The sequence below is a fragment of the Cryobacterium sp. TMT4-31 genome (assembly GCF_004403385.1).
Taxonomy (GTDB): Bacteria; Actinomycetota; Actinomycetes; order Actinomycetales; family Microbacteriaceae; genus Cryobacterium; species Cryobacterium zongtaii.
This window is the reverse complement of the sequence record NZ_SOGI01000035.1, coordinates 1-54,898: the sequence shown is the minus strand read 5'-3', so window position 1 is coordinate 54,898 and position 54,898 is coordinate 1. Positions and strand designations below refer to the sequence as shown.

The 54,898-nt window shown below is 67.3% G+C and carries 59 protein-coding genes (1 of these 59 cut by a window edge); 23 read left to right on the top strand and 36 right to left on the bottom strand.

The genetic code is table 11. The features are described 5' to 3' along the window. Positions 1-46: the start of a long-chain-fatty-acid--CoA ligase gene (locus tag E3T19_RS08490; RefSeq protein ID WP_088455863.1), read on the bottom strand. 1,643 nt of this gene lie to the left of the window's left edge; the window shows 46 of its 1,689 coding nt (coding positions 1-46); its start codon is at positions 44-46; its stop codon lies beyond the left edge, outside the window. A gap of 189 nt (positions 47-235) precedes the next feature. Here E3T19_RS08490 and E3T19_RS08485 point away from each other — a divergent pair, with 189 nt between their 5' ends. The 4 genes from E3T19_RS08485 (at position 236) to E3T19_RS08470 (ending at position 5,166) form a co-directional block, all read left to right on the top strand. Continuing rightward, positions 236-1,060, top strand: a complete 825-nt coding sequence (locus tag E3T19_RS08485; RefSeq protein WP_134408589.1) for an alpha/beta fold hydrolase — start codon at positions 236-238, stop codon at positions 1,058-1,060. A gap of 63 nt (positions 1,061-1,123) precedes the next feature. Then, positions 1,124-2,962 carry a DEAD/DEAH box helicase gene (locus tag E3T19_RS08480; protein WP_088455861.1) on the top strand — a complete coding sequence of 613 codons (1,839 nt, stop codon included), beginning with the start codon at positions 1,124-1,126 and terminating at the stop codon, positions 2,960-2,962. Positions 2,963-3,078: 116 nt separating this feature from the next. Further along, positions 3,079-4,068: a serine hydrolase gene (locus E3T19_RS08475; RefSeq protein ID WP_088455860.1), complete on the top strand. Its 990-nt coding sequence runs from the start codon at positions 3,079-3,081 to the stop codon at positions 4,066-4,068. Between the two features lie 75 nt (positions 4,069-4,143). After that, complete coding sequence (locus tag E3T19_RS08470; protein WP_088455859.1) at positions 4,144-5,166, top strand: TerC family protein; 1,023 nt, start codon at positions 4,144-4,146, stop codon at positions 5,164-5,166. Between the two features lie 311 nt (positions 5,167-5,477). Here the strand turns inward: E3T19_RS08470 and E3T19_RS08465 are convergent, their stop codons facing one another. Together E3T19_RS08465 and E3T19_RS08460 are read right to left on the bottom strand one after the other, a co-directional pair. Beyond that, entirely contained in the window at positions 5,478-6,164 is a 687-nt protein-coding gene (locus E3T19_RS08465; protein ID WP_088455858.1) for a CoA pyrophosphatase, read from the bottom strand. Between the two features lie 42 nt (positions 6,165-6,206). After that, complete coding sequence (locus E3T19_RS08460) at positions 6,207-6,302, bottom strand: response regulator transcription factor (protein ID WP_134408588.1); 96 nt, start codon at positions 6,300-6,302, stop codon at positions 6,207-6,209. 237 nt (positions 6,303-6,539) lie between these two features. On the opposite strand from E3T19_RS08460, the gene E3T19_RS08455 reads away from it, so the two are divergent. The 3 genes from E3T19_RS08455 (at position 6,540) to E3T19_RS18955 (ending at position 9,544) form a co-directional block, all read left to right on the top strand. Beyond that, a complete protein-coding gene (locus tag E3T19_RS08455) occupies positions 6,540-8,879 on the top strand; it encodes an arylsulfatase (protein ID WP_088457945.1) in 2,340 nt (779 codons plus the stop codon). A 165-nt stretch (positions 8,880-9,044) separates the two neighbouring features. Further along, a complete protein-coding gene (locus tag E3T19_RS08450; RefSeq protein ID WP_166788837.1) occupies positions 9,045-9,365 on the top strand; it encodes a histidine phosphatase family protein in 321 nt (106 codons plus the stop codon). A 5-nt stretch (positions 9,366-9,370) separates the two neighbouring features. Further along, entirely contained in the window at positions 9,371-9,544 is a 174-nt protein-coding gene (locus E3T19_RS18955; RefSeq protein WP_166788836.1) for a hypothetical protein, read from the top strand. Positions 9,545-9,562: 18 nt separating this feature from the next. Here the strand turns inward: E3T19_RS18955 and E3T19_RS08445 are convergent, their stop codons facing one another. The 4 genes from E3T19_RS08445 to E3T19_RS08430 form a co-directional block, all read right to left on the bottom strand. After that, positions 9,563-10,504 carry a pseudouridine synthase gene (locus E3T19_RS08445; protein WP_134408586.1) on the bottom strand — a complete coding sequence of 314 codons (942 nt, stop codon included), beginning with the start codon at positions 10,502-10,504 and terminating at the stop codon, positions 9,563-9,565. 57 nt (positions 10,505-10,561) lie between these two features. Next, the gene (locus E3T19_RS08440; RefSeq protein WP_134408585.1) at positions 10,562-11,044 is read right to left on the bottom strand and encodes a heme-degrading domain-containing protein; all 483 of its coding nucleotides are present in this window, start codon (positions 11,042-11,044) and stop codon (positions 10,562-10,564) included. A 68-nt stretch (positions 11,045-11,112) separates the two neighbouring features. Beyond that, positions 11,113-12,312 carry an MFS transporter gene (locus E3T19_RS08435; RefSeq protein ID WP_166788835.1) on the bottom strand — a complete coding sequence of 400 codons (1,200 nt, stop codon included), beginning with the start codon at positions 12,310-12,312 and terminating at the stop codon, positions 11,113-11,115. Beyond that, positions 12,312-13,325, bottom strand: coding sequence for a zinc-dependent alcohol dehydrogenase family protein (locus E3T19_RS08430; protein ID WP_174776255.1), 1,014 nt, complete (start codon positions 13,323-13,325; stop codon positions 12,312-12,314). Before E3T19_RS08430 ends, E3T19_RS08435 begins: the two co-directional genes overlap by 1 nt. A gap of 131 nt (positions 13,326-13,456) precedes the next feature. Here E3T19_RS08430 and E3T19_RS08425 point away from each other — a divergent pair, with 131 nt between their 5' ends. Then, the gene (locus E3T19_RS08425) at positions 13,457-14,323 is read left to right on the top strand and encodes a helix-turn-helix transcriptional regulator (RefSeq protein WP_088455854.1); all 867 of its coding nucleotides are present in this window, start codon (positions 13,457-13,459) and stop codon (positions 14,321-14,323) included. A gap of 12 nt (positions 14,324-14,335) precedes the next feature. On the opposite strand, the gene E3T19_RS08420 is transcribed toward E3T19_RS08425, so the two are convergent. From E3T19_RS08420 to E3T19_RS08410, 3 genes are all read right to left on the bottom strand, one after another. Further along, positions 14,336-15,604, bottom strand: a complete 1,269-nt coding sequence (locus tag E3T19_RS08420; protein ID WP_088455853.1) for an MFS transporter — start codon at positions 15,602-15,604, stop codon at positions 14,336-14,338. Between the two features lie 139 nt (positions 15,605-15,743). Next, positions 15,744-16,205 (bottom strand): hypothetical protein, encoded by a 462-nt coding sequence (locus E3T19_RS08415; RefSeq protein WP_134408584.1) that lies wholly within the window; start codon positions 16,203-16,205, stop codon positions 15,744-15,746. Between the two features lie 22 nt (positions 16,206-16,227). Beyond that, complete coding sequence (locus tag E3T19_RS08410) at positions 16,228-17,337, bottom strand: hypothetical protein (RefSeq protein WP_134408583.1); 1,110 nt, start codon at positions 17,335-17,337, stop codon at positions 16,228-16,230. Positions 17,338-17,575: 238 nt separating this feature from the next. Between E3T19_RS08410 and E3T19_RS08405 the strand changes: the two genes are divergently transcribed. Beyond that, on the top strand, positions 17,576-19,012 hold the full coding sequence (locus tag E3T19_RS08405; protein ID WP_134408582.1) for an ATP-binding protein: 1,437 nt from the start codon (positions 17,576-17,578) through the stop codon (positions 19,010-19,012). A 37-nt stretch (positions 19,013-19,049) separates the two neighbouring features. Here E3T19_RS08405 and E3T19_RS08400 read toward each other — a convergent pair whose 3' ends face one another. Further along, entirely contained in the window at positions 19,050-19,751 is a 702-nt protein-coding gene (locus E3T19_RS08400) for a DNA alkylation repair protein (RefSeq protein ID WP_134408581.1), read from the bottom strand. A gap of 161 nt (positions 19,752-19,912) precedes the next feature. Beyond that, positions 19,913-20,518: a DUF1992 domain-containing protein gene (locus E3T19_RS08395; protein ID WP_134408580.1), complete on the bottom strand. Its 606-nt coding sequence runs from the start codon at positions 20,516-20,518 to the stop codon at positions 19,913-19,915. A 98-nt stretch (positions 20,519-20,616) separates the two neighbouring features. Here E3T19_RS08395 and E3T19_RS08390 point away from each other — a divergent pair, with 98 nt between their 5' ends. Continuing rightward, positions 20,617-21,567, top strand: coding sequence for an NAD(P)-dependent alcohol dehydrogenase (locus E3T19_RS08390; RefSeq protein WP_134408579.1), 951 nt, complete (start codon positions 20,617-20,619; stop codon positions 21,565-21,567). A gap of 7 nt (positions 21,568-21,574) precedes the next feature. Further along, positions 21,575-22,237 (top strand): alpha/beta family hydrolase, encoded by a 663-nt coding sequence (locus tag E3T19_RS08385; RefSeq protein WP_134408578.1) that lies wholly within the window; start codon positions 21,575-21,577, stop codon positions 22,235-22,237. A gap of 6 nt (positions 22,238-22,243) precedes the next feature. Here the strand turns inward: E3T19_RS08385 and arfB are convergent, their stop codons facing one another. The 6 genes from arfB to E3T19_RS08355 all read right to left on the bottom strand — a co-directional run bounded on the left by arfB (position 22,244) and on the right by E3T19_RS08355 (position 27,200). Next, positions 22,244-22,666 (bottom strand): alternative ribosome rescue aminoacyl-tRNA hydrolase ArfB, encoded by a 423-nt coding sequence (gene arfB, locus E3T19_RS08380; RefSeq protein ID WP_088455847.1) that lies wholly within the window; start codon positions 22,664-22,666, stop codon positions 22,244-22,246. Positions 22,667-22,731: 65 nt separating this feature from the next. Continuing rightward, positions 22,732-23,499 carry an SCO1664 family protein gene (locus E3T19_RS08375; RefSeq protein WP_134408596.1) on the bottom strand — a complete coding sequence of 256 codons (768 nt, stop codon included), beginning with the start codon at positions 23,497-23,499 and terminating at the stop codon, positions 22,732-22,734. 2 nt (positions 23,500-23,501) lie between these two features. After that, on the bottom strand, positions 23,502-24,047 hold the full coding sequence (locus tag E3T19_RS08370; RefSeq protein ID WP_088455846.1) for a DUF3090 domain-containing protein: 546 nt from the start codon (positions 24,045-24,047) through the stop codon (positions 23,502-23,504). A 9-nt stretch (positions 24,048-24,056) separates the two neighbouring features. Then, on the bottom strand, positions 24,057-24,764 hold the full coding sequence (locus tag E3T19_RS08365; RefSeq protein WP_103461057.1) for a histidine phosphatase family protein: 708 nt from the start codon (positions 24,762-24,764) through the stop codon (positions 24,057-24,059). Positions 24,765-24,871: 107 nt separating this feature from the next. Then, positions 24,872-25,720, bottom strand: coding sequence for an endonuclease domain-containing protein (locus E3T19_RS08360; protein ID WP_134408577.1), 849 nt, complete (start codon positions 25,718-25,720; stop codon positions 24,872-24,874). A 118-nt stretch (positions 25,721-25,838) separates the two neighbouring features. Beyond that, positions 25,839-27,200 (bottom strand): DUF2254 domain-containing protein, encoded by a 1,362-nt coding sequence (locus tag E3T19_RS08355; protein WP_255453166.1) that lies wholly within the window; start codon positions 27,198-27,200, stop codon positions 25,839-25,841. 206 nt (positions 27,201-27,406) lie between these two features. Between E3T19_RS08355 and E3T19_RS08350 the strand changes: the two genes are divergently transcribed. Continuing rightward, positions 27,407-28,684, top strand: coding sequence for a sodium:proton antiporter (locus E3T19_RS08350; RefSeq protein ID WP_088455842.1), 1,278 nt, complete (start codon positions 27,407-27,409; stop codon positions 28,682-28,684). A gap of 106 nt (positions 28,685-28,790) precedes the next feature. Here E3T19_RS08350 and E3T19_RS08345 read toward each other — a convergent pair whose 3' ends face one another. Then, positions 28,791-29,600, bottom strand: a complete 810-nt coding sequence (locus E3T19_RS08345; RefSeq protein WP_134408575.1) for a hypothetical protein — start codon at positions 29,598-29,600, stop codon at positions 28,791-28,793. A gap of 116 nt (positions 29,601-29,716) precedes the next feature. Between E3T19_RS08345 and E3T19_RS08340 the strand changes: the two genes are divergently transcribed. Continuing rightward, on the top strand, positions 29,717-30,094 hold the full coding sequence (locus E3T19_RS08340) for a hypothetical protein (RefSeq protein ID WP_088455840.1): 378 nt from the start codon (positions 29,717-29,719) through the stop codon (positions 30,092-30,094). 184 nt (positions 30,095-30,278) lie between these two features. Here the strand turns inward: E3T19_RS08340 and E3T19_RS08335 are convergent, their stop codons facing one another. Next, positions 30,279-31,025 carry an SDR family oxidoreductase gene (locus E3T19_RS08335; RefSeq protein WP_134408574.1) on the bottom strand — a complete coding sequence of 249 codons (747 nt, stop codon included), beginning with the start codon at positions 31,023-31,025 and terminating at the stop codon, positions 30,279-30,281. 101 nt (positions 31,026-31,126) lie between these two features. Here E3T19_RS08335 and E3T19_RS08330 point away from each other — a divergent pair, with 101 nt between their 5' ends. Then, positions 31,127-31,996 carry a helix-turn-helix domain-containing protein gene (locus E3T19_RS08330; protein ID WP_134408573.1) on the top strand — a complete coding sequence of 290 codons (870 nt, stop codon included), beginning with the start codon at positions 31,127-31,129 and terminating at the stop codon, positions 31,994-31,996. A 310-nt stretch (positions 31,997-32,306) separates the two neighbouring features. On the opposite strand, the gene E3T19_RS08325 is transcribed toward E3T19_RS08330, so the two are convergent. Further along, positions 32,307-33,512 (bottom strand): NAD(P)/FAD-dependent oxidoreductase, encoded by a 1,206-nt coding sequence (locus E3T19_RS08325; protein WP_166788833.1) that lies wholly within the window; start codon positions 33,510-33,512, stop codon positions 32,307-32,309. A gap of 207 nt (positions 33,513-33,719) precedes the next feature. Here E3T19_RS08325 and E3T19_RS08320 point away from each other — a divergent pair, with 207 nt between their 5' ends. Beyond that, complete coding sequence (locus E3T19_RS08320) at positions 33,720-34,601, top strand: RNA polymerase sigma-70 factor (RefSeq protein WP_241980090.1); 882 nt, start codon at positions 33,720-33,722, stop codon at positions 34,599-34,601. Between the two features lie 31 nt (positions 34,602-34,632). Further along, positions 34,633-35,319, top strand: a complete 687-nt coding sequence (locus tag E3T19_RS08315; protein WP_134408570.1) for a DNA alkylation repair protein — start codon at positions 34,633-34,635, stop codon at positions 35,317-35,319. A 215-nt stretch (positions 35,320-35,534) separates the two neighbouring features. Here E3T19_RS08315 and E3T19_RS08310 read toward each other — a convergent pair whose 3' ends face one another. The 3 genes from E3T19_RS08310 to E3T19_RS08300 are packed head-to-tail and all read right to left on the bottom strand — an operon-like array spanning position 35,535 to position 38,195. Further along, positions 35,535-35,930, bottom strand: coding sequence for a VOC family protein (locus tag E3T19_RS08310; RefSeq protein WP_134408569.1), 396 nt, complete (start codon positions 35,928-35,930; stop codon positions 35,535-35,537). A 9-nt stretch (positions 35,931-35,939) separates the two neighbouring features. Beyond that, positions 35,940-37,622, bottom strand: coding sequence for an AarF/ABC1/UbiB kinase family protein (locus tag E3T19_RS08305; RefSeq protein ID WP_134408568.1), 1,683 nt, complete (start codon positions 37,620-37,622; stop codon positions 35,940-35,942). 27 nt (positions 37,623-37,649) lie between these two features. After that, entirely contained in the window at positions 37,650-38,195 is a 546-nt protein-coding gene (locus tag E3T19_RS08300) for a PadR family transcriptional regulator (protein ID WP_088455833.1), read from the bottom strand. A 131-nt stretch (positions 38,196-38,326) separates the two neighbouring features. Here E3T19_RS08300 and E3T19_RS08295 point away from each other — a divergent pair, with 131 nt between their 5' ends. Further along, the gene (locus E3T19_RS08295; RefSeq protein WP_088455832.1) at positions 38,327-38,950 is read left to right on the top strand and encodes a LysE family transporter; all 624 of its coding nucleotides are present in this window, start codon (positions 38,327-38,329) and stop codon (positions 38,948-38,950) included. A 49-nt stretch (positions 38,951-38,999) separates the two neighbouring features. Next, positions 39,000-39,908, top strand: coding sequence for an isoprenylcysteine carboxylmethyltransferase family protein (locus E3T19_RS08290; RefSeq protein ID WP_134408567.1), 909 nt, complete (start codon positions 39,000-39,002; stop codon positions 39,906-39,908). Position 39,909: 1 nt separating this feature from the next. On the opposite strand, the gene E3T19_RS08285 is transcribed toward E3T19_RS08290, so the two are convergent. After that, on the bottom strand, positions 39,910-40,263 hold the full coding sequence (locus E3T19_RS08285) for a VOC family protein (RefSeq protein WP_134408566.1): 354 nt from the start codon (positions 40,261-40,263) through the stop codon (positions 39,910-39,912). Between the two features lie 114 nt (positions 40,264-40,377). Between E3T19_RS08285 and E3T19_RS08280 the strand changes: the two genes are divergently transcribed. Then, positions 40,378-41,271, top strand: a complete 894-nt coding sequence (locus E3T19_RS08280) for a DUF808 domain-containing protein (RefSeq protein ID WP_088455829.1) — start codon at positions 40,378-40,380, stop codon at positions 41,269-41,271. A gap of 97 nt (positions 41,272-41,368) precedes the next feature. On the opposite strand, the gene E3T19_RS08275 is transcribed toward E3T19_RS08280, so the two are convergent. The 5 genes from E3T19_RS08275 to E3T19_RS08255 form a co-directional block, all read right to left on the bottom strand. Beyond that, the gene (locus E3T19_RS08275; RefSeq protein WP_134408565.1) at positions 41,369-42,349 is read right to left on the bottom strand and encodes an SRPBCC family protein; all 981 of its coding nucleotides are present in this window, start codon (positions 42,347-42,349) and stop codon (positions 41,369-41,371) included. A gap of 14 nt (positions 42,350-42,363) precedes the next feature. Continuing rightward, complete coding sequence (locus E3T19_RS08270) at positions 42,364-42,717, bottom strand: helix-turn-helix transcriptional regulator (RefSeq protein ID WP_088455827.1); 354 nt, start codon at positions 42,715-42,717, stop codon at positions 42,364-42,366. A gap of 154 nt (positions 42,718-42,871) precedes the next feature. Continuing rightward, complete coding sequence (locus tag E3T19_RS08265; protein ID WP_134408564.1) at positions 42,872-43,321, bottom strand: hypothetical protein; 450 nt, start codon at positions 43,319-43,321, stop codon at positions 42,872-42,874. 57 nt (positions 43,322-43,378) lie between these two features. After that, the gene (locus E3T19_RS08260; RefSeq protein WP_088455825.1) at positions 43,379-44,035 is read right to left on the bottom strand and encodes a response regulator; all 657 of its coding nucleotides are present in this window, start codon (positions 44,033-44,035) and stop codon (positions 43,379-43,381) included. Then, complete coding sequence (locus E3T19_RS08255; RefSeq protein ID WP_370294264.1) at positions 44,035-45,705, bottom strand: ATP-binding protein; 1,671 nt, start codon at positions 45,703-45,705, stop codon at positions 44,035-44,037. Before E3T19_RS08255 ends, E3T19_RS08260 begins: the two co-directional genes overlap by 1 nt. Before the next feature lie 216 nt (positions 45,706-45,921). Here E3T19_RS08255 and E3T19_RS08250 point away from each other — a divergent pair, with 216 nt between their 5' ends. After that, a complete protein-coding gene (locus E3T19_RS08250; RefSeq protein ID WP_240632485.1) occupies positions 45,922-47,400 on the top strand; it encodes an SLC13 family permease in 1,479 nt (492 codons plus the stop codon). A gap of 43 nt (positions 47,401-47,443) precedes the next feature. On the opposite strand, the gene E3T19_RS08245 is transcribed toward E3T19_RS08250, so the two are convergent. After that, on the bottom strand, positions 47,444-48,106 hold the full coding sequence (locus E3T19_RS08245; RefSeq protein WP_241980088.1) for a DUF1801 domain-containing protein: 663 nt from the start codon (positions 48,104-48,106) through the stop codon (positions 47,444-47,446). Between the two features lie 85 nt (positions 48,107-48,191). Here E3T19_RS08245 and pdxY point away from each other — a divergent pair, with 85 nt between their 5' ends. Beyond that, the gene (gene pdxY, locus E3T19_RS08240; RefSeq protein WP_134408563.1) at positions 48,192-49,043 is read left to right on the top strand and encodes a pyridoxal kinase PdxY; all 852 of its coding nucleotides are present in this window, start codon (positions 48,192-48,194) and stop codon (positions 49,041-49,043) included. A gap of 15 nt (positions 49,044-49,058) precedes the next feature. On the opposite strand, the gene E3T19_RS08235 is transcribed toward pdxY, so the two are convergent. The 5 genes from E3T19_RS08235 to E3T19_RS08215 form a co-directional block, all read right to left on the bottom strand. Further along, the gene (locus E3T19_RS08235; protein ID WP_103432370.1) at positions 49,059-50,558 is read right to left on the bottom strand and encodes a sodium:alanine symporter family protein; all 1,500 of its coding nucleotides are present in this window, start codon (positions 50,556-50,558) and stop codon (positions 49,059-49,061) included. 70 nt (positions 50,559-50,628) lie between these two features. Further along, entirely contained in the window at positions 50,629-51,285 is a 657-nt protein-coding gene (locus E3T19_RS08230) for a histidine phosphatase family protein (RefSeq protein ID WP_103479024.1), read from the bottom strand. Between the two features lie 95 nt (positions 51,286-51,380). After that, on the bottom strand, positions 51,381-51,902 hold the full coding sequence (locus E3T19_RS08225; RefSeq protein ID WP_088455820.1) for a ClbS/DfsB family four-helix bundle protein: 522 nt from the start codon (positions 51,900-51,902) through the stop codon (positions 51,381-51,383). A gap of 129 nt (positions 51,903-52,031) precedes the next feature. Next, positions 52,032-52,412, bottom strand: coding sequence for a hypothetical protein (locus tag E3T19_RS08220; protein WP_134408562.1), 381 nt, complete (start codon positions 52,410-52,412; stop codon positions 52,032-52,034). A 4-nt stretch (positions 52,413-52,416) separates the two neighbouring features. Next, complete coding sequence (locus E3T19_RS08215) at positions 52,417-52,614, bottom strand: helix-turn-helix transcriptional regulator (protein WP_088457937.1); 198 nt, start codon at positions 52,612-52,614, stop codon at positions 52,417-52,419. A gap of 302 nt (positions 52,615-52,916) precedes the next feature. Here E3T19_RS08215 and E3T19_RS08210 point away from each other — a divergent pair, with 302 nt between their 5' ends. Both E3T19_RS08210 and E3T19_RS08205 read left to right on the top strand, forming a co-directional pair. After that, positions 52,917-53,774, top strand: coding sequence for a pentapeptide repeat-containing protein (locus E3T19_RS08210; RefSeq protein WP_134408561.1), 858 nt, complete (start codon positions 52,917-52,919; stop codon positions 53,772-53,774). A gap of 56 nt (positions 53,775-53,830) precedes the next feature. After that, positions 53,831-54,292 (top strand): ATP-binding protein, encoded by a 462-nt coding sequence (locus E3T19_RS08205; RefSeq protein ID WP_198415674.1) that lies wholly within the window; start codon positions 53,831-53,833, stop codon positions 54,290-54,292. Positions 54,293-54,898 lie beyond the last annotated feature (606 nt).

The following is a 54,898-nucleotide window of genomic DNA, read 5'->3' as shown; positions in this document are numbered from 1 at the left end:
CCGGCTGATAGTGCTTAACCCAGGGCTGTTGCTCAGTAGTGGCCATGCAGACATCCTCCCGCGATCCGCTCCAGAGGCGTGGGCACAACACGGCCCAAGGCTGAGCACGTCCGTGCAGACCCGACAGATATTCCGGCGCCAGCGGTTGACCGCCGCCCTCACCCGGTGGCACGGTGTGAGCGAGCAGCGGCGCGGTCAGTGACAGCGGACCCGTCGAGACATCGAAGGAGACACCATGCCCACAGTCAGGTCGCGCGATGGCACCACGATCGCCTTCGACAGTCTCGGTACCGGGCCCGCCCTCATCCTGGTGGACGGCGCCACCTGCTACCGCGACGCCGGGCCGATGCGCCCTCTGGCCGCCCTGATGGCCGACAGCTTCACCGTGTACGTCTACGACCGACGCGGCCGCGGCGCCAGCGGCGACACCTTGCCGTTCTCGGTCGACCGGGAGATCGATGACATCGCCGCATTGATCCGGTCGGCCGGCGGTCACGCGGCCCTCTTCGGCATGTCCAGTGGCGGCGCCCTGGCCCTCGCGGCCGCCGCCCAGCTCGGTGCGGCGGTCAGCGAGCTGGCCGTCTACGAGGTGCCGGTGAGCATCGACCTGGACCCCGTCGTCACCACCTACTCCCGGAAGCTCGCCGCCGCGCTGGCCGCCGGGCGCCGCGGCGACGCCATGGCCCTCTTCCTGGCCCGGGTGGGCATGCCCGCCGAGCAGATCGAGGGGATGCGGCAGACGCCGATGTGGGCCGGGTTCGAGGCGATCGCCCCGACGCTCGCCTACGACGATGCTGTTCTCGGCGACGGCCTACTCCCCTACGACCGGATCGAAGCCGTCCAGGTCCCCGCGGTGGTGCTCAGCGGCGAATTCGCACCGGAGTTCATCCGCGAATCGGCCAGGGCCCTGGCCACCGCCCTGCCGAACGGCAGGCACGTGGAACTCCCCGGCCAATCCCACGACGTGGACATCGCCGTTCTCGCCGCCGCACTGCACGAGAGCCTGGACTCTCAAGCCAGGCGGACCGTCAATGAGCCCGAAATGCCGTCGACGACATGATCACACGGCACGGATTTCTCGCTCCCGAACGGGGTGAGCACTTCGACCGGCTACCGTAGTACTATGACGCCTCCTGATTCAACTGCACCGACCGAGGCAGCCACTGCCCGCCCGACCATCACGTTCTCCGAGCTTGGGCTCAGTGACTCCGTACTCAAAGCCCTCAAAGACGTAGGCTACGAGACTCCGTCGGCCATCCAGGCTGCCACCATTCCGCCGCTCCTCGACGGCCGCGACGTCGTCGGACTCGCCCAGACCGGCACCGGCAAGACGGCCGCCTTCGCGTTGCCGATCCTCTCCCGCCTCGACATGTCCCAGAAGAGCCCGCAGGCCCTGGTGCTCGCCCCCACCCGCGAACTCGCCCTGCAGGTCTGTGAGGCCTTCGAGAAGTACGCCGCCCACATGAAGGGCGTGCACGTGCTGCCCGTCTACGGCGGACAGGGTTACGGCATCCAGCTGTCGGCGCTGCGCCGGGGCGTTCATGTTGTCGTCGGTACTCCCGGCCGCATCATGGACCACCTCGAAAAGGGCACCCTCGACCTCACCCAGCTCAAGTACCTGGTGCTCGACGAGGCCGACGAGATGCTCAAGATGGGCTTCGCCGAAGACGTCGAGACGATCCTCGCCGACACCCCGGACGACAAACAGGTGGCCCTGTTCTCCGCCACCATGCCCGCGCAGATCCGTCGCATCTCCAAGCAGTACCTCAATGACCCCGAAGAGATCACGGTCAAGAACAAGACCACGACCTCGGTCAACACCACCCAGCGTTACCTGCTGGTCTCCTACCCGCAGAAGGTGGACGCGCTCACCCGCATCCTCGAGGTGGAGAACTTCGAGGGCATGATCGTCTTCACCCGCACCAAGAACGAGACCGAGACGCTCGCCGAGAAGCTGCGTGCACGTGGCTACTCCGCCACCGCCATCAACGGCGACGTGCCCCAGGTGCAGCGTGAGCGCACCGTGGAGCAGCTCAAGAGCGGCAAGCTGGACATCCTCGTCGCCACGGATGTCGCCGCCCGCGGCCTCGACGTGGAGCGCATCAGCCACGTCATCAACTACGACATCCCGATTGACACCGAGTCGTACGTGCACCGCATCGGCCGCACCGGCCGCGCCGGCCGCAGCGGCGCCGCGATCAGCTTCGTCACCCCTCGTGAGCGTCACCTGCTCAACGCCATCGAGCGGGCCACCCGCCAGCCGCTCACCCAGATGCAGCTGCCCAGCGTCGAAGACGTCAACGTCACCCGGCTCGCCCGGTTCGACGACGCGATCACCGCTGCGCTGGAGGAGACCGCTCGCATCGCCGCGTTCCGCGACATCGTGGGCCACTACGTGGAGCACCACGACGTGCCCGAGGCCGACGTCGCCGCCGCACTCGCCGTGGTCGCCCAAGGAGAGACCCCGCTGCTGCTCAACGCCGACGACGTGCGTGCTGCGGCGCGTTTCGACCGGGAGCGCACCGAGCACCGCGACCGCGACCGGCCCGCACGCAACGACCGTCGGGACGACCGGGGCAGCCGCGATGACCGCGGCAGCCGGGATGACCGCCCGCTGCGCAGCGAACGCCCCGAACGCCGCTCACGCGACAGCAGCCGCGCCATGGCCTCGTACCGCATCGAGGTCGGCAAGCGTCACAAGGTGGAACCACGCCAGATCGTCGGCGCTCTCGCCAACGAGGGTGGCCTGAGCCGGGAAGACTTCGGCGCGATCCAGATCCTGCCCGAGTACTCCCTGGTGGACCTGCCCGCCGACCTGACCAGCGATGTGCTGGGCCGCCTCTCGGCGACCCGCATCAGCGGCAAGCTGATCGAGATCCACGCCGACAACGGCGCCTCGGCCGGCCGCAACGACCGGCCTCAACAGGGCGACCGCTCCGAGCGCCCGCCGCGCCGCTACTAGGTCACACCAGCTCACCCACGGGCGGGGATTCTCCCGACACCCCTCATCCGCTCGCCGGATTGACGGTGTGTCGCGAGAATCCCCGCCTTTCGCCGTAGCCGCCCTATCATCAACCCATGACGAGGGCTGCGACGGATGGTGACGCCGGGCTGGCCGCACGGCTGCGGCAACATTTGGGCCCCAGGCATCCGGTGGCCGCCGTCGCCCAGGTCTCCCCCGGCGGAGTGGTGCTGGCGAGCGTGGGCGCGGGGCTCGACGCCGACTTCGAAATCGGCTCCATCTCGAAGGGCCTCACCGGTCTGCTCTACCGTCAGGCCTGTGAGCTCGGCGAGATCGGCGCAGAGACCACTCTGGGTGATCTGCTCCCCCTGCCGCAGGGCCCGGCCGGGCCTCTCCGGCTCGCGGCCGTGAGCAAGCACGAGTCTGGACTACCCCGCCTTCCGCGCTCGGCGCAGCCGCTACGTCGCGCCCTGCGGTTCCTGCGCACCGGGGAGAACCCCTACGGCGAAGATCTCACCGAACTGCTGACACAGGCGCGCACCGTGCGACTCTCCTCCACGCGCCGGCGCTACTCCAATTTCGGCTTCGAACTGCTTGGCCATGCCGTCGCCCGCAGCGCGGGCCTCGACTACGCAACCCTGCTGCGGGAGCGACTGACCGAGCCGCTGGGTCTCACGTCGATGTACGCACCCGCGACACCGGCCGAGCTGCGACCCAGCGCGCTGCAGGGCACAAGCCGGTCGGGCCGCCCGCGGCCGGCCTGGACTGGAGAGGCGGTGGCACCGGCCGGCGGCATCCGTTCGTCGATCACCGATCTCGCCCGGCTCACCCAGGCGTTGCTGGAGGGATCCGCGCCCGGGATCTCGGCTCTCGATCCGGTGGCGCCGATCGCCCGCCGTGGGGTGAACATCGGGGCGGCCTGGATCACCCTGTCGGTCAGGGGCCGATCGATCACCTGGCACGACGGCGCCACCGGCGGCTTCCGTTCCTGGCTCGGCCTGGACCGGGCCGCCGGCACGGGGGTGGTTGTGCTCACCGCCACCTCACGCTCGGTCGACCGCCACGGCTTCGCGCTGCTGACGGAGCTCACCGACGCGCACTCTTAGCGGGTTAGTGAGCAATGCTTTAGTCTGGAAGGTGCACGGGGAGCACCAAGCGAACCCCCTGTCATGGAGCCTTCCTTGAATATCACTCCCCTGACCTGGATCATCACCATCGGCGTGACGATCGCGTTCTTCGCCTACGAGTTCTTCGCGCACGTGCGGAAGCCGCACGAGCCCACGGTGGGCGAGTCCGCCCGCTGGTCGGCCTTCTACATCGGCCTTGCCCTGCTGTTCGGGGTCGGCATCGGCGTGGTGTCCGGATGGCGGTACGGCGGCGAGTACTTCGCGGGCTACCTCACCGAGAAGGCGCTGTCGATCGACAACCTCTTCGTGTTCCTCATCGTGATGGCCGCGTTCTCGGTGCCCAAGGCGTACCAGCAGAAGGTGCTGATGTTCGGCATCATCATCGCCCTGATCATGCGTGGCGGGTTCATCGCCGTGGGCGCGGCCCTGATCGAGAACTTCTCCTGGGTGTTCTATCTCTTCGGTGCGCTGCTGTTCGTGCTGGCATACATGCAGGTGCGGGGCCACGACAGCAATCCGGCCGACAACCTCTTTGTGCGGCTGGCCCGCCGGGTTCTGCCGGTCACCGAGGAGTACGACCGCGACAAGCTCACCACCAAGATCAACGGCAAACGCTATGTCACCCCGATGCTGCTCACCATCATCGCGATCGGCTTCATCGACCTGGTCTTCGCGATCGACTCGATCCCCGCGATCTACGGGCTCACCTCGGAGGCCTACATCGTCTTCACCGCCAACGCCTTCGCGCTGATGGGCCTGCGCCAACTGTTCTTCCTCATCGGCGGACTGCTCGAGCGCCTGGTCTACCTGTCCCAGGGCCTGGCCGTGATCCTCGCCTTCATCGGCCTCAAGCTCGTCTTCCACGCCCTGCACGTCAACGAGGTGCCGTTCATCAACGGCGGCGAGCCGGTGCTGTGGGTGCCCGAGATCCCGATCTGGTTCTCGCTGGTCTTCATCGCCGCCACGGTCACCGTCGCGACCGTCGCGAGCCTGGCCAAGACCCGAGGGGACGCCGCCAAGGCCGATCGTGGCCGGGTCGACGGCGAGCCGATCACCAAGGCCGAGGACTCGCACTAGCCGAGCATGATCGCGTCGAGGTTGTCCACGCTCTCGCCGGTACTGCGTCGGCCTCGACGCACAGCCAGACCCGAAGATCACCAGCGTGAACTCGTTCGGGCCCGGCCCGGACAGGGCGTAGAAAGCAAGCCCCGTCGTCCGCCGGCAGTGGCGGCATGGCAACGTCCGTGCTGACCATCCGTACGGGTGAGAGCTCGTCCGCGGCGAACGCCACGGTGCTTCGCCGCGCGAAGATCGCTGCGGAAGGCGTACCCGGTCTCGCCGTTTCTGCACCCCTTGTGGCACCGCGCGCCCGGACACAAGCGCACCGGTTACCGGCCGGGAAGTACGATCCGATCGTGATCCCACGGGTCGGCCCAGCCGAGCTCGTCGAACATGCGCGAGAGCACGATCGCAGTGAAACCCCAGACGAGCCGGTCACCCACGGTGAACGCCGGCGCCCGGTAGACGGCGTCGCCCACGGTGTGCTCGGTGTTCGCCCGGTTGGCCGGGTCGAGCAGATCCGCCACGGGCACCCTGAAGACATCCACGGTTTCGGCATGGTCCATCGCGGCCACCTGGGAGGGTCGGGTCCACCAGGCCGGCACCGGGGTGACGAGATGGTTGCTCACCGGCACCGGCATTGCGGGCAGCGTGCCGAGGGGTTCGAGGCCGGCTGCGTCCAACCCGGTCTCCTCGACGGCTTCCCGCAGCGCCGCCGCGATCGGGCCCGCATCGGACGCTTCGAGCCGGCCGCCCGGGAAGGCGATCTGACCCGGGTGACTGCCCAGGGTGGAGGCACGGCGCAGCAACAGCACGTCGAGATCCCTCGGAACCCGGTCTGTGCCGGCGGGCGCCTGCGCCGGCACCGCATCCAGCACACCGAACAGCACGAGAACCGCGGCCCGGCGAGCGCTGCCCAGATCGGGGAGGTCGCGGCTTCGGCCGGTCCCCCAGTCCAGCCCACGCTCGCACAGCGCCGCGAGTTCGGCGCGCGGGTCGTTCGAGATGACGAGCATGCTTCCACCATACGCAGCCCGGTCGGCACCGGGGCTTCGGCACTAACCCACCAGGCCGAGGGTGACCGCGCGGCGCACGACACCCATACGGGAGGTCGCATCGAGCTTCGTGAAGATGTTGGACACATGCCGTTTCACGGTCCCCTCGGCAGCGAGAGCTGCAACCCGACCTCCCGGTTCGAATAGGCCAGGGCCACCATGCGCCGGGACGGCCGCTGGCGATGCGCGGTCAGCCACTACAGCAGCGCCGGATGACCGGGCGCTCGGCCCGACCTCATCACTAAAGGGTGATGTCGCCGCCACCTCCGCCGGGCTACTTTCACCCGAGAGACCCAGGAGGCCCCCGTGACGAATCCCGACCGCCATGCCCGCTCGATGCTGCCAATTCCCGACCGCCCTGCACCCGGACTCACCACCTACGACGCGAAGGACCCCGACACGCAATACCCGCCGATCGAGCCGTTGCGGCCACCGGCGGGCGCACCGAACGTGCTCGTCATCCTGATCGACGATGCCGGTTATGGTGCGTCGAGCGTCTTCGGCGGCCCCTGCGCCACGCCCAACGCCGAGAAACTCGCCGCGAACGGGCTCATATACAACCGCTTCCACACCACGGCGCTGTGCGCACCCACCCGGCAGGCGCTGCTGACCGGACGCAACCACCACTCGGTGGGGATGGGCAGCATCACCGAGACGGCAACCTCGGCGCCGGGCAACAGCTCGTTGCGGCCGAACACCAAGGCGCCGCTGGCAATGACCCTCAAATTGAACGGTTACTCCACCGCCCAGTTCGGCAAGTGCCACGAGGTGCCCGTGTGGCAGTCCTCACCGATGGGCCCGTTCGATGCCTGGCCGTCGGCCGGGGGCGGATTCGAGACCTTCTACGGCTTCATCGGCGGTGAGAACAATCAGTGGGATCCCGCGCTCTACAACGGCACGACCCCGGTGGAACCTCCGGCGACCCCTGAGGAGGGTTACCACCTCACCGAAGACCTGGCCGATCACGCCAGCAACTGGATCCGTTCGCAGAAGGCCCTGATGCCCGACAAACCGTTCTTCGTGTACTTCGCGCCCGGCGCCACGCACGCGCCCCACCACGTGCCCAAGGAGTGGGCGGACAAGTACGCCGGGAAATTCGCCGACGGCTGGGATGTGCAGCGCGAACGCACCTTCGCCAAGCAGAAGGAACTCGGAGTGATCCCCGCCGACGCGCTTCTCACCCCACGGCACGCTGAGATTCCCGCCTGGGACGACATGCCCGCCGAGCTCAAGCCCGCGCTTGAGCGGGAAATGGAGGTCTACGCCGGGTTCATGGAACACACCGATCACCACGTCGGCCGGGTGATCGACACCGTCGCCGAGCTCGGCATCCTCGACGACACCATCATCTACTACATCATCGGTGACAACGGAGCATCCGCGGAGGGCACGGTCAACGGGGCCTTCAACGAGATGGCGAACTTCAACGGGATGGCGGCGCTCGAGACGCCGGAATTCATGGCCGCCAAAATCGACGAGTTCGGCAGCCCCAGCTCCTACAACCACTATGCGGTGGGATGGGCGTGGGCGATGGACACCCCCTTCCAGTGGACCAAGCAGGTTGCCTCGCACTGGGGCGGCACCCGCAACGGCACGATCGTGCACTGGCCCACCGGGATCGCCGAGAAGGGCGGGCTGCGCGAGCAGTTCACCCACTGCATCGACATCGCCCCGACAATTCTCGAGGCCGCCGGCCTGCCCGAGCCGACGATGGTCAACGGCGTGCAGCAGTCACCCATGGAAGGTGTCAGCATGCTGTACACCTTCGACGAGCCGGCCGCCGCGGAACGTCACGACCTGCAGTACTTCGAGATGTTCGGCAACCGTGGCCTGTACTACAAGGGCTGGAGCGCGGTCACCAAGCACCGCACCCCCTGGATCATGATCGGCGGCGAGATTCCCGCCTTCGACGACGATGTCTGGGAGCTCTACGACGGCCACACCGATTACAGCCAGGCCCGGAACCTGGCCGCCGAGAATCCGGAGCTACTCGCCAAACTGCAGAGGCTGTGGCTGATCGAGGCCACCAAGTACAACGTGCTGCCGATCGACGACCGCGGCGTTGAACGGGCCACCCCGGAGGTGGCCGGCCGGCCGACCCTGATCAGGGGGAACAGCCAACTCCTGTTCGCCGGCATGGGCCGGTTGTCGGAGAACAGCGTGGTCAGCATCAAGAACAAGTCGTTCTCGGTGACGGCTGAACTGGTCATAGCCGAGGGCGGGGCGGATGGCGTGATCATCGCCCAGGGCGGCAGGTTCGGGGGTTGGAGCCTCTATGCCCAGGCCGGCCGGGCCACGTTCGTGTACAACGTCCTCGGCATCCAGGAGTTCAGGACCGAGGCCGAGCTGCCGATCCCCGCGGGACAGTGCCAGGTGCGGATGGAGTTCGCCTACGACGGCGGTGGGCTCGGCAAGGGCGGCGACGTGACGCTCTACTACGACGGCAAGCCCGTGGGCACCGGCCGGGTGGGCGCCACCCAGGCGATGATCTTCTCGGCCGACGAGACCACCGATGTGGGCTACCAATCCGGCACCCCCGTCACGGCCGACTACACCACAGCGAGCAGCCGGTTCAGCGGTCGGATCAACTGGGTGCAGATCGACCTGGGCGACGACAACAACGACCACTTCATCGACCCGGAGGAGCGGTTCCGTATCATCATGGCCCGGCAGTGAGCGGGCCGCTGCGCCGGGGAACGCCGCCTCGACCTTCCAGCAGGTCGTCACCGCACCTGCTGTGGTCTACCGCGCCCGCTATAGCGGGCGCGGCGCGCCGTGAGGGGTGCAGCGAGCGCCATCCGGGAGCTCACTGATCTGACCTCTGCGGTGCAGACTATGGGAATGACCCCACGCAGTGAGCGAACCCTCATCGTGCTCCGGCACGCCAAGTCCGACTGGTCGGGCGGCGAGGCCGACATCGACCGCACCCTCAACCCCCGCGGGCAGAGCCAGGCGCCGGATGCCGGCAGCTGGCTGGCCGAGAATGTTCCAGCCATCGACCTGGCCATCGTCTCCCCCGCGACCCGGGCTCGCGCCACCTGGGCGCTGGCCTCGGCAGAACTCAACGACAGGAGGCGCGCATCGATGACCGTGCGTATGCCGCATCCGTCAACGATCTGCTTCAGATTGTGCGGGAACTGCCCGACGAGCTTCAGAACGTGATTCTGGTGGCTCACAATCCCGGACTCGAAGACCTCGTCTACGTGCTCACCGGCGAGAGCGTCACGCTGTCGACGTCGGCCTTGGCCGTGCTGGGTGTGCCGGGTCCCTGGTCGGATCTTGTTGCCTCGACGGCCGTTCTCGTGACCAGCGGCCGTGCCAGCCGGGCGGGACTGGCCTAGGCACACGCCCAACCAGAGTCAGTCCGTTCCGGCATCCTCCGCCGTCAGCGGGAGACGGCGCTCACTCTCGAACCGATGCGTCCCGCCGTCGATCGGATCGGTGAACGCCAGCTCGCTGGCCAGGAGCTGGAGCGGCCGCCTGAAATCGAACACCTCGACACCCTGCACAACGGGGTAGAGCGGGTCGTCGATGATCGGGATGCCCAGGCCCAGCATGTGCAGACGCAGCTGGTGGGTGCGCCCGGTGCGGGGTGTCAGCCGGTACCGTCCCGCAGGCCCGTGGGCGCCCTCCAGTTCGATCAGTGACTCGGCGTTGACCGGGGCGCCGGGCACCACTTCGCCCTGCCAGTGGCCCGGCCTGGTACGGAGGTGGTTCCGCACGATGACGGGTAGCTCGAGGTCCTGCCGCATCGGAGCCAACGCCCGGTACACCTTCTTCACCTCGCCGCGCTGAAAGAGAGTCTGGTAGGCCCCTCGCCAGCGGCGTTCGGTGGCCAGGACCAGCAGGCCGCTGGTCACCCGGTCCAAGCGGTGCAACGGGGAGAGTTCGGGCAACTCCAATTGGGCGCGCAGGCGAACCACGACGCTCTGAACCACGTGCCGTCCCCGCGGGATGCTGGAAAGGAAGGGCGGCTTGTCGATCACCACGATCCGCTCATCCCGATAGACCAGGTGCAGAGGGCCAGGAACCACCGGTTCGTCGGCCAGATCGCGGTGAAACCAGACGAAGGTGGTGGGCCGGTAGCGGTCCGCGCCGGCAACGGGCGTGCCGTCTCCATAGACGAACCGGCCGTCGGCGAGGAACTCGGCCACGTTCACGGACTCGGCCAGCCGGTCCTCGAGCCAGGCGCTCATGTTCGGCCAGGTCGGCTTCGGAAAACCGGGCCGGTCGCGCTCCGGGGTGCACAGCCACGCCGCAGCGAGCCCGTGTCGTTCGGGAAGGGGCGAGCGCGGGGGCATCCCCCGATCGTACGTGCTGACCGGCTCCGCCGCCGGGCGGATGGCGGATGGCGCCCGTCAGAGCGCCCTGGCGGCCTCGAGCGCCCAGACGACCAGGTCGTGGTCGAGGTTTTCGGCCAGGCCGGACACCCCGACTGCGCCGATGAGGGAACCGTTCACCCGCAGCGGGAAGGCACCTCCGGCGGCCACGTATTCGGCAACGGGCAGACCGGTGACCTCGTTGAAGTCCTGGCCCCTGGCGCGGTATTTGGTGCTGATCAGGAAGGACGGCGCGTTATACAGGGCCACCACGCGGAACTTCCTGTCGAGCCAGTAGTCGTTGTCTGCTGTCGTGCCCGGCCGTGCCGCGTGGAAGACGCGCTGCTGGCCGAAGGACATCGCCACCGTGATACTCAGGTCATCGGCGACCGCCCGGGCCATGATCGCGCTGCCGAGCCTGAAGGCATCGTCATGATCGAAGGAGGTGAACCCGATGCTGGCGTTCTGTGCCTCCAGCAGGGGCAGGAGACCCTGGGCGGCGGGATCAGGAGTGAGCGACATGGCAGAGTCCGGTTTCGTTGGGGTGTCGACAGCGGCGCCGCACTACCGAGCACGATACCGGTTAGCGATCACAGACGCGCGGGAAACGCGGACCGGCGCCCGTACACCGTCAGCAGCAGTGCGGCCAGGCCGAAGACGACCATGACGACGGGCAGCGCGAGGCCGTCGAAAGGGGTCAGCAGCGCGGCACCGACGATCCCGGCGGCGAAAATCGCGAGGTTGAACGCCACGGGCAGGAACGCGTTCGCGACATCCGAGTCGGCTCCGCCCGTGCTGGTCAAAGCGGCCTGGAGCTGAGCGGATGCTCCGCCGAAGGAGAGCCCCCAGAGCACGGTGGCGGCGATGATCGCGGGCACCGACGCGTGGCCGGCCCAGAGGATCACGGCGGCCACGATGAACAGCAGGACACTGCCGTGCAGCAGCGGGCGCGGATGCCGGTCGAGGAGCGCGCCGGTGAGAACGATGCCGACGATCGAGGCGACACCGAAGAGGAACAGCTGCACGTCCACCGCGAGGTCGCTGCCAGTGGCCCGCAGGTAGGGGGCGATGTAGGTGTAGATGGTGTTGTGGGCGATCATCCAGGTGAAGATCACCGCCAGGATCACGGTGATTCCGGGGATCCGGAGCACCCGCACCAGGGGCAGTCTGGCGGTTCCCGGCTGGCCGTCGGCATCCGGGGCGCACAGCGCGATCAGGAGGCCGGCGATGACCGCCACCACGCTCAGACCGACGAAGGCCCAGCGCCAGTCGAACGCGGACCCCAGCCACGATCCCAGCGGGGTGCCGAGCGCGAACCCTACGGGCGCCCCGGCGGACACTATCGCCAAGGATAGACCGGACTGACGGGGCGGGCTGATCTTCCGCCCGTAGGCGGCGAGCATCCCCCAGACGATCCCCGAGAACGCCCCGGCGACGAATCGCGACCCGAGCGACAGGATGACGTCGCTGGAGACCGCCGTGACGGTGTTGGCCACGATGAGCCCGAGGATAGCACCGAGCAGCAGCCGCTTCCGGCGCATCCTCCTGGTCAGCGTGATCGCGGGAATCGTCACAATGACCGTGCCCAGCGCATACGCGCTGACGAACAGGCCGACAGCGCCCTCACTGGTGCCCAGTCCGCCGGCGATCACCGGCAACAGGCCGGCCGGCATGGTCTCCATCGCCACGAGGACGAAGCCGATGGCGGCCAGCATCAGCAGGGTGAAGATCGGCAGGCGCTGCGTTTTCTCGGCAGCCGCCGGGGCCGGCACTGTTGTCACGCTCTCCATCAGAAGGTGAGCAGGACCTTGGTGGCGCGGCGCTCGTCCATGGCCCGGTAGCCTTCGGCGGCTTCCTCGATGGGGAGGGTGAGGTCGAAAACCTTGCCCGGGTCGATGGTGCGGTCCCAGATCAACTGGATCAGGTTGGGCAGGAACCGGCGCACCGGGGCAGGTCCGCCGAGGGTGTGGATGCCGGCGAAGAACAGCTGGATGCCGGGGATCTGCACGTCGTAGTTGACCCCGACGTAGCCCAGGTGTCCGCCGCCGCGGGTCGCGCCGACGGCCTGCATGAACGATTCCTGCGTGCCGACGGCTTCGACCACGGAGTGCGCACCGAGCCCACCGGTGAGTTCCTTGATCCTGGCCACACCTTCGTCGCCGCGTTCCTCGACGATGTCGGTCGCCCCGTAGAACCTGGCGAGCTTCTGCCGTTCGGGGTGGCGCGACATGGCGATGATGCGTTCGGCGCCAAGCTGTTTGGCGGCGAGGATCGCCATCAGGCCCACGGCGCCGTCTCCGACGACGGCGACGGTCTTGCCCGGCCCGGCCTCGGCGGCCACTGCCGCGAACCAGCCGGTGCCGAGCACATCGGAGGCGGCCAGCAGCGACGGGATCAGGTCGGCGTCGGGCTGGCCGGGGGTCGCGACGAGGGTGCCGTCCGCGAGCGGGATCCGCGCCTTCTCGGCCTGCATTCCGGAGGCGAATTCGGCGTGCTCGCACCGGGACTGGAAGCCGGCCCGGCAGATTTCGCAGGTGTTGTCGGAGAGCACGAAGGATCCAACGACGAAGTCACCCACCTTGACGGTCTGCACGGCGTCACCGATCTCTTCGACGATGCCGACGTACTCGTGGCCCATCGCGGTGTGGTCGACGGGCTCGACACCCCGGTACGGCCACAGGTCCGACCCGCAGATGCAGGTGGCCGTGAGACGGATGATCGCATCGGTCGGTTCAACAATGGTCGGGTCCTGGCGGTCTTCGACCCGGACGTCGCCGGGCGCGTACATGATGACTCCACGCATGTGGATGCTCCTTTGGTCGCTGTTGGTACGTCCTCAAGCGAACCGTCGACGGTCTGTGGGCGGGAGTCCCTGCGCAGGGGTGTACCAGCAGAGCACCCCACGCCGCGACAGGGGGACGTACTGTCGTGGCTATGGACAATCAAGCCGAGGTGCGCGAATTCCTCATGTCGCGGCGCGCGAAGATCACCCCCGAACTGGCCGGCCTGCCCGCCGGCACCAATCGGCGGGTGTCCGGGCTGCGTCGCACCGAGGTTGCCACCCTGGCCGGCGTCAGCGTGGAGTACTACGCCAAGCTCGAACGCGGTGCGATCGCGGGAGCGTCCTCGTCGGTGCTCGACGCCATCGCCCGGGCGCTGCAGCTCGATGACACCGAACGCAGCCACCTGTTCAATCTGGCGCGGGCCGCCGACGGCATCCCACTGTCCGGACGCATCCGCCGGCGCGCGACGCGGAACCCGGTGAGTCGGCCGAGCCTGCAGTGGGCGCTCGGCACGATCACCGAAGGCATCGCGTTTGTGCGCGACCAGCATCAGGACCTCCTGGCGACCAACGATCTGGGCCGGGCCTTCTACTCCCCCGTCATCGGCGACGCCGGGCGCACCCCCAACCTGGCCCGGTTCCAGTTCCTCGACCCCGCCTCGCGCGATTTCTACCCGGACTGGCAGGTGTTCGCGGAGATGTGCGTGTCGATCATGCGCGCGGAGGCCGGCCGGGACCCGAACGACAAGGGGTTGCAGGACCTCGTCGGCGAGCTGTCCACCAAGAGCGACACGTTCCGCACGCTCTGGGGCGCCCACGACGTGCGCACGCACGGTGCCGGCACGAAGCGGTTCAACCATCCGGTGGTCGGCGAGCTCACCCTGGCCTATGAGGAACTCGCCATCACCGCCGATCCCGGCTCGGTGCTGATGATCTACACCGCCGAGCCCGGCTCGTCCAGCGCCGAGCGCCTGCGTCTGCTGGCCAGTTGGGCGGCCACCAGCGTCGCCGCCGACTGACCAAGCTCGGGGTCACGGCGCCTCGGGCGCCGGGGCATCCGTTTGCACCGTTCTGGTGTCGGCGAGATCGTTCTGGCGCCGGCTGGCGAGCATGATCGGAACGCCGATGAGTTCCACCAGGCCGCCGATCATCAGGGAAGCGCCGTAACCCCAGAGGTCGGCGGAGCGGCCCAGCGCCGGCTGGATGAACACGCCGCCGAGGCTGCCGAACAGCGAGTCAAACGAGAGCACGGTGGCGCGCTGCTTCGACGGGATCATGTCGTTGAGGTAGGCCTGCCGCACCGGTTCGGCGACCGCGAACACGAACCCCCAGACCATCAGGAACACCACCGCCAGCCAGAACAGGCTGTTCAGGCCGAGCACCACGAGTGAGACCACGCTGAGCAGGGACGCCGCGATCACGGTGCTGGTGCGTTTGGCGAAGAGGGTGCGGATCCGGGGAGCGAGCACGCCGCCGGCTACCTGTGCCAGCGAGAGGATCGCGGCGGCCAGGCCCGCGATGGAGTACGCCGACGGGTCGCCGTACAGCTCGAGCAGGTAGGGCTGCAGCGCGTAGAAGGCGTAGAAGCCGACGCCGGAGGCGAACGGGGCGGAGAGGATCATGTAGCGCACCGACCGCCGTTTCAGCCCGTGCTCGACCGACTCCGTGAGCACCAACCGGGTCGCCTTCAGCGGGCCCCGCGAGCGGTCCGGGGTGAAGCCGAGGTCTCTCATCACGATGAACGCGTAGATGAACATAATCACGAGCACCCCGGCGCGCACGAGGAACGGCACACCGAGGTTGGTGGCCTGGGCGATCACTCCGCCGAGCACCGAGCCGGTGAACATCGCGATACCGGTCACCACGAGCCCGCGGCCGAATACCGCCTCCAGGCTGCCGGTGTACCCGGTCGACGTGAGCGCGTCGACCAGCCAGGCTTCCACCGCACCGGAGAAGAAGGTGAAGCCGAGGCCGAGCAGCACCGACACGATGGCCCACCAGACGAACGGCGACTGCCAGACCCAGAGCATCCAGTACAGCGCGGTGGTGACCGACAGGGTGATGGTGCCCAGCAGGTAGGAGGCTTTGCGTCCCACGGTGTCGGCGACCACGCCGGTCGGGATCTCGAAAATCACCATGCCGGCTGTGAAGAACGCGTTCGCAGCGAACGCCTCGAAGTTACTCAGCCCGGCGTCGAGCAGGAACAGCGTGTTGATGCCCCAGATGAACGAGGCCGCGAGGGTGTTGCCGAGCAGCAGGATCAGGTAGATGCGCTGGACGCGCGCAGACGCCGGGTTCACGACCAGGGTCCGATCGGCGCATCGCGTTCCGTCACGAAGCAATCATCGACCCGACTGGTGCGGATGGCTAGGTCGGGACCCATCGACCGAACCGGCAGACACTCGGTCGACGGGCCTCACGTGCTGGTTGCCCGTATCGCTAGTGCACGAGCACCTTCAGCAGGATCATGGCGATGCCCAGCGTCGAAGTCCCCAGACAGCCCAGGATGCGAATCACCCACGGGCTTCCTCGAAATGCGAACGCGCTGTAGCCGATGGCTCCGAGTATGGCTACGCCGAGCCACAGGGCGGTCCACACCGCAACGTCGTCGGGCACAGCCCGCAACGCGCCGAGCAGCAGCACGATGGACGGTGGGATCGCGGACGTGAGGAAGCCCAGCGAGTGCCGCAGCGAGAGGCGCACGGCGGTGGCCATCGTCGAATCCTGAGCCTGGTTCAGACCGTATTCGACCACCGCACCGGCGTACACGTGCGCGGCCCAGAACACGAAAACCGTGCCGATCACGCCTAGAAAGGTCTGCCAGGAGGTTGCCCCATAGCCGCCGGCGACCACGATCATGCCGCTGACCAGGATGGTGCCATAGACCGAAGCCTCGGTCACGAAGCCGCCCGGAAACCGCCGGTTAGCCGTGGAGGATTGCACTTTCGCCTCGATTTCTGTTCTCGGCGAGCAGCATCGCTCCGGTTTGACGAAGGAACACGATCAGCCAGCTGAAGATCATCACGAATGCCACCAGTTCGACGGCGGTGAGTGTGTAGTACCCGGTCAGGAACCACACTGCCAGCACGACAAGAACTCCCACGTAGAGATACCCGAGAAGAAGGAACACCCGTGACATGGTGGGGATCCACGATCGGAGGCGGACGACGACAGTGATGAAAACCACGATCATTCCGGTCGCGGATACATTATGCGCTGCCATGTTTTGATCGAGCGGGAAGATTCCCACACCAGCCAAAAGCACGCCGATGAGAACCAGCGCCCCCCGCACGAGCGCGCGTCCTCGCACTTCTTCTGGCGTGGCAGCCGGGATGGCCGCGGTCGCGTAATGAGCCAGGGTGGTGACGATGATCCCCGCGATCAGGACCGTGAGGTTGAAGGCCAGCGCCGAGATGTCGTCGGAAATGCCCAGGGTGCTGAGGTTCTCCTGCCACCACAATGGGTCGCTGGCGCTCAACATGCTCGCAAAAGTGCCCACCACCACGAACACGGCGAGGATGACCGACATCAGAATCGGGGTCAGGCCAACGGCGGAGAGGAAAACACTGTAGGCCGTGACTGCGATGGCGACCGCGGCCAGCAGCGTCGCGGAGGCGGGGAAGACGACGGCACCGATGAAGCTGCGGCTCAGCAGGCCCGCAACCGCGAGCCACGCCAACAGCGAGATCACTGCGTGCGCCAGCGCAAGCGCACCGATGTCGTACCACCGGAGCTGCCCGCCGTGGCCGGGTGGCCCGGGGTCCAGCAGGGTGCCTGCCGCCCGACTGGCGTGCATCACGGCACGCGTGGTGACGAAGATCACCGCCGCCGCCGCCGCGCTCGCCAAAGCGACGAACTGCCCGACCGAGCCGGGACCCGCGATAGGAACGTCGTCACCCCAAAAGGTGATCGCCGACGCCAGCGCGCCGACCAGGAAGACGGCCGCGCCCACCAGCAGCGCGGCCGATTCCCGCGACTGGGCGTTGGCGACCGGGTGCCGAAGCAACCAACTGATGGGTGCGGGCCGGCTCATCCGAGACCTCCTGTCGCTGCGTCACCGGACCGGTGGTCGAGGCGGTGGCAGCGACAATATCTCGTCTGCACCGATCCCGAAACGTCCACAGGGCCGAACCCTGGCCAGCGCACCGGTTGTTCCATCGACAATTGCCAGGACGATGCACCGGCAATCGCCCACAGATTCAAAACGGCACTACGCTGCCGCTGAACGCCGCGAGATTCTCCGGCCGGAATCCCCGATGAAAGGTCACACCATGAGTGAAGTTGAGAGCGCAACACTCGAAAAGGCCGCCGCGGTGTCGATCGACGGCCGGCATTTCCAGTTCGTCGGCGCCACCGGCTCCCGATTCGAGCCGGGCGGTCTGGTGATCCTCCGGTCCACTGATGAGGGCGAGGAGGAGACGGACCAGCTGGGCCAGGTTGAGGAGGTCACCGTCACGATCGGCGGCGCCCCGCACGGCTCCGGGCGCATCCTGGGTCTGCTCAATGGAGATGGCCGGCACCTCGATGTTCGGCGCTCCGTCGCGTTCGGATCGGCCACGCTCCGACCCGCGGATGCCCGCACGACCGAACTGCTCTACGGCGATGCCACGGCGTCCCTGCCCATCGGCTCCTTCCTGGCCTCCCAGCACATCCCGGCCCGGCTCCTTGCCCAACGCTTCAACCGGCACACCTTCTGGTGCGGGCAGAGCGGATCGGGCAAGACTTACGCCCTGGGCGTGGTGCTGGAACAGCTGCTGATCCACACGGCGCTGCCCATGGTGATCTTCGATCCGAACGCGGACTTCGTGCACATACGGCAGGCCCATCCCGCGGGTGAATCGACGGATGCGCAACGGGCGCTGGCCGAGCGGGACATCCGGGTGCTGCGCCCATCGGCTGCCTCCCCCGATGCTCTCCGGGTGCGGTTCCTGGACCTGTCGTTGCGGGCGAAGGCGGCCGTCTTTCGGCTCGACCCGCTCGATGATCGTGCCGAACACAACGAGCTGATGCACATCGAGGACACCGTGGGTCTGATCGAGCCGACGAGGGTCGTCCCCGGCCTGCTGGACCGGGGCACCCCGGCGGCGCGCGAACTGGCGGCACGCACCGAGAATCTCCGGGTGACCGACTGGAGCATCTGGGCGCAGGGCCTGGCGGCCGTGACCGACATCCTGGAGACCCGCCCCGACGCCACGGTGCTCGACCTCGGCGGCTTCGCCTACCCGGAGGAGTCGCTGGTGGTGGCGTTGGCAGTGCTCGACGACCTGTGGGACAAACGGGAGCAACGCCGTCCGCTCCTGATCGTGATCGACGAGGCGCACAACTTCTGCTCGCCCGACCAGACCAGCCCGTTACACGTGGCGGTGCGGGAGAGAATCGTGCAGATCGCGGCGGAAGGACGCAAATTCGGCCTTTGGCTGCTGCTGTCGACCCAGCGACCGTCTCGGGTGCACCCCAGCATCATCTCGCAGTGCGACAACTTGGCGCTGATGAAGATGACGTCTCCGGTGGACCTCGACGAGCTCGCCACCATCTTCGGTTTCGTGCCGCCGGCCATGCTCGCCCGGGCTTCACGGTTCCGACAGGGCGAGGCCCTCTTCGCCGGCGGTTTTGTGCCCGCTCCCACCATGGTCACCATGGGACCGCGTCTCACCCGGGAGGGCGGCGCCGACGTAGCCGTGCCCCTGCGCCAAGCCCGCGAACTGTGAGAAAAGCCCCGAAAAACCGAAAACTCTGAGGCTCTTCTCACAGTTTGCGGGCCAGATAGCCGGCTCGCACCGGCTTGTCGAGCTTCTCGGTGGCGGCGCGCAGGGTCAGCCTCGGCAAGCCGGCCGCGTTGTCGTCGAGGAAGCCGAGGAGCGCGTCCCGGTCGACGTCGCCGAGGTAGCGCAGCATCCAGCCGGTGGCCTTCTGCACGTAGTCGTTCCCGTCGCTGCCGAGCATCCGCGCCAGCTGCAGGGTGTCGGTGATGTCGCCCCGGCGCAGGAATGCGGCTGTCGCGACCAAGGCGGTGCGGCGCTCCGGCCAGAACGACGACGCCGCGAGGGAGTAGAGCGGGTCACGTGGCTTGTCGACGAGCCAGCCGCCAACCACCTGATACGCGACCAGGTCCACAAGATCCCAGGTGTCGATCCGGTCGTGGCGGCGCAGGTACAGCTCGTAGAGCTCCTCACGCCGTTCGACGCCGGTCTTACGGTCCGTCGCCGCCTTGCCCATAATCGAGCACGCGCCGACCCGCACCTCGTGGGTCGGGCTCTCCAGCAGCGTCTCGATGTCCGGCAGCGGCATAGCGAGCGCCCGGCCGGCCAGGGCGAACACGTCGCCCATCCGCACGCCGATGAACGAGTCGTCGCCCGGGAAGTACCGGGTGTACTTCTGCCGCTGCTCCGGGGTGGCCAGGGCCACCAGGCTCTTCTGAAAGTCGGCAGCGGTGGTCTCATCCGTCATGCAGTCAGGATGCCACCGGTCTTGGCAGATTGGAGGGTCGCGGTGCCTATTGACAGACCCGGCCCTGTGTGTCGCGTTCGGCAGCCCAGTGTCTGTGTGGGCTCGGCCCGGTCTGCTGTGTCATTCCGTGGCGTCGGCCAGCGGGCAGACGTCGGCCGGCCTCAACGCTCGCGTTTGGCCCGGCGGCGTTCCCGCCAGGTCATCGCGGCCAGCGCCGCCTCCTGGCGTTCCCGCGCCGCGTCCCGCTCGATGCGTGCGGCGTTGCGGCGTTCCTGCCAGCGGGCAACCTCCGCATCGACATCGCGAAGCGCCGTGACGACGGGCGGGCCCCCGCGCAGCTGCCGGCGGGCCTCGATCACGCGGCGGTTGAAGTCGTCGAGGATCTCCCGCACCGCTCGCTCGGCGACCACGGCGTCGAGGCTGGCGTCGAGTCCGGCGTCTTCGGAACGCAGGGTGAGGGCAGCCGGGCCCAGTCCGGTGATCTGCTCACGCTCGATCTTCTGGCGGATCCACCAGTCCGGGTCGTACGGGGCGGTGAGGCCCGGGATCGGCTTGCCCGTGCCGGGCAGGTTGTCGAAGTCGCCGCGACGCATCGCCTGCTGGATCGCGATCTCCACGTACTGGGCGCGGGCATCCATCATGGCCTGGCCGGCCTCGTTGGTGTCCGGCTCGGCGACCTCGGGTCGTTCGGGTGCAGGAATCTCGCGGTTGATCTTGTACCGCGCCACATTGAGCGGCGTATCGCTGGGTTCGCGTGGACCAGTCATGCCACCAGCCTAGGTTCACCCACACGCTGACGGGCCGCTCCGCGTACACTGACCGGCATGTTCCGACACCCGCGCCGCGCGCTCGAAGGCGGACCCCTGTGAAGGCCGTTGTCCACGACCGGTACGGGCAGCCCGACCTGCTGAGGGTCGAGGAGATCCCGAAGCCCTCGCCGGGCCCGAACCAGGTACTCATCGAGGTCGCCGCGACGTCCCTCAATCTGTCCGACTGGGAGGGCCTGACCGGATCCCCGGGGTACGCCCGGATCGGCGGGTTGCGCGCCCCCAGGCGCCGGGTGTTGGGCTCCGACATCGCCGGTCGGGTCGCCGCGGTCGGCTCCGGCGTGACCCGGTTCCGCGTGAATGATGACGTGTACGGCGACAACATGGGCCTGTTGGGCGGTTTCGCCGAGTTCGCTGTGGCGCCGGTCGCGGCCCTCGCCCACAAACCTGCGGAGTTGACCTTCGCCGAGGCGTCGGCCCTGCCCCAGGCCGGAGCGATCGCGCTGCAGGGAACCGCCCGTGTTCGCCGCGGGCAGCGTGTGCTGATCAACGGGGCGGGCGGCGGGTCGGGGTCGTTCGCGATTCAGCTGGCCAAACACTCCGGAGCGCACGTGACCGGCGTCGACAACGCGCGAAAGCTCGACTTCATGCGCGGGCTCGGCGCCGACGAGGTCGTCGATTACACCACCTCGGACTTCACCCGGCTGGAACCGTTCGACCTGATCCTCGACCTCGTGGCGCACCGGTCAGTGTTCGCCTACCAGCGGGCATTGGCCCGCGGCGGTCGTTACCTCTGCGTCGGCGGCACCGTACGCAGCGTGCTGCGTGTCGTGACAGTCGGCGCGGCGCTCGGCGTGGTAACCGGGCGCCGGCTGGGGCTACTCATCGCCAGGGAGGGCCCGGCCTACTTCGAGCCCGTCGCCGAGCGGTGCGTCGCGGGCGAGCTGAGCATCAACATCGACCGCACCTATCCGCTCGACGAGGCGGCGCGGGCGCTCGCCTACCTCGGCGAGGGACGTGCTCTCGGCAAGATCGTCGTCACGGGCTAGGGGACGAATGCAATCGACGGAGAATATGCGCATCGTGGTGGAGGACGGGATGGTGTCGGCCGCCTTCGCCCGACCGGCGGACGCGTTCGCCACGCTCGTCATGGCACCGGGAGCGGGGTCCAGCTTCGACCATCCGTTCCTCGTCGGGTTCAGCGAGGCGCTGAACGCCGCCGGGTTGGCGACCCTGCGGTTCAATTTCCCGTACCGGGAGGCCGGCCGCCGGCTCCCCGACCGGGCGCCCCGGGCGATCGCCGCCTGGCGGGCGGCGATGGACGCTGCGGCTGCCCGGTCGGCGGGTCAGCCCGTTTGGGCGGCCGGTAAGTCCTTCGGCGGGCGGATGGCCTCCATGGCGGTGGCCGCCGGCATGCCGGCAGCGGGCCTGGTCTTTCTCGGCTACCCGCTGCATCCGCCGGGCAAGCCGGAGAAGCTGCGCGATGAGCACCTGTACGGGATCGACCGGCCGATGCTGTTCGTGCAGGGCACGCGTGACCCGTTCGCCGCCCCGGACGAACTCACCCCGGTGGTCGGGCGAATCGGCACGGCGACACTCGAGTTGATCGACGCGGCGAACCACTCTTTCGAGGTTCGGGGAGCCAAGCGCCCGGCCGTTGATGTGGGTGCAGGGCTTGCTCCTATGGTCGCCGAGTTCGTGCGCGCCAGCGTGGCCTAGGCTGCGTTACTCAGCGGACGGCCGCTGCCGTTGCGCTTTCGTCGCCGAGCGCTGCTGCTTGGCGGCGAGGTGCCGGCGGCCGGAACCCCGGGTGGGTTTGGTCGCCCGGCGGCTGGGCCCGTCGGGGGCCAGGCCCGCGGCCACGAGCTCCGCGAGCTTCGTCAGCGCGATCTCACGATTGCGCAGTTGGGAACGCTGTTCGGAGGCGGCCATGGTGACCACCCCGTTGATCAGGCGCCGGTCGAGTCGGGTGAGAAGCAGCATCCGCTGCTCGTCGGTGAGAACCGCAGACTCGACGACATTCCAGGACACCTGCACGCGGCTGTCCGAGGTGTTCACGTGTTGCCCGCCGGGGCCGGACGACCGGGAGAACCGCCACCCGAGTTCCGTCGCCGGAATCGTGAGCGTGGGCGATACCTCGAGATCCATGCTTCAAGGGTCCCACGATGTGGGCGCGGTCGGCGCCGTTCTGCGGGAATCGGTGGCCGGGACCGTCAGAACAGCGGCCAGGGCACCGCGGGCATCCGGCCCTCAGGGGCCGGGAAGCGGGCTTCGGTGCGCAGCCGGTCGCAGCGGGCGGCGAGGGCGACGATCTCGGCGGGAGTGAGCAGGCCGGCGAGTTCGCGCCCGAGCCCGACGGTGAGATCGGCGCTGACCCTGTCGATCCCGGCCAGCTCGTCGATGCTGAGCTCCTCGCCCAGCCAGCCCCAGAGCACGGTGCGCAGCTTGTGGTCGGCGTGGAAGGTGAGCCCGTGGTCGACGCCGTGTCGGTGCCCGTCGGGCATGGCCAGGATGTGGTCTCCCTTGCGGTCGGCATTGTTCACGATGATGTCGAACACGGCCATCCGGCGCAGTGCCACGGAGTCCTCGTGGATGAGTGACACCAGCCGGTCCTGCTCGTCCTGGCCGTCGAGCACGTGCCGCCAGCCCTGCTCAGGCATGGCCTCGGCCGGGATCAGGTCCACGGCATCCTGGCCGGGGTCCCGCTCCTGCCAGAGCTGCGCCATGCCGGGGCCCATCGGGCCGTCGCGCAGCCAGGTGCGGGGCACGACGTTCCAACCGAACGCCTCCGAGACCAGGTACGCCGCCGCCTCCCGGCTGGCCAGGTTGCCGTCGGGGAAGTCCCACAGCGGGTTCTCCCCCGCGATCGGCTTGTACACCACCGTGACGCCGTCGATGCTGCCTAGGAACGTCGCGTTGGACGCCGTCGTGATCCGCCCGGTGAGTTCGAGGTCACCGTCGACGAGGTCGGCGTCCGGCATGTTCACGCGCCGGGGAGGGTGCAGGTGTGCCCGTCTGCGTCGATGGGATAGCCGCAGAGCGGGCAGATGGGCCGGCCGGCGCCCACCACCTCGCGGGTACGTGTGGCGAACGCCCGTGCGGTGCCGACGGGCATCCGCACCAGCAGCATTTCGGCCGGTTCGACGGCTGCGAGGTCGAGCAGCTCGTCGTCGTCTTCGTCCACGATCGGGAAGGCCTCGAGCACGATCTGCACCGTCGTCGGGTCCCAGCCCAGGCTCATCGAGCCGGTGCGGAATTCCTCGTCGACGGGCTCCAACGGGTCGTTGTCGACCAGTTCGATGGGGGTGCCGGTGGGGATGCTGAACGGGTTGCCCTCGTAGGCGATCAGCTGGTCGAGGATCTCGTCGATCTTCTCGGCGAGCAGCGCGGATTGTTGTTTCTCCAGGGCGATGCTGACGATCTGGGCGCCGGTGCGCACCTGCAGGTAGAAGGTGCGGGAGCCGGGCAGACCGACGGTGCCGACGACGACCCGATCCGGCCAGGCGAACTCATGGACGATTGTAGGCATGCGAGTATTTTAGGCGCGCGACGCGTGCGGAGCCTGATGACCCGCCCCACCGCCGACCGGGGCGTCCGCCGTGGGGGCGCTCGCCGCGAGCCAGGACAGGTCCCCGGCGTCGGTATTGGTGGCGTGCACGGTCGGCCGGCTACTGCCGTACCGCACGATCGAGACGGATGCCGGACCCACGTTGATCCGCTGGAACAGGTCCAGGTGCATGCCGAAGGCGTCGGCCAGGATCGACTTGATGATGTCGCCGTGGCTCACCGCCACCCAGACCGCGCCGGGTCCGTGTTCCGCCTCGAAGGCGGCGTCCAGGCGGCGGATCGCGGCGACCGACCTGGCCTGCATCGCTGCCATCGCTTCCCCGTTCGGGAAGGTCACGGCGGACGGCTGGGTCTGCACCACCGACCACAGCTTCTCCGCCGACAGGTCCTGGAGGGTGCGGCCCTGCCAGTCGCCGTAGTCGCACTCGGAGAGTTCGTCTTCGATCGGCGTCAGCAGCGTGCCACTCTGGCGGTCGATGATGTGCTGCGCGGTTTCGCGGCAGCGTTCCAGGGGGCTGGAGACCACCCCGACCAGCGGTACCGCGGCGAGCCGCTCCCCCGTGACGACGGCTTGGTCTCGGCCGATCTGGTCGAGCAGAACGCCGGCGGTGCGTCCGGCCAGCAGCCCGGTGGCGTTTGCGGTGGTGCGGCCGTGCCGCACGAGGATGACTGTGGCCATGGCTACAGCCTAGACAGCCAGCCGGGCCCCGAGTGGTCGCACGCTTATTAGGACTTCGTCAGATTTATAGGACGCAATAGCCGGCCCAATGCATCCTATTAATCTCACTATCTCCTAACTTGCGTCGGGGCGAGGTGAAGACCCCGGGCCATGGCGTGGAGGATCTCCGCCTCGACCCGTGGCCAGTCGAAGAGGATCTGCCGGTAGTCGTAGCGCAGAACCGTGAAACCGAGGAGGACGAGCCTCCGATCGTGCGCGATGTCTGCCCGCCGCTGCTCGGCCGTGGAGTGGGAGCTGAAGCCATCGCTCTGCAGTACGAGCCGCTGCCCGATCAGACCATCGAGGCGGTGCCCCGCGAGCATGACCTGCTGGCTGACCCGGATGCCGATGGCCGCGAGCCGGGAAACGGGCAGCGTCTCCAGGCCCGAATCGGCCAGCCCCGACGCGACCTCTCGCACGGCACGGGCCGCGGCACTGCGCAGGTGCAGCCTCGCGAGCGAGGCCTGGGTCACGAGCTTCTTGTTCAAAGCGGAGTCCCAGACGACGAGAGCGTTCTCGAACGGTTGGCACTCGGCGATGTGCACGAGGGCGTTCTCGATAGGTTCCGCAAGTGCGAACCGGGCAACCGGTACCGGTCCGATACTCCAGTGCACCCGCAGGGTTTCGGATGCCGGCACCGCCGTGTTTCTCGGCATGCTGACGTGGTTCATCCCGTCAGAGAGGTGCCACAGCTCAAGCTGCCGGGCAACGCTGAGGCACGCCACCCGCCCGCCGAGCGCAGCCGCGGCGCGCAGATCGGCTGGAGCCGTCGGCAGAGCGAGCCAATCACGGCGGATGCGTTCGCACTCGCCGCCGGCGATGCTCTGCCTGATCGAGTATCGAGTGAACCCCGCACGCAGCGCCTGAGCTGAGTGCGCAACGCCGTGGTGCCGGGCGAGCCAGATGCCGAGGTCCATCCGTCTAGTGTCGTGGCGGCATCAGCTCCCGCGCAGAAACGATCTCGGCTGTCGAGAACTCGCCCCGTCGCGCCCCTGTGCACAACACGGCATGGCGCCGAAGGATGCGGTGTTCCGTCTAGGTCGCACGGACGGGCGAGTCGGCGATGCGCGCCGTGACCTCGGCGACAGCGGCGCGCATCTCTCTGACCGAGGCGGGATCGTCGCCCTGTGCCTGCAGTTGCAGGTCCAGTGCGGCCAGCTGCTGCTGAAGGGCCGTCTGCACCTCCCCGGCCGAGCAGGTGTAAGCCAGATCGCTGACCAGTTGCAGAAACCTTCTCACCACCGAGGGGTCGTTGGCGCCGTAATGCCGCATCGGGGACAGCGCATCATGGATAGTGTCTGCCGCTGTGCGGGTAGCCGTCACCACCCGCAGGTTCCCGTCCGCATCGGCGAGGGCGCTGGGAAGCGCCGGCATCTGGAGCGTGCTGGCCACGATCGCGCTGAGGTGCCCGAGGGCATTCACGGCGGTGGTCGGGTCGTTGATGCCCGGCGACAGCGCGCGCACGCCGATGTCCACGATCTGCTGCACCCCGTAGTCGATGTCCTGCGCCGCGGTGCGTTCGTAGGCAATTGAGTACGCGCCGCGCACCGCATCCGCCACGTCGTCCGCGTCCGCCGGGTCCGTACCGTCCCCGGCCGGCCACCACACCATCAGTGGCGTGCCGGCGACGACGTTTTCCCCGACCCGCCTGACCTCCTGGAAGACAAGCGAGTGCGGGGCGGCGTAGGCCACCAGTGCCGCGTGGTCGCGGCCGGTGATGAAACCGCTCACCGCCGCCGTGACGGTGTGCGTCCCGACCGGGATCTGCATCGGCGAGGTATACGCCTGAGCGGCCTCATTGCCGGCACCGACGAGGTCGATGGTGCGGTTCGTTTCGGCGTGGATGTCCTTCAGCATCGTCTCCACCCGCAGCTGGGCGGCTAGGTGGGCGAGGAAGAAGACCAGCATGATGACGCTCACCAGGGTGAGAACGAACGCCGTCGTCACGGCGACCCGGGGTACGAACTCGGCGGCGTCATCCGTCGTCGCTCGCACCGACCGCAGCACCGTGATCGAGTATGCGAAGGTGCCGAGGAAAACAGCCAGGGTCGCGTGCACCTGCCGGTCCCTGGCGAACAACCGCAACACGCGGGGCGACGCCTGGCTGCTGGCCAGCTGCAACGCCACCACCGTGAGAGAGAAAGTCAGCGACGTCGCCGTGATCAACGAGCCGGCAATCGACGACAGCACCGACCGGGCCGTCTCTGCTCCCCCGTTGAATATCACCGAGTCCACGGCGGTGGGCAGTTCCGCGTCGATGAGCAGGTCAATGCGCGGAAGCACGAGCCCCAGCACGACAGCCAGTAGAATCGCCGCCACCGGAAGCGGCCACAACCGTGATTCCACCGACTCGGTCAGGCGCGCCCACCGGGCTCGACCACCGCCTGAACCCCGCATCTCAGCCACAAATCACTCCCGCCGGGTCGGTTCTTCGGTGCACGTCCGGTCAGCATAGCAACCAGGTCTGATCGGGATTCCGGCCGTCGTAAGCCCGAAACGGGCGGTCTCGGCGCCCGCCTAACATCTAGGAACCAGGCGCATTCGGGTGTAGACGTGGTGCAGGGCAGCCAGATGCAGGCGCCACGATCGAGAGCAGGGTTCGGATGGTTGCGGCCACAACGGTGCTGGCGATCATCGTCATCTGGAGTGTGTTCTCGAGGCCGTTGGATCGACGGGGCATTACGTCGGCCCTCTTCTTCACCGTCGTGGGTTTCCTCGTCGGCACGTCGGCGCTCGGCTGGCTCGACATTGCCGTGGAATCCGAGGTCGCCGAGCTTGTGGCCGAGATCGCATTGGTGCTGCTCCTCTTCAGCGACGCCTCCCGCATCGACCTGCGGGCGCTCCGGCGAGAGCTCTCCTTGCCGACCCGCCTGCTGCTGATCGGGCTGCCGCTCACCATGATCGCCGGATCTGTGGTCGGTGCGCTCGTCTTCCCCGACATGGCGCTGGCCTCCGTGGTGCTGCTGGCCACGATGCTGGCCTCCACGGATGCGGCGTTGGGCCAGAAGGTCGTGTCCGACCCGGCCGTCCCCGGGCGGGTGCGGCAGTCCCTCGACGTGGAGAGCGGACTCAACGACGGCCTCGCCGTGCCGTTCTTCCTGGTCACACTCGCGATCGCCAACGCTGAGCTGGAGACCGACGTGCCCTCGGCGGTGATCAGCAGCATGGCCGCCCAGATCGGTTGGGGGCTCATCGGGGGCTTGGTCGCCGGCGCGCTGGGCGGGCTGCTGTTCCGCGCCGCCGACCACCGGGACTGGATCGGCCGGGAGTGGCGCCAGATCGTTCCCCTGGCGGCGGCGCTGCTGGCGTTCACCATCGCCGTGACACTCGGTGGCAGCGGATTCATCGCCGCCTTCGTGGGCGGCCTCGTGTTCGGCAGGTTCTCCGGCACGCGCGGGTCGGCCGTCACCTTGCTGGCCGAGGACTCTGGCGGCTTCCTCGCCGCCGTCACCTGGATCGGGTTCGGCGCGCTGGCCCTCACCCTGGCCTTCCCGTACATCACCTGGCAGGTCGTCCTCTACGCCGCGCTCAGCCTGACGCTGGTACGGATGATTCCGGTCACGATCGCCCTCGCCGGTCAGGGGCTGAAACGGCCCACGGTGGCGTTCATCGGCTGGTTCGGTCCGCGCGGGCTGGCTTCGCTGGTGTTCGCGCTTCTCGCCTTCGAGCGTGGTGTGCCCGAGGGGGACGTCGTGCTCACGACGGTTTTCGTCACCGTTGCGCTGAGCGTGATCCTGCACGGCCTCACGTCGGTTCCGCTGGTCGCCGCCTACCACCGCTGGTACACGGCGCACAGTGCGCAACATCCAGGCGCAGCAGAGGCGGTGCAGGCGACGATGTCCCGCCGCCGACGCCACCTCCCCGGTGCCCACGACGCCTAGCAGGGCCCCCCTCTTCCTCCACCGTCATGCGGCCGAGGAGGTCGGCGATGCGGTCGCCGATGAAACGTTACCGGCGTGTCAACGAGTATCGGCGCGCGGTGGGCCGTCAGCGAGCGGGCAGGCCGGCCAACGGAATCAGCTCCTGAATCCAGGCTTGGTACTGGCGAATCGTCTCGGCGTAGTCCTCTGCCACCCGGTCCAGGTCACTCTGGGAGGCGGCACCCGACGCGTCCGCGGTCATCAAATGCCGCCAGGACTCGAGCAACAGAACGATCTGGTCCGCCAGCGGCCAGCCACGGGCCAGGTGTTCGTTCGCTCCCGGCACGGCCACCATCACGGGCGCCCAATCAGCCATGGCCGTTTGCAGGCGCCGCCGGGCAGCCGATGTGGTGCGAAACATGTGTTGCGGGAACCCATGTTGCGCACAGAGCGCCATCAGGTTCGCCGTCACCTTGTCACGACTCACGGCGTCGTCCCAGACGCCGCTTTTCGGCGCGAAGTCGGGCTGTATCGACAGGGCGCGGAGATTCGCCAGATTTTCCTCATGATGCTCCGGGGTGAACCCGGGAATTCCAGCGGCATAGAGATCGGCTCCGACTACAGGGGCGAGGAGCATCCGTCCCACATCGTTCACGGTCTGGGCGAGACTGCGAAACGCCACCTTCGACATCCCGTCGTAGCGCAGCCTGTCCCGCGTCTCGGCACGTCTCTTGCTCCACGAATTGACGAGGCCGGCCGTCACGAACGCACCGACAACGCCGTACAGCGCGTCCCGGGAATTGCCGAAGTCCGCGGTGGCGTCTCGCAGCCAGCGCAGGTCGAAGAGGGCCGGGCTCAGCAGCAACCCGATTGCCGCGATGAGAAACCAGGTCTCGCGCCGGAATGCCCCACTCTTCACTGCCGTTTTCTCCCCCACGGTCGGCTCTTTTCTCATCTGTGCTCGTCACGGCCCGCTCCGCCCTGCCTGGGCACTCGCAGCCTACCGGCAGGTGGCAGCTATCCGATCGGCGCAAACCCGCGTACGGTCGCTCCATGGCGAACCTCATCGAGAAACTAGCGGAATCGGTGCCCTCCTGGGGTGCGAAACTGGCGTACGGCGAGAAGACCACGCTGGGCGGGCACGACCTGATCCCCGTCGCGCTCGTCGGCTTCGGCTTCGGCGGCGGCGAGGGCTCCAGCGAGATGCCCGACGGCGGCTTCGGCCCAGCCGGCATGGGCGTCGGGGAAGGCAGCGGCGGTGGTGGCGGCGGCTACGCGGTGCCGATCGGCGCCTATGTCGGCGGACCCGACGGGCTGGAATTCCGGCCCAACCGAATCGCCCTGATGGTGGTAACCGTGCCCGTGGTGGCGGCCGCCGGGTTGGCGCTCGCGCAGATCATCCGCGCGCTCAGAGGTGCCGCCCCGAGTTGAGCCGGTCTACGCCGGCGATTCGCCGAGCATCACTCAAGACCTCGCGATCTCCGCCTGACCCGGCGCATCCATCGCTGGGCCTTGTCCGGGGCGTGCGCGGCGCTCACTGCGCCCCCTGTCGGCGACCGCTACCGCTATAGCGGGCGCGGCCGCCCGTAGGAGGTGCAGTGAGCCGCCTGCCCTGTCACGCGGCGGGGTTCAGCGCCGCAATGGTGGCGGCGTAGCGCCCCTCGACCTCCGCGAACCGCAGGAACTTCACGGTATCAACGAGAATCTCCTGCGCGTCGGGCTGCGCTTCCAGAAGAGCCATAACCTCGTCGGCGAAGGCGTCCAGAGCCATGAAGTGCTCGTTCACCGAGTTGCCGGCCATCAGTTCGGTCTGCACGGCCGGCGGAACGAGCTCAATGACCTGCACGGATGTTCCGGCCAGCTGCATCCGAATGGTCTCGCTGTACTGGTGGATGAAGGCCTTGGTGCCGTTGTAGGTGGGGGTAAAGGCCAGCGGGGTGAAGGCGAGCCCTGACGAGACCGTCATCAGGGTGGCGTCTGGGCGGGTCTGCAGGTGCTCGATGAATGCGGCGACCAGCCGCAGCGGCCCGTTGATGTTGGTCTCGACGATGCGTTCAGCTACGGCCAGGAAACCAGCACCGCGCACATCCTCGGCGTTCATCACCCCGGCCATGGCGATGAGTACGTTCAGGTCGCTGTGCTCGGCCAGAATCTGGTCGCGGGCGGCCAGCACGGAGGCGGGGTCGGTGGTGTCGATGGTGACGCCCGACAGCCCGTGCTCGGCGGCGAGGCGCTGCAACACGTCGGCGCGGCGCCCGCCGATCACGACGGTATTGCCGGCGGCCCGCAATCGCAGGGCCAGGGCGAGTCCGATGCCCGAGGTGGCGCCGGGGATGAAGATGGTGTTTCCGGTGATGTTCATGACTCGAGTGTGTGCGGCGGCGACCGGATGCGGGAGAGGAGCCGTTGTCGTAGGACTGCCGGTCCCTGGAGAGCGGCGCGTCGGTGGCGGATGATGGACGCATGGACCAACCTGCTCTCGCCGATTTTCTCCGCTCCCGCCGGAGCGGGGTCCGCCCTGAGGACGTCGGCCTCCCCGCTGGGCCGCGTCGATTGGTCCCCGGGTTACGCCGCGAGGAGGTCGCCGCGTTGGCCGGGATGTCCGCGGACTACTACGTGCGGATGGAGCAGGCCCGCAGCCCGCAACCATCCGAACAGATGTTGGCGGCCCTGGCCCGGGCGCTGCGCCTGAGCAACGACGAGCGGGATTACCTGTACCGCCTCGCCGACCACAACGTGCCGGCGCGCACGCCACTGGACACGCACGTTGCCCCCTCCCTGATGCGGGTCTTCGACCGGCTCGAGGAGACCCCGGCGTTGATCCTTTCCAGCCTCGGTGAGACTCTGGCGCAGAACTGGCTGGGCGCGGCGCTTCTCGGCGACCACTCCCGGCACACCGGGCTGGCTCGCAGCAGCGTCTACCGGTGGTTCACCGACCCCACCGATCGGGAGATCTACCCGTTTGCCGACCGGCAGCGGCAGAGCCGGGCCCAGGTGGCCGGCCTCCGTGCGGCCTTCGGAGCGGCGGGCCAGCGCTCACGAGCGGGTGCGTTGGTGCGAGAGCTGAGCCGGGTGAGCGCAGAATTCACCGAAATCTGGGAACTGCAGGATGTGGCCACCCGCTTCCAGGACCACAAGACGCTGATCCACCCGGAACTGGGTCCGATTGAACTCGACTGCCAGACGCTCCTCACCGAGGACCGTGGTCAGGCGTTGCTCATCCTCACCGCGGCGCCGCGGAGCGAGGCCGCCGAGAAGCTGGCGCTCCTGGCCGTGCTCGGCCATCAGCGCTTCGCGCCGGCTCCCCCGACCGGCGGGCCAGCCCCCGAGTAGTGGTTTCGTGAGCTCGTTGGCGCTCACTGCGCCCTGTATGGCCGGGTGCACCCGCTGTAGAGGGCGCAACGGGCCATACGAGGTGCAGTGGTGCTCTCCGCCGACGCCGACATGGACCGGCCGGTGTCAAAACCCCACCACCGCGTGTACCGTCATCGCCAACAGGAGGCTCGGTCGAGTCGTGAGGTAAGAGCGGAAGCACAGGGTTTCAGGCGGCTTTGTCCGAGGTTGCGCCAAGCAGACCGCGACTGGTCCCGACCGCCGCCGAGTCCCCGGTTGGCCCGACGGCGCACCAACCTTGCGCACGGGACTAGTTCCTGAGGTCGACGGGCATCCTCTTCGGGCCAGAGGCCAGCATCAACGATCCGGGTCGGGTCCGCTCTCGTCGGGGCGAACCGGTCGCGAGGTATGCGCAGACGAATTCCTTCACCAACGCCCCGGCCCGGCCGGTGATGCGAATCGCCCGAGGCCGGTCCGCCTTAGTGAGGAGCTGGATGATCGCCCTCTTCCGGCCGATGCTGATGCACTGAGCGCTGAAACCGACATCGAGCTTCGTCAGGCTCCCACCGCGCAGAACTGCCAGAACGTTGTCCGCCGCGTGGCCGCCAAGGGGCATGGCGATGGCGCAGCCCATCCGCAGGTGAGAACCCACGGACGACGGCGGGTGCACGGCGTCGCCGGCTCCGAAGACTTCAGGGTACGCAAGCGCACGGAGTTCCTCGTCGACCAGCAACCGGCCGATCGGGTCGACGTCGAGCCCGCTGCGTCGGGCTAGGTCGGGGACGGCGAAAGAGGCGGTCCAGACGGTGACGTCGCTGGGAAGAAGCGTGCCGTCAAGGAGTTCAACGGCATCGGCCTGGACCCGGCTGGCGCCGCTCCCCTCCATCACGTTGACTCCGAGCCTATTCAGCGAACGGAGGACGGACTTGCGGGAGGCCGCGGGGAGATGCGCGAGCACGGCGCCTCTCGACACCAGGGTGACCGACGCTGTCGGGTGCTGTTCCGCGAACTCAGCGGCGGCCTCCACACCCGTCGCCCCGCCCCCGACCACGACGATGCGCTGGCCGTCCGGGCCGGTGGCAAGCGCAAGGCGCGCGGTCTCCGCCCCGTCAGCGTTGCTCAGCAGGTGCGCGAACTCGTCCGCACCGGGTACTCCGAGCGCGGCCGTGCTCCCCACGGCGTAGACCAGGGTGTCATAGGGTTCGCTCGTGATCCCACCGCTGGTCGCGACGGAGAGCACCCGGGCAGGAGCGTCGATCCGCAGCACCGTGCCCAGGACGATCTCGATGCGGTCGTGCAGCATGTCGTCCAGTGGAATCGCGGCGCTCGTGCGCACCCCTGCGGCCACTTCGTGCAGGCGCACGCGTTCGATGAAGTCGGTGCGGGGATTCACCATTGCGACGCGCACCCGGCGGCCCTCGGCAGCCGTCAAGGACGCTTGCACCCGGTTTGCCGCGAGGATTCCGGCATAGCCGGCCCCGATGACGACAACCCTGTGCTCGGAACGTGTGCTCATGCGGTCTCTTTCTCGAAAACGGGCGGGGTCACAAGTAATGACCGCCGCCTCCGCCGAAACGTGACACCTGGCGGCACTCGCGCGGGGCCCGTCACGAATCACCATTGGAAAGGGCGTAGCGGTAAGTTGATGCCGGATTGCACACCGAGCAGCACCGAACAGAGGATGCCGATGGGAGTTCCCAGTCGCGACGTTACCGCAGCAGAAATGGATGAGCTGGCGGCCGGGTTTGAGTCGATGCGCCCCCGGCTTTTCGGTATCGCCTACCGCATGCTCGGCAGCGCAGTGGAAGCAGAGGATGTCGTGCAGGACGCCTGGGTCAAGTGGCAGACGACCGACCGCTCGGGCATCCGCAGCCATCCTGCATTTTTGACGACGATGACGACCCGCCTCACGATCAACGTGGCGACGTCGTCGCGCATGCGTCGGGAGACCTACATCGGCCCGTGGCTGCCGGAACCGGTGTTTACCGGCGCCGATCCCGAACTGGGAGCGGAAAACGCGGAGGCCCTCGAAGTCGGGCTCCTGTTACTGATGGAACGACTGACCCCACAGGAGCGCGCCGTCTATCTGCTCCACGAGGCCTTCGGTTACACCTTCGGTGATATCGCCGCGGTAGTTGAGACCACGGAGGCCAACGCCCGCCAGCTCGCCCGGCGTGCCCGCCTGCACCTCAAGGAGCACAGCGATAACCGCGTAACCGTCGCGCAGAAGAACCGTCTGCTTCGCTCCTTCCTCGCCGCCGCTCAAGCCGGCGACCTGGAGGGCCTGCAGAGTCTGCTCGCCGACGACATCGTCCTGTACTCGGACGGTGGTGGGAACGTCACCGCCGCGCGCCGGCCGGTCGAAGGTCCCGACCACGTGGCACGGTTCCTTCTCGGTACGGTTCAGAAACTACAGATGCATGTCGAGCTCCATGTCGCCGCAGTCAACGGCTCCGACGCCTTCGTGCTTCGAATGGATGGCGAGCCGTTCCTCGTCGGGGCCATTGGGGTCAGCACCCGCGGCATCGACCGGATCTTCTTCATCATGAACCCGGTGAAACTCGGCGCCGTGCGCAACGTCCCGCTCGAGAGGCACCGGTCGTAGGCTGACAGCACGCGATGAAAAGGAGACCGCCATGGTCCAGACGACATCGGCAGTGACCCCGGCAGTGGCCGAGGTGATGGCCGAGCTGGCCGCGCTCGAGGACCCGCAGATCCGCGCGGTGAACCTCAACCACGGTGACGACCACGGGGTGAACCTCACCAAGCTGCGCGCGGTCGCCAAACGGATCAAGACCCAGCCGGAGTTTTCACGGGACCTGTGGGCGACCGGGGACACCGCGGCGCGGCTGCTCGCCCTGCTGATCTGCCGGCCGAAGGCGTTCGAGCGGGATGAATTGGATGCCATGCTGCGCGAAGCCGGCACACCCAAGGTGCAGGACTGGCTCGTGAACTATGTGGTGAAGAAGAACTCGCACGTCGAGGAGCTGCGCGTGCTCTGGTTCGCCGACGCCGACCCCGTGGTCGCCAGCGCCGGTTGGGCGCTGACCACCGAGCGGGTGGCCAAGTCCCCCGAGGGCCTCGACCTGGATGGGCTGCTCGAGCTCATCGAGGCCGAGATGAAGGATGCGCCGGAGCGCCTGCAGTGGGCGATGAACCACTGCCTGGCGCAGATCGGGATCGAGCATCCCGATCACCGCGCTCGCGCCCTGGCCATCGGCGAGCGCCTGGAGGTACTCAAGGACTACCCGACTCCCCCTGGCTGCACCTCACCGTTCGCACCCATCTGGATCACCGAGATGGTCAGCCGCCAGAAGGCCTGACGACAGCCGGCTTCGAGTTGCGAGTCGAGCCCGCGGCAGCCCGGTTAGCGCCGCTCGACACCGATCGATCAGCCGCAGCGGTCCTGGGCTTGGGCGGTCTTCTTCCGGACTCGATTCCACGCGCTGCCGGCCTGGTGCGAGTGCAGCCGCACTGCACGTGTGGCACCTGCCGTCACCTGGAAGCTACCACCGCAGCTGAGCCGTGGGGATCGGGTTCAGAGTTCGTACCCGATGAGCCAGTGCAGTCCGTACCGGTCGATGACCTGGCCGTCGGACGCGCCCCACGGCTTGGGGGCGAGGGGATCAACTATCCTGCCGCCGACCGACAGTTTGTCGAACCAGTCGTGGAGAACCGCTGGTTCGGCAGTGCCCAGAAGGGCGAGGCTGGCGCCCTCGATCCGAAAGCTCTTCTCGCTCTCGGCCGCGTCGGAGCCGGCGAGAGCGACCCTGCCGCTGAGAACTCCGTGGGCTATGGCGTCCTCGGGGCCGTCACTCCGCCCAAAGTCCTGGTAGGTGTGCAGAGTGAGCTCGCCACCGAACACATCCGCGTAGAAGCCGAGAGCTTCACGCGCCGTACCGGGAAAACTCAGATAGAGCAGTGGCCCTGACATGCGCAGATCCTATCTACGCCCCGCGAACAGGGCGTGCAGCAGCGGAATGACCGACCCGATCATCAGGACTGCGCCGAGAACCGCATCGTCACCGCGGAGCACCGCGCCGGCGATGAGCAGGGCTCCGAACAGCACCGCCGACACCACTCGGCCGGCGGTGCGCTCCAGGCGCGCGACCCGCCGCTCGAGGCCCGGGCTCGTCACCGCCACAGTGCCGTCCCCGAGGCGGGTGACGATCGCGTCCAACCGCTTCGGCAGTGCCCAGGCGATACCGGCGTTCTCCAGCGCCTGTTTGCCGAAGTCCTGCACCACGTTGCCGCCCTCGTCGCGGATCAACTGCGACGCGTAGGGCTCCACCGAATCCCAGAGGTTGAACGCGGGGTTCAGCGAACTGCAGACCCCGGAAGTGAGCGACATCGCCCGGATGATCAGCAGAAAGTTCTCCGGCAGCTGGAACGGCAGCGCCCGCACGACATCCCCGAACTGGATGGCGAAGTCGCGGAACTCCCGCGGGTCCACCTCGCGCAGCTCAGCGAAGCCCATGCCGCCGAAGCGGGCGAAGAGCTGCTTCATCGCCTTCTCCAGCTCGGAGGTTTCGGCCGAGGGCAGCAGCACGCCCAGGTCGCGGGCCGCATTGACCATGCCCGTGCCGTCGCGCGAGGCGGCCGCGATGAGCATCTTCCGCAGTCCGCGGCGGGTGCTCGTGGGGACCTCACCCATCATGCCGAAGTCGATGAACGTCAGTCTCCAGCCGCGGCCGCTCGGATCGTCCGGCATCGGGGTGACGAAGATGTTGCCCGGGTGCGGGTCGGCGTGGAAGAACCCGTTGGTGAACAGCTGGTCGAACATCACGGCGGCGAAGACCGGAGCCACCTGCGCCGGGTCGATGCCCGCCGCGTCCAGCGCATCCGTGTCAGTGATCTTGATCGCCGTCACGTCCTCGAGAGTGAGCACGCGTCGGGTGGTGCGCTCCCAGACGATCTCAGGCACACTCACCCGCTCGTCGTCGGCGAAGTCCTCCGCGAACCGCACGGCGCTGGTGGCCTCGTGCAGGTAGTCGATCTCCTCGAGGCAGGTCAGCGCGAATTCCTCGATCAGCGCCGGCGCATCCACCCGGTCGGAGACGAGGCGCACGTGGCTGAGCCAGCCGCTCACTCTGCGTAACGCCGCCAGGTCGACGTCGACAATGGCGTCGATGCCGGGCCGTTGAACCTTGATCACCACACCGTGCAGGCCGGTGTCGGCGGCATCGAGCGGGGCGAGCCGCGCACGATGAGCCTGACCGAGCGATGCCGCCGCCACCGGCGTCTCGTCGACCCACGCGAACGCCCGTTCCAACGGCATGCCCAGCTCAGCCTCGGCGAGCGCCCGGATCGCCGGGAAGGCAACCGGCGGCACCTCGTCCTGCAGTCCCTCGAGTTCGGTCGTGATCTCAGGCGGCAACACGTCCAGCCGGGACGACAGGAACTGGCCGACCTTGATCATCAGCCCGCCCAGGTCCACGGCGAGCACGTGGAAGCGTTGCGCGAAGCGGCGCATCCGCTTGGCGCGGGTGCGCTCGGCGACCCGCGCGAGCCCGATGCGCGGCAGCAGCAGCTCGTAGAACCACGTGACGGCGAGGTTCCAGCCGGCGAATCGAAGGATGCGGCGGTACCGCGCACGGGTGTCCCCCGCGCCGGGGTTCACGCGCATTCGGACCCGGCGACCCGGCGTCACCCGCTAGTCCTGGGCGAGGATTGAGTAAATCCGGCGACGTGCCTCGTCGATGGCCGCAACAGCCTGCTGGATCTGCTCCGGGGTGCCGGTGCGACCGACCTGGGCGGCGGCCTGCGCGAGCTCGAATCCGGCCTTGGGCAGAGCGGTGAACTTGGCGTCCTCCGCCTCGGTCTCCGGCGCCCACGGCGCCTGGCCGGCAGAGGTGGTGGCCTCGGCGCGGCCCGCGTCGGTGAGCGAGTAGGTCTTGCGACCGTTGGACTCCTCCGCGCTGATCAGCCCCTCGTCGGCCAACAGCTGCAGCGTCGGGTACACCGAGCCGGCGCTGGGCTTCCAGGAGCCGCCGCTGCGTTCCTCGATTTCGTGGATGATCTGGTAGCCGTGCATCGGCTGTTCGACGAGCAGAGCGAGAACCGCAGCACGCACGTCACCGCGGCCCATGCGGGTGCCCGCGCGCTTCTCGAACTTGGAGCGCAGCTGCTCCATCGCTTGCCACATGCCGTCGACGGGATTGCCGCCGCCGAACCCGCCAGTGGGGAATGAATTGCCCATGATGACCTCCTCAGTGAAACGCTAACGATACTCAACGATATAGTCAGGCGCGGGCAACCGATAGGGATCGGAGGGTGTCAGACTCGACTCTCAGCGAACTCTCGCATAAGCGCAGAATCTAGGATGGTCGGATGCAGTTCTCCCTGTGGGTGGCCCTTGTCGGCGCGGGCGCCTTGATCAGCTTCACGCCTGGCGCGGGGGCCATCAACACCATGAGCAACGCCCTGAATGCGGGCTTTCGCCGTTCGATCTGGGGCATCCTCGGCCAGCAGGCCGCGTTGCTCATCCACATCGTGATCGTGGCACTCGGTGTGGGTCTGCTCGTGGCCAGTTCGCCGCTCGCGTTCAACGTCATTCGTTACGCCGGTGCCGCCTACCTGGTTTACCTGGGCGTCCGGCAGTTTCTGGCGAAGCCGGAGCTCGATTCCGAACAGACCAGAGCTTTGAGCGATGAGCCGCGTTCGTCGATGTTCCGACGCGGGCTGTGGGTGAACATGCTCAACCCCAAGGCGATCGTGTTCTTCTTGGCGTTCCTGCCCCAGTTCATCCGGGTCGATCGGCCGTTGCCGGCCCAGTACCTGATCGTGGCCGCCACCGTCGTTGTGATCGACATTCTGGTGATGTGGTTCTTCTTCGCCGTTGCGGCGCGCTCATTCCAGCGATTCACCCGCGACGCTCGGGGTCAGCTGGTGGTGAACCGGGTCTTCGGCGTGCTCTTCGTGGCCGTCGGCGTGCTGCTCGCGGTCATCCACTGAGGTCTCTGGCCGTCGGCGGTTGATGCCGGCCCGCCGTTAGGGTGAGCACATGCGATGGGGTCGAACATATTTCGCCGTGCAGGCGATTGCCGGTGCCGCGTGGTGGTTCGCCGTGTTCGCGTCTCCCCCGGTGCGCGACGTGACCCTCGGCGGCCTCAACCCGATCCTTGTCGCCGCCGTCGACATCCCTCTCTTCGTCGGAGCCTCGGCGCTGGCGGCGCTGGGCGTGCGGGGCGCCGCGGTGGTGAGCACTGCGTGGACCGGCATCGTCGCCATCGCGCTCGCGGGGTATGCCACGGTCACCACCGAAGCCGGCTGGGGCGTGGCCATCATGGCGGCGGCCACCGCCGGGTCCGCGTTCGCGCTGTGCCTCGTAGCACTCGGGCGCATCCCCACCGAGTGGATGATTCGGGGCCCGTTCGCCTTCCGGCCCGCCGCCGTGCGCTCTGCCGCGGCGTCCCACGTGGTCTCGACCTTCTCGCAGATAGCGGTCTTCTGGGGCCTGTTCCTCGTGGTGATCCCGCTCATCGCCGCGGTCCTCGAGCGCCGCTGGGCAATCGCCCTGCAGTTCCCGGCGTTCACCGTCCCCCTCGGCGTAGCCGTGTTGATGGCCGCCAGTGCTCTGGGCATCTGGTCGGCCATCGTGATGTCGACGCTGGGAGACGGCACACCGTTGCCCTCGGCGATGCCGAACAGCCTGGTCATCGCCGGACCGTACCGCTGGGTGCGCAACCCGATGGCGGTCTCCGGCATCGTGCAGGGTGTTGCGGTCGGCCTCATCCTCTCGTCGTGGCTGGTCCTTGTCTATGCGGTCGCCGGCTCGCTGCTCTGGAACTACGCCATCAGGCCGCACGAAGAGGCCGACCTCGAACAGCGCTTCGGCGCCGAATTCCGCCGGTATCGTGATGCGGTGCGGTGCTGGCTTCCCGGAGCGCCGGTGTCGCCGTCCCGCCCGTGAGTTAGGAAGGACGGGCGGCGAGTACGCAGAATTCGTTGCCCTCGGGGTCGGCGAGGACTACCCAGGAAGCACCATCCTGGCCGACGTCAGCACGGCTCGCACCTAGCGCGATCAGCCGCTCGACCTCAGTCGTCTGGTGGTCGGGGACGAAGTCCAGGTGCAGGCGGTTCTTCACGTTCTTCTCTTCGGGAACGGCGGCGAACAGCAGCGTGGGATGGGCTCCCTCCGCGGGTGCGATCTCCAACTCATCGTCGTTCTCGCCCACCACAACCCAGCCCAAAGCGTCTCGCCACCACAGCCCAAGCGCCTTCGGGTCGCGGCTGTCGATGACGACTTCTTCCCACATCAATGACATGCCCACAGAGTACCCGGGCGATTACTCGACGCACCGGCGCCCCGCTGCGCAGTAATGTGGACTCCATTGCCGTCGCCCTGCACCAGGACGACACCCCGATCCAAGGAGAACCAGATGTCGGTCGGCTTGCTCGCCGTAGTCGATGACATTCTTACCGCCGCCCTCAAGGCGAGCGCTAAGACCGCCGGCGTCGTCATCGACGACGCGGCCGTCACCCCGCAGTACGTTCAAGGGCTGACGCCGGCGCGGGAGCTGCACGTTGTCTGGCGGATCGCCCTGGGCAGCCTGTTCAACAAGTTCGTCATCATCATCCCCCTCGCGCTTCTGCTCTCCGCATTCGCGCCCTGGGTGTTGCCGTTCCTGTTGATCCTCGGCGGCACCTACCTGTGCTTCGAGGGTGCGGAGAAGGTCACCGAGTGGTTCGGCGTGCATCACGCCGTCGCCGAGACTGAATCGCGGGACGAGAAGAAGCTGGTCTTCGGCGCCATCCGCACCGACCTCATCCTCAGCACCGAGATCATGCTCATCGCCCTGGCCAGTCTCGACCCCGACTTCGGCATCTGGATGACGCTCGGCGCTCTGGTGGTCATCGGCCTTGGCATGACACTGCTCGTCTACGGTGCTGTCGCGCTGTTGGTGAAGATCGACGACATCGGGCTGTCCATGATGAAGAACTCCGCACGCCAGGTGCGCCGCACCGGCGCCCGCATCGTGGCAGCGATGCCCGCCGTGTTCAAGGTGATCAGCATCATCGGAACCGTCGCCATGCTGTGGGTGGGTGGTCACCTGGTGATCACCAACCTGGCCGAAACCTTCTGGCACGGCCCCTACGACGTGCTGCACGCCGTGACGCACGCTGTCGAAGCCGCTGGACCCGTCATCGTCTGGGTCACCGACACGGCGATGTCGGCCGTGTTCGGGGTCATTCTGGGCATGATCGTTGTCGGAATCGTTCTCGGCGTGTCGCGCCTGCTCAAGCGAAACCAGCCGGAGAGCGCCGCGCACTGAGGCGAGGCCACAACCTCAAGGTCGGCCTGTTCGTCCTTGCCCCTTATCACGCGGGTCTCACGCAGGAGCGTCGAAGCCGGCCGGGCACGCTAGCCGGCTAGGCCAGCGTCGGCTGCAACAGCCCCTCGAGGCGCCGGTAGCTGGTCTCCATGCCGTCGGTCATGCCGGTCGCCAGAACCGCGTCACGCTGCTCAGCGTTGGCGTAGGTGATGACGAGTGCGAGCAGGGTTCCGCCCTCCACTTCCGTGAGGGTCAGCTCGTTGAGCGTTGCCGGGAAGTCCATCCCGATCATCGCTTCGGTCGTGACCGCGCGGTGCGGCGCCTCCGACTCGAGCAGCTCGCCGGTGAAGCCGAATCGGTCGTCGCCACCATCCCGCTGCCACTCGTAGCGGTAGCTGTCGCCGACGGTGGTCGCGATCTCGCACACGGGCATCGACCAACCGTCCGGACCGAGCAGCCATTGCTGCATGAGGGCGGCATCGTTGTGCGCACGCCACACCTGGTCGACGGTGCCGCGGATGACCCGAGCCACCCGCACCTGGGTGTCGCTGAGTATCTGCGCCTGCGCCCCCCGCTCGGCGGCGAAGGATGCCAGGTCGGCCAGCACCTGGTCGATCTGGGCCATGGCCTCGCGGGTGCCCTCGAGCATGCCCATTTCTATGAGCTGCTGCATCTGCTCGAGCGAGTCGAAGCGCGACGTCGTCGTTAGGCGGCTGCCGCTGCCGGTCTCCTCGAACGCGAAGTCCATCCGCGTGGTCGGGAGGTCGGGGTTCGGCACTCCTGCCGCATCCGAGAACCTGTCGAGCACCTCGAACGTGTGCGGAGCGTCGGCCGAGGTCCAGTCCCAGCAGCCGTAGTGCACGTCGCCTTCTGGCCCGGTCATGGCATAGACGCTGCGTCCGCCGGCCACGGCGTCGTGCCGGAGGAACGTGGCCGGATAGGTCGGTGGACCCCAGAACCGCTCGATCTGGCGCGGGTCGGTGTAGGCATCCCAGAGCCGGCGGAGTGGGGCCGTGAAATCGGCGACGATTGTGATGGTGAGCTGGTCGAGGTCTTTCTCGACAGTGGTGACGGGCATGATGTTCCCTTCGTTTAGGTGTCGGGTGGAGCCGGGTCGTCTTCAGCGAGCAGGATGTCGAGGCGGTCGATGCGCGACCGCCAGAGGTCTTCGAAGCGGTCGAGCAGGCGCTGCGCCTCGCGGATGCGGTCAGGGTTTCCCCGCACCATCCGCTCACGACCACGCGGTTCTTTGGTCACGAGCCTGGCCTCCTCCAACACTGCAACGTGCTTCTGAACTGCCGCGAACGACATTTCATAGGAATCCGCCAACTGCGATACCGAGACATCGGCGACCAGCGTGCGCCGCACGATATCCCGCCGCGTCGCGTCCGCGAGGGCGCGGAAGAGGCGGTTTACGTCCTGATCGGAATACTCTAATACAACCATTTGATTGTATGATATGCGACGAAAACGAATCCCGCAACCACTCGGGCCTGCTGAGCCGGATCGGACGGTCCGCTTCGTTTCGGCCGCGAGGTGCAACACCCGTGCGAGAATTTCTTTCCTGTCGGATGTGTCAGGAATATCGACCAGTGCTTGCCTAGCCGCCGGTGAACATCTCCACGGCCGTCTCGGCATTCGCCTCTGAGCAGGCGTCCGACATGTCCTCGAGAGCACTGTCCCATTCCGCGGACCCGATTCCAGATGTTCCCAGGGCACCTAGGTCGATCGCCGGCGCAACGTTCTTCAGCGCGTCGGCCGCTTCGCTGACCGCGCCATCTCCGCTGGTGGGCACGCCATCCAGTACCCGCGTGGCAAGTCGGTACCAACCTTCTTGTTCCTGGGCCGCCATCCGACCGTCGCGAAGTCCAGCATCGGCGTTCGAGGTAATCGTCAGAACGTCATTGAACCCAGTACACGTCATGGTGTCGGTAGTGGATGTCGCGGAGGGCTGCGCCGCGGAAGGGGCCGTTTCAGAGCCGGTGCAACCGGACATGGCCAGCGCACCCACCAGTGCTGATGCTGCGATGACAATTTGACGACGACGCATCGGGCCTCCCCAGGACTCACGGACAACGTCACCCTACCGGACCTGCGAACGCTACGGTCAGCGTCGGACGCTGTACTGGTGCTCGGGGCGCCCCGTCGACCCGTAGCGGAGGGTCACTTCGACTTCACCGCGGGTTGCCAGCGCCGCGAGGTGCCTCTGCGCCGTCGCGCGAGACAGACCGGCGCGACCGGCGATCACGCTGGAGGACGATTCGCCGTCCTGGAGCATTTCAATAATCAGCTTCTCGGTGGTGGAACGCGAGGTGGAGGCCACTCCCCCGTCCCGGCCATGCAGCACCCGCTGAGCCCGTTCGATGGCGTCCTGGTCAAGTTGGCGGTCTTCTGCCACCAGGTTGCGAAACCGGCGATAGGCATCCAGCCGCTCGTTCAGCCTGGCGGGCTCGAACGGTTTGATGAGGTAGTCCAACGCCCCCGCGCGGAACGCACGGCGGACGGTGGCGCCATCGGACGCCGCACTGATCATGACCGCGTCGACGTCGATCTCGGCGACGAAGGCGATGCCTTCGCCGTCGGGGAGGTAAACGTCGCAGAGGACGAGGTCGGGCCGAAAATCACGCATCGCCGCGCGGGCGGCGCGCACTCCCCGCACTGGTTCAAGAGCGGTATAGCCGGGGCGCGCCGCGACGATGTCGCGATGAAGGCCACCGACATGGAAGTCGTCGTCGACGACGAGCACGTGAATCGTATCGGGCATCAGTCTTCTCCTTGTCGGGGGCGGGTCGGTGCCCGCATGACCCCGGGCAGTCGGGCGCAGAACACGGCACCGCTTCCGTCGTGACCGCCGGCGTCGGCAAGCCATACCTCTCCGCCGAGACGCGCGGCGATGTCGCGGACCAACGGCAGACCGATGCCCCGCCCATGCACCGCGTCCGGGTCGAGGTCGGTTCGCGGAACGTCGCTGAACACGCGAGCGCCGTTCGCCACCCCCTGCCCGGAGTCGGACACCGTCATGACGAGAGTGTCGGCGTCGTCGAGCAACTCCACGTCTACCCAGCGCGGCTGCTGACCGTACACAGCCGCGCTCACGGCGTTGTCCACGAGGTTGGCGAGCACGGTGGCCACATCCTCGGGCAGAGAGACGACTCCCCGCACCAGCGAGTCCGCCCCCACGGTCAGGTGCACGCCACGTTCACCGGCTTGCGCGGTCTTCGCCTCCAGAAGCGACACCAGGAAAGGCTCGGTCAGGTGCTCACCGGTGGACGGACCGCCGGCGGTGCGGGACGCCTCCAACACGTCATCGAGGTAGTCCCGTGCGTCGGGCACGCGGCCCGCATCCATCAGACCGGCCGTCACGTGCAGCCGGTTCGCGAACTCGTGGCGCTGCACCCGAAGAGCATCCGTCATCGACGCCACGGTTTCGAGGCGATCCGTGAGGGTCACGACGTCGGTCCGGTCGCGGATCACCGCGATCAGGCCCAGGTCCCGATTCGCGTGCGACACCGGGTGGGTGTCGATGTAGACCACATGGTTGGCGAGCACGACCGGTTCGGCCGCATCCGGTCCCCGGCCACCCGTCGCCGACAGCTTCCGCTCCCCGGCCAGGGCAGCGATCACCGGCCCGGGCAGGGCGAGGTCGTGGATCCGGCGTCCGACCAGGTCGGGGATGCCCAGCAATCGCGCGGCCGTTGTGTTGGCGACGGTCACGACGTCGTCCGGGCCCCACGCGAGCACCCCTTCCCCGACGCCGTCGAGCACCGCAGCCTGGTTCTGGACCAGCGCGGACAGCTCTTCGGGCTGAAGGCCGAGGGTGAGGTGCTCGAGGCGGCGGCGGAGGACGAACGACACGACAGCGCCCAGTGCCAGGGCAACGACGGCGGCCAGCGCGACGCCCCCGAGCAGGAGGGGAAGCTCTTTGAAGACACTGCTCGGGGCGAACCCGACGCTCACCTCACCGGTCGGTTCATCGGTGACGGGGTCGCGAACCGGCACTTTGGCGCGAGCAGACTCGCCGAGGGTGCCGGCTTCCCAGGACACCGTCTCGCGTCCGGCCAGAGCTTCGGCGAAGCTTGTGCTGACCTCCGCTCCGAGCAGCTGCGGATCGGGGTGTGCGAGCCGGATTCCGTGATCATCGGTGATCACGATGAACAGCGCGCCGGTATTGGCCTCCGCGGCTGCCGCCAGAACGGAGAGCGGTCCGCCGCGGAGGCTCGCGTTCGTCGGCGTTCCGGTGTCGGCAGACGCGCGGGCGACATCGGCGCGCACATCGGAGTCGGCGGCGACCGTGCGTGCGATCGACAGCGCGGAGGTCTCGGCTTCGGCCCGGAGCTGTTGCACGCCGATGGCGACGAAGACACCGGTGCAGATCGCGACGATGACGGTCACGCAGGCGAGCTGCCACAGCAGCATCTGCGTCGAGAACCGCACCTTCGCCTCCTTGCGGCGCATCGAGCACAATGCGCAGAACTAACGATATGCGCAATACGTGCAGCAAAGCGACTTACGGCGCGTGGCGCCGGCGGCCTACCTAAGCTTCACACTCATCGTCATACGCTTCGGCAATGACCGCCGAGTGGGATTCGCCCGACTCGGCCGCACAATTCAGACAAAGGAGTCGATGTGCTTGTCATCCTCGGATTCACCATGATCCTCACCTTCATGGTGCTCATCATGACCAGGCGGCTCACGCCGATGGTCGCCCTCATTCTCGTCCCCACGATTTTCGGTCTCTTTGCCGGCGCCGGTCTGGGTCTCGGCGACATGATCATCGAGTCGATCGGGGATCTCGCTCCGACGGCGGCGCTGCTCATGTTCGCGATCATGTTCTTCGGGATCATGATCGATGTCGGGCTGTTCGATCCACTCATTCGGTTCATCACCCGCTTCCTCGGCAATGACCCGGCCAAGGTCGTTCTGGGCACGGCGATCCTGGCCGGCGCAGTGTCGCTCGACGGCGACGGGTCGACGACCTTCATCATCACCACCTCGGCGATGCTGCCGATCTACCTGCGGATGGGCATGAGCCCGGTCGTGCTCACCTGTGTTGCCGGCCTGATGAACGGCACTCTCAACATCGTGCCGTGGGGTGGCCCCACCGTGCGGGCCGCCTCGGCTCTCGGCGTGTCACCGACCGACATCTTCGTGCCGATGCTGCCCTCCCTCGCGACGGGCCTCATCATCGCGCTGGCGTTCGCCTGGTTCCTGGGGCTGGCCGAGCGCAAGCGCATCGGCTCGCTCGAGTACTCCCCCGCAGCGCAGGCGGATGCCGCACCGACGGCGTCACCGACCTTCTTGCGCGGTATCTTCGGCGGCAACCGCATCGTGCGCGGCACAGACGTGCGGCCCGGAGCGGCCGCAACACTCGATACCACGGGCATCCTGACGGTGCGACCGGGCCAGCGGATGCCGGCGGGCCGGGCGACCCTGGCCAAGCAGCTGACGATGGAGGACGAGCGCGACACGGCGATGGCCGACACCATGCTGAGCGCGGACCGCCCGACGCTGCGGCCCAAGCTGATCTGGGTGAACTTCGCGTTGACCGTCGCCGTCATGGTGCTGCTCGTGCTGGATGTCATGCCGCTGGCCTACATCTTCATGGTCGGCACCGGCGTGGCCCTGATGATCAACTTTCCGAAGCTCCGCAGCCAGGCCGACGAGATCGTCGCGCACGCCCCCAGCATCGTCGGCGTCGTCTCGATGGTGCTCGCCGCCGGCGTTCTCGTCGGTGTGCTGAACGGCACCGGAATGGTGACGGCCATGGCCGACTGGGTCGTGCAGGTCGTGCCGGCCTCGATGGGTGAGTACCTGGCGGTCATCACCGGAGTGCTCTCCATTCCGATGACCTTCTTCATGTCCAACGACGCGTTCTACTTCGGCATCCTCCCCGTGCTCGCCGAGAGCGCGGCGACCTACGGCATCGACCCGGTGGAGATGGCCCGCGCCTCGATCATCGGTCAGCCTGTTCACCTGCAGAGCCCGCTGGTGCCGGCCATCCTGCTGCTCGTCTCGCTCGCCAACGTCAACCTCGGCGACCACCACAAGAAGGTGCTCTGGCGAGCGTGCGTGGTGTCGCTGGTGATGCTGCTCGTCGGCGTGCTCGTCGGCGCAGTTCCGTTCGGTTAGGGGCCCCTCCCTGCGGCGGGCGGGCGTCGTGCAAGCCCCAGGATCAATCCAGGCTCTTTCGCTCCGAAACCGGGGGTGTCTTCACTCGATGCTCGCTGTGATCCTCAAGGTCTGGCTCGGCCCGCAGAGCGTCGGCGATCTCCTCCTCCGGACGCGGCGCGATGGTCTGGTCGGCCTCGAGCTCCGGGACGGACGGCTCGTCGGGGCTGGGAATGTGAGTCTTCTTGCCTCCCAGACCCGGCACCGACGTGACTTGTGTCATCCAGGCCGCGATCTGGTGTTCGTCGAGGTCGTCCACGGTCTCGAGTTCCACACCCCGCGTTGACTTGCCCATCCCTACCGGCGTCACCGGCGGTACCGGCTCGAGCGCCGCGCCATTGATGAACATGAGCTTCACATGGCCGGCGAAGCCACCGGAGCTGAAGCACCAGCCGTCGCCGACGCCGTAGTACGCCATGCCCCACTTCACGGAGCGCTGGAGGTTGGGCAGCGTCGTGGCCGCCAGCGCGTCGACTGCTTCGGCTATGCCGCGCTGTGGCTGCGGCAAGCTGGCGATGTAAGCGAACACAGGTTTGTCGCCGACCACCGCTTTGGCGGGGCTGGCCCGGCCTGTCATGGCATCCGGGAGTGTCCAGGCGGACTCGTCGTGTGCCGACGTGCCCGTCGCTGGTTGATCGTCGCTCGTGCCAGAGCCCTCACTGTCCATGGCGCGATGATAGTCCTCCCATCAACGGCCATACCGACGAGCTCCCGGGCGGCCCGGACTGTTCGAAGGGAGGAAGATTGACGTTGTGAAGATTCTCTCGATTCAGTCGGCCGTCGCGCACGGCCACGTTGGCAACTCAGCGGCCGTGTTCCCACTTCAGCGCATCGGGGTCGAAGTACTCCCGGTCAACACAGTGAACTTCTCCAACCACACGGGGTATGGCGCGTGGCGCGGATCCCTCATCACACCCGTGGATGTGCATGATGTGATCCTCGGCATCGAGGAACGTGGCGTGCTCCCCCAGATCGACGTGGTGCTCTCGGGATACCAAGGCGGCACCGGGATCGGCGACGTCATCGTGGATGCGGTGCAGCGGGTGAAAGCGGCGAACCCCTCGGCCATCTACGCGTGTGACCCCGTGATGGGCAACGCGAAGTCCGGGTGCTTCGTGGCGCCCGAGATCCCCCACCTCCTGCGGGATCGTGTGGTCCCCGTGGCCGACATCATCACTCCGAACCAGTTCGAGTTGGGATTCCTCACCGGCACCGAGCCATCGACGATGGACTCGACCCTCGACTCCGTCGACCTCGCCCGGGCCATGGGACCGAGCACCGTGCTCGTGACGAGTGTGGAGCGGCCCGACCGCGAGGCCGGCACCATCGAGATGCTCGCAGTGGATGCTGCGGGCGCGTGGGTCGTGCAGACTCCCCATTTGCCTTTCAAAGCGAACGGATCGGGTGACGTCACCGCGGCACTCTTCTCGGCGCACTACCGCGCGACAGGTGATGCGGCTGTGGCGCTGGAACGGACCGCGTCCAGCGTGTTCGATCTCATCGAGCTGACGTATCAGTCGGGCGAGCGAGAACTGCAGCTCGTGCAGGCGCAAAGCTTCTACGCTCATCCGCGCATGCAGTTCTCCGCCCAGCGCGTGCGCTGACGAGGCGCACAGGCTCTATCGCGGCGTGCGGATGCCGTCGCGGCGCTTGGTGGTCTGGCCGCCGGTCGGGTACACGCGGATCGGACCGGTGACGCTGAACTCGTCCTCCCAGCATTCGATGCCGGCCACGTCGGGAAAGAGCGCGCGGGTGAACACCGGGTCGCGGCCTTCTCGTCGTTGGCGGGTGTAGTCCTTGAGCAACCGGAACGCGATGCCGGAGAGCAGGCCGATGGCGATGAGATTCGTGAGTGCCATGAGTCCCATGACGCCGTCCGCGAAGTTCCAGATCAGGTCGGCGCCCGATACCGATCCCACGAGCACCGCGCCCACGACGAGCACTCGGTACGCGGTGAGCACCCCGCGCCGCTTGGTGATGAATTGGATGTTCGACTGGCCGTAGTAGTAATTGCCGAGGATCGAGGAGAACGCCAGCATGAAGATGATCACACTCAGCGCGATGTTCGACCACGCGCCCAGAGTGCCCACCAGCGCGCCCTGAGTGAGACCGATCCCTCGTTCTGCTCCCGCCAGGTCGGGTACCGACACGAGGATGATGAACGCCGTGATGGAGCACACCAGGAAGGTATCGAAGTAGACCCCGAGGGTCTGCACGAGTCCCTGCTTCACAGGATGGGTGACCGCGGCACTCGCCGCCGCGTTCGGCGCAGACCCCAGGCCCGCCTCGTTGGAAAACATGCCGCGCTTGACACCGGTGAGGATGATGTACCCGAACGCGGCACCGACGACCTCGTTGAACCCCCACGCCGACGTGAAGATCTCGGCGAAGACCGGGCCGACTCGGTCGAGATGCAGAGCCACCACCACGAGCCCGAGCAGCAGATACGCGAGCGCCATGATGGGCACGAGCACCTGGGTGACGTGGGCGATCCGCCTGACTCCACCGAAGACGACGAGGCCGGTCAGTACCGCGATCCCCACGCCGATCGCCCACGGCAGCCAGGGCACATCCCCGCCGATGCTCGCGGTCACCGTCGCCGAGATCGTGTTGGCCTGCAACGAGCTGAACGCGAATGGGAAACAGACGATGAGGATGACCGCGAACCACACGCCCAGCCAGCGGGCCTTGAGTCCACGTTCCATGTAATAGGCGGGCCCACCGCGAAAGCCCTCGGCGTCCCGCACCTTGAAGAGTTGTGCCAGCGAGGACTCGATGAAGCTCGACGCTCCCCCAACGAACGCCATCATCCACATCCAGAACACCGCCCCGGGTCCTCCGACCGCGATCGCCGTGCCGACACCGGCGATATTGCCGACCCCCACTCGCGACGCCGCCGAGATTGTGAAGGCCTGGAATGCCGAGATCGACTGCGGCTCACCCGCCGCCGTCTGGGGCGTCTTATCGGTCAGCGTCCGGAACATGTCCGGAATGAGCCGGAACTGCACCACCCCTGAGCGGACGGTGAAGTAGATCCCCAGGCCCACCACGACCGGCAACACGATCCAGGTCCACAGGTTGTCGCCCCAGGTCAGCAGCCACTCGTTCACAGAATCCATCTGGCAAGTATGGCGAACATGCCCCCCAAACGGGAAACCGGTTCCCAACCAGTGGATTCGGTGGAACGTGCTAGGACTCCGATGGCTCCATGGGCAGTTCGGCTCCGTAGTTCCACGACAAGATGGCCGGCTGCTCGCGGTAGTAGCTGAGCACGGAGACCGATCCAGCATCCAGCGTGATTTGAGCACCGAATCGAGGGGCCAATCTCAGGTACACGGCGGTCAGGATGCGCAGGAAATGGCCGTGCGCGATCAGGGCGACATCTCCCTCCACCATCGCAGGCAGTACCCGCGTGAGCACCCGCGATGCGCGGGCGGCGACCTCCTCGACCGTCTCACCGGGCGTGTCACCACGAATCACGCCGTGGGTGAATGCGCTCCAGTTGTAGCCGAGCTCGCTGCGGATGTCGCGCGTCGTGCGCCCCTCGTACCCGCCGTAGTCCCATTCGACGAGTAGCGGATCGACATCGGCATGCAGGCCCGCGAGCTCGGCAGTGCGTCGCGCACGCTGCAGCGGCGACGTCAGCACGAGCGAGAAATCGTAGTCGGCCACCAACCTGCCCGCGCCGCGGGCAAGTTCCTCTCCCCGGGCCGTGAGCGGAACATCCGTGAGCCCAGTGTGTTTGCCGCTCTTCGACCACTCCGTCTCCCCGTGGCGCAAGAGAATCAGCTTCCCGGACGGGTTATCCGGAGCGGGGTGGTCGGGCAGCGGATCGATTGTAGACATACGGCCACAGTAGTATCGCTCCCCGGATGTGATGCCGAGCTGGTGCATTGTGACTTGGGACAAGCGTTTCAACGGCCCAAGCAGGAGCCCGGCGCCTAGCTCGGGGGCGTGAGGGGTGCAGCCCGGAGCCAAGCACGAAGGCGTCCGCGGGCGTTCACGTAGGGCGAGGATGAGTTCAGCGAAATCATGCGTCCCATGGTCCATTTGCCGTACCACGGGCGCCCGTACAGCTCGGCGTCGGTGTAGTCCTCGATGAGTGCCAGGAGATTGTCCTTGGCACCGACTAGGTGGGCCCTGAGCTCGTCCCACGTTTCGTCGCGGTAGGCGTCGTAGTAGCGCTGGGCGAGCAAGCCAAGCTGGTTCCATTTAAGGCCGGCGGCGGGCAGCTCATCGGGTAGCCCGGCTGCGCGGCGTGCGTGCCAGGTGGCGACCTGCTCGTTCCAGCCGATCAGGTAGGAAACCAGTTCAGCAGGACTCATCATGGTGTTTTTCGCATGCCCCGGAAGGACCTGGTCGTAGACGAGCGACGGTGGGATCCGATCGAGATCGGCTTCGAGCTGGGCGAACGTGGTGCCGATCGCGGCCACAAGGTCTGTCTTGGAGCTCGGGACGGCCATGGATTCCCTCTCGCAGATACGCCTGCGGTCAGACGGTAAAGAGTTGCAACTGCACTCTTTCACGAGAATTCGCCGTGGCGAGAGGGTCTAAGGACCCGCTGCGTGCCGACTTGACCGCCTCGGCAGCGTCTAACTGCGCCGCACGGCGATCGAGTTGGCCATGCCCCACACGATGCACAAGGCGACCACCTGTGCGGCGGCCAGTGCAACCAGCTGGTTGAAAACCAGGGCCAGCACAAACTCAAGGAAGGAGAGGATCAAGGCAGCGGCACCGACAGCGGCAAACCCCTGCTTGGCCAGGAGGCGGTCTCGTTCGTCTCGGTACTCGATGGCGTTCAGCCGGGTGATGTCGCGAGACTCCGGGCGGCGCGCGTAAAGCGCAGCACCGAGGCCCGCGGCGCCGCCGGCGACGAAGACAAACGCGGCGAACCAGTTGTGTGTGAGAGCGGTCGCGATCGCCCCCGCGAAGAGCGTGCCGGCCAAGGCGATATTGACGGTCGAGATGGGCAAGCGCTTAGTGGGATTCAATGTGGAACACTTCCTCAACGGTGGACTCGAAGAAACGGGCTACGCGAACGGCAAGACTTAGCGACGGATCGTAGCGCCCTGTTTCGATGGCGTTGATGGTCTGACGAGAAACCCCCAAGGCTTCGCCAAGGGCGGCCTGGGAGAGGCCAGCGGCTTGACGCCTTGCTCTTACCTGGGATTCCATATGACAAGCGTGCTTTACTATCTGGTTTGTGTCAAGCGGGCTTGTCATATGTCCCCATTCGATGCAGCAGCCCGTCATGGACGATCGGCATACCGGCGTCCGCGTCTCCGCCAAGGGCGCAACGCGTTAGCCTATCCTCAGTGATACTTTCTTTCTCTCTGTGACCCAGAGACCTTTCAGCGACACCAGTTCGCTCCTCGAACGAGGGACGGTGATTTCGTGCGCCCGGAAGGGGAGCTCCTTGCGGAGTTCCCCTGCACCCTGGCCCCCTCTCGAAACCACCTTAGAAAGACCGTTCACTCATGACGTCCACCGACTCTTCCGACGCGAGCACTGACGACCGCTCAACCCTCCGCGCGAACTGCGCTGACTGCTTCGCACTTTGCTGCACAGCTTTCGGCTTTCAAAGGTCCGCCGACTTTCCGATCAACAAGCCGGCGGGAACCCCGTGCCTGAATTTGGCAGACGATTTTTCCTGCTCCATCCACCACTCCTTGCGAGCACGGGGCTTTCGCGGGTGCACCGTATTCGATTGCTTCGGTGCGGGCCAATACGTGTCGCAGAAACTGTTTGGCGGAACAAGCTGGAGGGAACGCCCCGACACGAGCGCCGAGATGTTCAGTACTTTTGCCGTCGTCCGGCAGCTGCACGAGATGCTCTGGTACCTCGCCGAAGCCGCCGAACGGGCAACCGCCTCGGAGCTCTCAGGGCCGGTGGCCCAACTTCGACGCGAAATCCTGCGAGCCCTGGACGGCGATGCGTCAGAGATACTCGCGACTGATGTCGATCGGATTCGCTTAGAGGTCCGGCAAGCGTTGATCGATGTGAGCGAGGAGGCGCGCGGCGGCTATGCCGCCGGTGCCGAAGCCGACGTGAGCGACGACCTGCATCCGTCAGCGGACCTGGTCGGCCGCGACTTGCGATCGATTCGTCTGTGCGGAGCTGATCTCCGCGGCGCCTACCTCATCGCCGCGGATCTTCGACGAGGCGATCTGGCGGGGGTCGACTTGCTCGGTGCGGATTTGCGCGACGCGCGGCTCGAGGGTGCGGACCTATCGAGTGCTCTGTTTCTCACACAATTACAAGTCGATGCAGCTCAGGGCGACGACACTACCGTCCTGCCGGCTGTCCTCAATCGGCCGCGGCACTGGCTCGCCTAGGCGCTCGGACGTATTGCGCCTCTGAGGAGTGGGGTGGACGACATAGGATCGACGGCATGACCCGTGTCATCTTCATGTGTGGCCCGGCTGGGTCGGGCAAGTCCACGGTTGCTCGCCAACTAGAGTCCGGCGGCATGTCACGGCTGTCCTTCGACGAGGAGGCTTGGCGCCTGGGAATTCGTTCCCAACCCTTGGCCGAGGATGTCAGGCGCGAGATCGAAAGCCACCTGGTGCAGAAGCTTCTCGACCTCGTGATGACCCGCTCAGATGTGGTGCTGGATTATTCCTTTTGGTCGCGGCGCATGCGCGAGGAATACCGTGCCATCATCCGTCCGTTGAGTGTCGAGCCGGAGACGTTCTATTTCGCGACGCCACGAAGTGTGGTCCTGGCTCGTGTCTGTGCTCGAGCGGGACAAGAAGCGAATGACGTTCAGCTGCCCGATCATTTGGCGGCCGCCTACTTCGATAACTTCGAGATCCCCACCCCTGATGAGGGGCCCTTGACCGTCAGCACATAGTCGAGGGGGAATTAAGCGCACTTGTGACTTCCTTCTCACAGACCAAGGTAGCTAGGCCGCGTCGTCATGACGATCAGTGTTCGAGTGTGAGCAGCGCCTTCTCCCAACGCGGGCCGAGGGGTTGCCAGCAAGCCCGTTCTGGCGGCGCGCAGTGTGCTGTCGGGTGCGCCTGGTCTAGTCCACCGATCATAGGCGGCCCACCCCCTGAAGCGGGGATGGTCGGAGTCGCTATGAAGCCATCGGCCTCTGCCAGTCTTGGTGCATGGAGATTCGCGCTGGCTGGTACGTACGAAGCGAGGAACCCGGCCGGGAGGTTGAGTGTGGGACGGCGAATGGTGGACGGGTGCGAGCGCCACGTGAGCACGGAGGCGTCCTGTGAACGTGTACGGTCACCCTCCTGAGATCGTGGGGGTTTTCGAGCCGGAGTTCGAGGAGTACATGCACTACATGTATCTCCCGATCCGAATGCCGGAAGGGAACGGGGTCTGGGACGTGCGCGTTCCCCGCCGGCTAGGTGTACTGCCCAGGGACGTTGGTTGATGTGTGACGTCTTGAAATGACGAAGACCTCCGGTGGAGGGTGGAGCTGTCTAGTTCCCCAACCCGT

Excerpts from the sequence above, each read along its gene's own strand:
- E3T19_RS08405 (WP_134408582.1), top strand. The coding sequence starts at position 17,576 with ATGAGTGAAGTTGAGAGCGCAACACTCGAAAAGGCCGCCGCGGTGTCG.
- E3T19_RS08425 (WP_088455854.1), top strand. The coding sequence starts at position 13,457 with ATGGACAATCAAGCCGAGGTGCGCGAATTCCTCATGTCGCGGCGCGCG.
- E3T19_RS08365 (WP_103461057.1), bottom strand. The coding sequence starts at position 24,764 with ATGGCCACAGTCATCCTCGTGCGGCACGGCCGCACCACCGCAAACGCC.
- E3T19_RS08205 (WP_198415674.1), top strand. The coding sequence starts at position 53,831 with ATGACCCGTGTCATCTTCATGTGTGGCCCGGCTGGGTCGGGCAAGTCC.
- E3T19_RS08315 (WP_134408570.1), top strand. The coding sequence starts at position 34,633 with ATGGTCCAGACGACATCGGCAGTGACCCCGGCAGTGGCCGAGGTGATG.
- E3T19_RS08465 (WP_088455858.1), bottom strand. The coding sequence starts at position 6,164 with ATGCTCGTCATCTCGAACGACCCGCGCGCCGAACTCGCGGCGCTGTGC.
- E3T19_RS08375 (WP_134408596.1), bottom strand. The coding sequence starts at position 23,499 with ATGCCGGACGCCGACCTCGTCGACGGTGACCTCGAACTCACCGGGCGG.
- E3T19_RS08290 (WP_134408567.1), top strand. The coding sequence starts at position 39,000 with ATGCGATGGGGTCGAACATATTTCGCCGTGCAGGCGATTGCCGGTGCC.
- E3T19_RS08340 (WP_088455840.1), top strand. The coding sequence starts at position 29,717 with ATGGCGAACCTCATCGAGAAACTAGCGGAATCGGTGCCCTCCTGGGGT.
- E3T19_RS08400 (WP_134408581.1), bottom strand. The coding sequence starts at position 19,751 with ATGACGGATGAGACCACCGCTGCCGACTTTCAGAAGAGCCTGGTGGCC.
- E3T19_RS08370 (WP_088455846.1), bottom strand. The coding sequence starts at position 24,047 with ATGCCTACAATCGTCCATGAGTTCGCCTGGCCGGATCGGGTCGTCGTC.
- E3T19_RS08450 (WP_166788837.1), top strand. The coding sequence starts at position 9,045 with ATGACCCCACGCAGTGAGCGAACCCTCATCGTGCTCCGGCACGCCAAG.
- E3T19_RS08360 (WP_134408577.1), bottom strand. The coding sequence starts at position 25,720 with ATGGACCTCGGCATCTGGCTCGCCCGGCACCACGGCGTTGCGCACTCA.
- E3T19_RS08325 (WP_166788833.1), bottom strand. The coding sequence starts at position 33,512 with ATGAGCACACGTTCCGAGCACAGGGTTGTCGTCATCGGGGCCGGCTAT.
- E3T19_RS08385 (WP_134408578.1), top strand. The coding sequence starts at position 21,575 with ATGCAATCGACGGAGAATATGCGCATCGTGGTGGAGGACGGGATGGTG.
- E3T19_RS08410 (WP_134408583.1), bottom strand. The coding sequence starts at position 17,337 with ATGAGCCGGCCCGCACCCATCAGTTGGTTGCTTCGGCACCCGGTCGCC.
- E3T19_RS08235 (WP_103432370.1), bottom strand. The coding sequence starts at position 50,558 with ATGGATTCTGTGAACGAGTGGCTGCTGACCTGGGGCGACAACCTGTGG.
- E3T19_RS08355 (WP_255453166.1), bottom strand. The coding sequence starts at position 27,200 with ATGCGGGGTTCAGGCGGTGGTCGAGCCCGGTGGGCGCGCCTGACCGAG.
- E3T19_RS08250 (WP_240632485.1), top strand. The coding sequence starts at position 45,922 with ATGATCCTCACCTTCATGGTGCTCATCATGACCAGGCGGCTCACGCCG.
- E3T19_RS08285 (WP_134408566.1), bottom strand. The coding sequence starts at position 40,263 with ATGTCATTGATGTGGGAAGAAGTCGTCATCGACAGCCGCGACCCGAAG.
- E3T19_RS08455 (WP_088457945.1), top strand. The coding sequence starts at position 6,540 with ATGCTGCCAATTCCCGACCGCCCTGCACCCGGACTCACCACCTACGAC.
- E3T19_RS08480 (WP_088455861.1), top strand. The coding sequence starts at position 1,124 with ATGACGCCTCCTGATTCAACTGCACCGACCGAGGCAGCCACTGCCCGC.
- E3T19_RS08295 (WP_088455832.1), top strand. The coding sequence starts at position 38,327 with ATGCAGTTCTCCCTGTGGGTGGCCCTTGTCGGCGCGGGCGCCTTGATC.
- E3T19_RS08320 (WP_241980090.1), top strand. The coding sequence starts at position 33,720 with ATGGATGAGCTGGCGGCCGGGTTTGAGTCGATGCGCCCCCGGCTTTTC.
- E3T19_RS08260 (WP_088455825.1), bottom strand. The coding sequence starts at position 44,035 with ATGCCCGATACGATTCACGTGCTCGTCGTCGACGACGACTTCCATGTC.
- E3T19_RS08475 (WP_088455860.1), top strand. The coding sequence starts at position 3,079 with ATGACGAGGGCTGCGACGGATGGTGACGCCGGGCTGGCCGCACGGCTG.
- E3T19_RS08265 (WP_134408564.1), bottom strand. The coding sequence starts at position 43,321 with ATGCGTCGTCGTCAAATTGTCATCGCAGCATCAGCACTGGTGGGTGCG.
- E3T19_RS08225 (WP_088455820.1), bottom strand. The coding sequence starts at position 51,902 with ATGGCCGTCCCGAGCTCCAAGACAGACCTTGTGGCCGCGATCGGCACC.
- E3T19_RS08485 (WP_134408589.1), top strand. The coding sequence starts at position 236 with ATGCCCACAGTCAGGTCGCGCGATGGCACCACGATCGCCTTCGACAGT.
- E3T19_RS08275 (WP_134408565.1), bottom strand. The coding sequence starts at position 42,349 with ATGCCCGTCACCACTGTCGAGAAAGACCTCGACCAGCTCACCATCACA.
- arfB (WP_088455847.1), bottom strand. The coding sequence starts at position 22,666 with ATGGATCTCGAGGTATCGCCCACGCTCACGATTCCGGCGACGGAACTC.
- E3T19_RS08435 (WP_166788835.1), bottom strand. The coding sequence starts at position 12,312 with ATGGAGAGCGTGACAACAGTGCCGGCCCCGGCGGCTGCCGAGAAAACG.
- E3T19_RS08330 (WP_134408573.1), top strand. The coding sequence starts at position 31,127 with ATGGACCAACCTGCTCTCGCCGATTTTCTCCGCTCCCGCCGGAGCGGG.
- E3T19_RS08270 (WP_088455827.1), bottom strand. The coding sequence starts at position 42,717 with ATGGTTGTATTAGAGTATTCCGATCAGGACGTAAACCGCCTCTTCCGC.
- E3T19_RS08395 (WP_134408580.1), bottom strand. The coding sequence starts at position 20,518 with ATGACTGGTCCACGCGAACCCAGCGATACGCCGCTCAATGTGGCGCGG.
- E3T19_RS08445 (WP_134408586.1), bottom strand. The coding sequence starts at position 10,504 with ATGCCCCCGCGCTCGCCCCTTCCCGAACGACACGGGCTCGCTGCGGCG.
- E3T19_RS08305 (WP_134408568.1), bottom strand. The coding sequence starts at position 37,622 with ATGCGCGTGAACCCCGGCGCGGGGGACACCCGTGCGCGGTACCGCCGC.
- E3T19_RS08310 (WP_134408569.1), bottom strand. The coding sequence starts at position 35,930 with ATGTCAGGGCCACTGCTCTATCTGAGTTTTCCCGGTACGGCGCGTGAA.
- E3T19_RS08280 (WP_088455829.1), top strand. The coding sequence starts at position 40,378 with ATGTCGGTCGGCTTGCTCGCCGTAGTCGATGACATTCTTACCGCCGCC.
- E3T19_RS08335 (WP_134408574.1), bottom strand. The coding sequence starts at position 31,025 with ATGAACATCACCGGAAACACCATCTTCATCCCCGGCGCCACCTCGGGC.
- E3T19_RS08350 (WP_088455842.1), top strand. The coding sequence starts at position 27,407 with ATGGTTGCGGCCACAACGGTGCTGGCGATCATCGTCATCTGGAGTGTG.
- E3T19_RS08230 (WP_103479024.1), bottom strand. The coding sequence starts at position 51,285 with ATGTCTACAATCGATCCGCTGCCCGACCACCCCGCTCCGGATAACCCG.
- E3T19_RS08440 (WP_134408585.1), bottom strand. The coding sequence starts at position 11,044 with ATGTCGCTCACTCCTGATCCCGCCGCCCAGGGTCTCCTGCCCCTGCTG.
- E3T19_RS08245 (WP_241980088.1), bottom strand. The coding sequence starts at position 48,106 with ATGGACAGTGAGGGCTCTGGCACGAGCGACGATCAACCAGCGACGGGC.
- E3T19_RS08215 (WP_088457937.1), bottom strand. The coding sequence starts at position 52,614 with ATGGAATCCCAGGTAAGAGCAAGGCGTCAAGCCGCTGGCCTCTCCCAG.
- E3T19_RS08210 (WP_134408561.1), top strand. The coding sequence starts at position 52,917 with ATGACGTCCACCGACTCTTCCGACGCGAGCACTGACGACCGCTCAACC.
- E3T19_RS08300 (WP_088455833.1), bottom strand. The coding sequence starts at position 38,195 with ATGGGCAATTCATTCCCCACTGGCGGGTTCGGCGGCGGCAATCCCGTC.
- E3T19_RS08430 (WP_174776255.1), bottom strand. The coding sequence starts at position 13,325 with ATGCGTGGAGTCATCATGTACGCGCCCGGCGACGTCCGGGTCGAAGAC.